The following is a 57671-nucleotide window of genomic DNA, read 5'->3' as shown; positions in this document are numbered from 1 at the left end:
GTCAATAGAGAATATGCTGACAATATCATAAATTGTTCGTATTAACTAACAATTCAACAATCCGTTCCCTATTGCTCATCACCAATAGCCAACTGTTCCTCTAAAGTAATATGTTAGCTCGAATGAATCTAAAATTCATGCCTATCTGATCTAGACCCACATCGAAAATCCCATTATCAAATGTTAGATATACACACTAATTCAATCACTGAGCTCTCTTCTACATAGAAGAGTATCAGGAATAGCACTGAAGCAATGGTGTCTTAGGATAGATCAAAATATGGTCTAATACTTTTTAGACTATACACGAACTATCTGGAGGAATAGGAAAGCATAAGTCATATATTATATATAATAGCTCCCGAAAAATTCCGTATAATATTATGCTAATTTTTAGTATAAACAAAACAAAAATAAACCTGGAGAAAAGTGTCATTTCTATCTTTTATAAGACTGGATTTTACTAAAATCATTTTTAACAGCAACACTACTAGTGTGTTGAATACAACCATTAATCTACTTTCTATCAGAGTAGAACACCTAATTTTTTAGCCTATCTTAAAATATTTTTATTTCATCTTAGCTAGACCACCATTCCATAATGGTGAGGTGAAGTTATATCGCTAAATTATCTTCCTCACTTAATAGAAGCATAATTCTATACACAACTATTAATAAACACAATCTATTACAATAATAGCACTCGCTTGAAAAGCGCCGATTATCCTAGTCCAAAGATAAAAAAAGGAATACTATTTAGTAGTACGTCTATCGAGATCACGAATAATGATCACTGTATATCTAATTTATAAGGATCACCTAAACGTATCAGCCTTAGAAAAAACATAATATGCATAGGAATATTTTATATTGAAGAAAATAATATTTATTAACTTTATAATGACATCATAGCGATTGGCGAGCCGACTCACTTCAGAAAATTAAATTTCTACACCAACCTTCAAAAAACGAATTATAACACTAATAAAGTGACGCCGCTCTTATGCAGTATATTCACGAAGAACAATCTATACAATACCAGAACTGACTAAACTAATAAAATTCTAGAAAACTTAAATCAATATATTAATGTTAAAATTAGTGATTTTATAAATTTTACTGATTTTTTCAAAATCAACCAACTATATTTGTTTCCATTTCAGCTAAAGATCTCGAGATATTTAACAGCATTTTATCGGAAACATAAGTGACTCCTGTGCATATAGATTATAAATCATAAGAAAACATACCCCCTTAAAATTATCTATCCACAATCACCTCAGGTGGATATAAATCATGTTAAAATAAGAAATATAGCCATATTTTCACATATCCATTCTAATAAGTAAAATGCAGTAACGATCAATAATCCTAAATCTGCCAGACATGACATACATCGACCTATAGCAATGTATCATATTCCAATGTTGCCAATATTAGTCGTCAACCCCCCCCCTCAGCGCGGAAAAACACTAATATATATATACGATATGTACTCACTCTAAAAAAAGAAAAGTATAAATTTTATTAGAAATGGTTTTCTTAAATCTCTCTTACTGTAAAAAAGTTGCGAATACTTTAAGCTATTCTTTAAAAGAAAACAGCACAGTAGAAAACGCCATTTTATTTGCAAGACACCCTACTATACAAGTAATTCTTTAGTAAAAAACCACCATGTCGAGTAGAGTATCTTCCTACTTGGGAATACGGTACTTAATAGTCATCGCACTTATTCAGATATACATATAAAGATATAGGCTTTTAACTAAAAAAGATTCTAGATCCCCACGATCTCTCATGTTTTAAAAATATTGTTTTAAAATCTAAAAGATACTCTCCACTATGTTAGTGCATATCATGCAAAAGGGCTTATTACGCAGTACACATCTTCTCAACTCCATAAATATTTTATTATTCTTCACGGCAATCCCGATTATAAATGCAATCGCGGATATCACATTGGGAATTATTACTACAATAAATACACCAATTATCTTCGCCATCATCTAAGAAAGATAGTGTTAAATCGAGAACAAGAGATACTACTAGATCACATAGGAGATAACGTCTATATATTTAATGATATTCAATTTATACTTAGTGACAGTGATCTATCAGAGTTTACAAAAAGCTAATAATTATTTTTAAGCAATTTCACTTTGATGATATATTATATATAGTGTGCTGTATTTTTTGATTAAACATAATATAATTGCCTCTTTTTAAACGTTCTTGATGGAAGAATTCATTCTGATAATCAAAAGTCAACTATCGTGATAATTTAACTCCGTAATCAGGTCAGAAGTACAAAATATTAGATGCTTACCTTAGTGACATAAGAAAGACAAATAATTTTTCTTTCGAGGAAAACAGAATCTCTGCAAGAGTTTTTCAGAACATATAAAACAAAATACGATTAAAGAGCAAAAGAAGATTCCCAACCATTTTCAGATGGTGCGATCACTAGTTTTAAAACTAGTGTCGGTATCCCAATAACAACATCTTTCCTATTTTAAATATTCTAATGGATAACCCAACCTAAATTTATTTCCACTTACTCTTTCCTCCCGGTTTTAATCTCGGTTTAGAGAAAACGACCCGAAGCCAAGAAATGCTGAATTTAATTTTAAGTGTCGATTTTTTATAGCTTATACAAGGTGAAAAATTATATTCATCTTTACAATATTTACACTGTAACTACTCTTATCTGATTCTTGCGCGATTGTAACTGAATATTCTCTTCTGAAACTAACAAGCGGGACAATATCAGTTAGCACCATTTCATTAAAAATAGGACATTAAATATGACTGAAAAGATAAATTTAGTTTATTGGTATAAAAAATGCATATAGCGCACTATTTGTGCCTACTGAATATCTTTTACTAAAATATATTCTTGATCTATTAATTAACATATATAAAAAATCCCTTACAAGAAGTACTTGTACTGTACCGAAAAACATGCAATGCACTAGATGCACATCCTTTGTTCTTCAATTAGGCATAATTGAAATTACTTCAAGGTAAAAAGTAACATTGCAATGTTAAATAGCGTTAAATCAGGATATAATTTAATTATTCAAAAATTCATTTATCTTCCGAGAAGAACAGAAATTCTATAGTTAATACATATATTCAGTTAATCTCTAGATAGGACTACCGAGTCGTGCTTCCGTATAAACTACACAACATTTTTTTGATTCTCAATATATTAAGATCTCGTTATAGATATAAATTAAATTAAAATCATACAGTAGATTCCAGTAAAAACACAATTCATATCAGTCAACTAACGATATAAAACTATTTCCAAATCCAGAAAGATATCTAAACTTCGACAGTGCAGTTTGTTTTTTTAAAAGGAAATCATAGCACTCATTAAAAATAAAGATCTTTTGTTATAAAAAAGCCACTTTCATTAAAAATGACTAAAATCACCAGCTTAATATTTATATAAAAACAGCACGAGATTTATAAGAATTCACTTCTTGTTAGAATGAGATAAACCTCTATAAAATACCTCATGAGTATATTTTTCTAAAAAATAACAGTATTGTTTCTTAAAAAACTGAGAAACCAATATGATTACTAAAATCTAACACAGATAGTCTAGATAAAATCTAGACATGAGATTTCATCATTTTATCTTGAGTGAAATCTTTTTCTTATGTTAGATAAGTTTTACTTTAGTATTACACTATAGGCTTAGAATTAATCATGTACTTTTTATCTAAACGTAAACAAATCAACCAACTATCATTGATAGCTGGATACCTTACGAAGTCTTTACTGCATAAATTAAAACGCTCTAAAAATCGTTAAGTACACATAATGACAGATAAAAAAGTCTCTTCGAAATATGCACTTTAATAAATTAATTTATTTAATGATACTACATCTCTATGACTGATCGAAGATAGAGAATCCGCATCTTTTTTAACACACGTAGAAAAATCATAGAAAAAAAGCCGTATTAATTTAGTAGAGAGATCTAACACCATGCGGAATGCATGGTAACTAAAAAAGATTAGAAATAGTGTACCGACACTAATAAATATCATATTCGCTATATCATTTCACTAAAAAATCTGCACCTCTGCGCCGTAAAAAAACTAGTTAATATATTCAAGATACGCTTAACATTTTAATGTTAATAAATGCATATTGTGATTTTCAGAAATTAAATAACACTATTGCATCAAACATGCAATTTATGGTTTGAATGATAAAACCCTGCTTCCTTAGCAACCAGGCCTCTAATATAGTTCTATACTATAAAAATTTAAATTACAAATACTCCATTATAAATAATTTTAATTACTGCAGATTTTCAAGTATTAAAAATATTCCCATTCCTCCTCTTAACTAGCTAAAGCATTGCCCTATACTTTCCTTGGTATGAATTCAAGAAAGGGAGATAAAAGATTTTTATGAGTAATAAAAAAACCAATCTATTGATATTCCCTTGCTATTATAAAACATTCCTCTAACTTAAATTTATTTGTTAAATGTATTTTTAAATTTATCTATAGATAATGTCTATATCTTCTATCATGCGAGTACATCTAATTAAACTTTAAGAAAATCATCCTTTAAAACATGCTCACCCTACATCTATAATAAATACTCAAAAAAATATTAAGCTGTATCTTTCAAATTAACAAATTCAATTGGAAATATACTGGACTATTGTTGATATAACAATGTATAGTTCTTGTTTTTAACATATACAATAAGATTGATTAGAGATAATACAAATCTTATTTTTTTCATTTTACAATCATAAAAAGTAGGTTTGTAATGGTAATATTTCTGCTTATTGCTCCCTATCTTATAAAGAAAAAAACAATTAGAATATACACTGAAAATAATGTTTTTCGCGATTATCTTTAAATATAAAGACAACAGATTGTTTTTATTTATTTTTTAAATTTACTTCCCTATGAAGACTATACTTATAGTATAAGTAACTAATGCATTTAAAACATGCGATATTAATATGATGCATGGATGCTTTTTATAGTCTTTATTAAAATATCTCAAACATATCATTAGAGCCATTAACCAAATAGAGGAAAAACATAACGTAAATTTAAACACTCATATAAAATAGATCCTTCATCACATCATTCATATTTAAAATAATATCAAAAATATCTCAAATTATAAGATCATTATCTTATAAAATCTTTAGTGTTAAAATAACAGATTATTTAGAATAAAATTTCCATTTTTACACCATGCTAGATAGTTACTCAAAAGGTATAATCTAAGATAAAAGTTTGTAAATTTAAAATCTTTTGCCCTAGTATCTCTATGGAAGACCGAAAACCCCCATAATCAAAATTATATATAATAATATTATATTCATTGGTGTTTTTGTGAAATTTACAAGATTAACGGGTACCATAAATAACAATCGTTTTTCCATGTGCAGAGATGATATTCTGGTCTTCAAGCATTTTTAGAATTCGCCCAACTGTTTCCCGTGAACAGCCAACAATCTGACCAATTTCCTGTCGAGTGATTTTAATTTGCATACCATCGGGATGGGTCATAGCATCAGGCTGCTTAGCTAAATTTAATAATGTTTGAGCAATGCGCTCAGTCACGTCTAAAAAAGCCAGATTACCGACTTTTTCAGACGTAACTTGCAAACGAATAGCCATTTGTGAAGATAAACGAATTAGTATATCGGGATTGACCCGAATTAACTGGCGAAATTTTTTATAAGATATCTCTGCCACTTCACAGACCGTTTTTGCCCTTACCCAAGCGCTACGCTCCTGATCATCTTCAAACAACCCAAGCTCACCAATAAAATCGCCCTGATTGAGATAGGAAAGAATCATTTCTTTGCCTCTTTTGTCTTTAATCAGCACCGCAACGGAACCCTTAAGGATATAATAAAGCGTTTCTGCCTTCTCACCCTGGTGAATTAACGTACTCTTCGATGGATACTTATGAACATGGCTATGAGATAAGAACCATTTGAGAGTTGGGTCTATTTGCAGTTTCCCGAGAACCATTCGCTGTTATCCTCTTTTATCATTGCCGTCCTTTATGAGAAACAGCGCATTCCCTGTGAGGTGGGGTAATATTATGATATTATTCCATTCATAACTGGTTTTTTGAAAAGAACCTGATTAGTGGCTAATATTTTCGATGCTCTCCGTCACTTTTTTTTGCATATTTTTTAGAATAGCTATCACTGCCCGTAAGGTAGTATTGTTTTAGTTTTAATAATTTCAGGTTGACAGTGTAACAATCTTTTATAGATTATAATGACCTTTCACTACCTAATAGTGATTAGTAAAGCTAAACATAACAATGCAGTGTGATCTCATGCTCTTCAGCATCAGCGTACTCTACGCTTTTTAAAACATCTCCTATACGCGCATTTAATTTCTGGATTTATATTCTTTGTTTATAAATACACTGGACGAAATAAGATCGTCTTGTATATCAATCTCTTTATACAGATGATTTCGGTTCTTTCTCCCTACAACATCGATATCTTCTCAATCCTTAAATGGAGTCTATAAACGCTTTACCAATATCTCTCAGTACTTAATAGATAATTATTCGTAATACTTGATTCAAGTCTCGCAAAAGTATCGAGTCTTGGGTAAAGTCTTAATCTTGTATAGACGGACACAGACCCATCGAGGCATACAAGGCTATCCCGATCAAAAGGCAGCTTTTTGAGGTTGTATATGACGTTTGTAGAAGATACTGAGCAACTAAAATAAAATGCAGATAACCAAGAGTTTTTGGTTTTAAAACCTGTATGGTTCAGCTATGGTCATTTCTACTTTATTTCAAGAACGTTCTTCCTTCTGTACCTGTCTCAAAAACGACTGAAAGTTGATTTCAAACAAAATAGATATAGAAATTCGGAGAAGACCACCAGGATATCATGAAAAAGAGAAAAACCCTTTGTCAGATGGAAATCAATCCACTGCTTAAAAAAATGAGACGACATATGTAACTAAGGGAAAAGATGAATAAAATCCTCAACACTATTAAATGTTAATATATAAACGACAGTTTTAAAAAACTTATAACACAAAATCAAAAGTCGATAGAAGCTACTGATATGTCTAGAATTTTATTTGATTTTTAGTAGTAATTGTTACATGGCTATAGAGATACATCCACCATAATATTGTCTATTAAACATCTATTTTAGTAACTATATTTTTATGCAGTCAGCAAAGAAGCAAACCCATAATCAACAAATCTCAATAAAAACTTGAACATCAAGAGTATCGTCAATCGATTGAAGAAATCGATAGAAGAATCGCTTTAAATCCACCATGTTTTTTTAGTAAAGTGTTTTTAAATCATGTCCAATTAATACGTATAGCTCTTTAACGCGATATGATCTTAATCAATATTTATTGATAAAATACCGTTGCAATCTATAAAGGATTTTGTATGTAATAAAATCTAAACTTTTTAATATCAGTCATATTAGATATGAAATATCATAATACGATTATTTCTTGATATGGATAATCCGGATATCAGCTAGATGACTTATCGATATGTCGAATAGAACTGAAGCCAGTTTCGAATAATCGAAAAAGAAAAGTTCGTTAAGCGATGGCAACTCTAGTACCGGTTTTATCTTGTTACGAAGATATAATCACTGACTTATATTGCTCATCATTTCAGTGAAGAGAATAGAACTAGATTTACGCGATCTTTAATATTAAAGGTTTACTATACTATCTATGATTAATTATCGAAAGATTTAACCTATACTGCTCATTATTAATGAAGCAGTATTAACTCGGATTGTTAATAATCCTCGATGGTAATATATTATTCAATGCTCTGATTATATATGCTTTTCTGATGTTTTAAATAGAAGCGTTTACTAAAAACATACATCTCTCTCTGAGAGAGATGTCATCATCCCGATGACATGACTAAATCCGCCTAATAAACTTTATAAACACGATATATAAATTAATTAAATTGATGATTTTTTTATAAAATGATTAATAGTGTGGATAAATTCCAGCATATTTCTATATTATTCACTCTCACACATGAGCAGAACTGATTATCTAGATAGAGTACCTCTCTATTAGACCTAATAACAACTGGAATGCTATTTACATGTATCAGTTATATTCACGGTTCTTATTAATTCAATACAGAAGAATTCCATTTACATAAATAGCAGAAACTATCAGATATAATAATAAATTCACCGTACTATCATATAATTATGAGATTTGACCAAATCAGGTTCATGAGATATTATACACATAATATGAATCCTTATTAATAATGCAGTATTCAAGTGATATCTAGTCGCTTAATCTGAATCAGTGATTTAGCTTAAATCAAGCTATCTACTACAAGTAGATATAAAATTTTACTGTTTCAATGCAATGACATTATTAGTTTAAACTTCCTAATAATCTTGACAAGATTATGGATAAATCTATATTAATACATTAAATATTCAAGACCATAGCATTAATTTGCTTATTACTACTGAATGAATTTTTAGATCAATGTATGTAAGATAGAAACTAAATAAGCAGAAATGTTAATGCAGTATCATCTTTTTAAGCAAAAAGAACTTAAGTATATAATCTTGTCTCATCACCTACTTTCTAATATTATACTCTTGTTTTATTTATAAAACTGTATCGTCAAATGATTAATTAGAAATGAATCTGGTTTTGTTATCGTAGCGTTAGTTCAAATACCTGACAAAATCATCCTAAATAGTTCTAATGCTGCAATCTATCTTTTTAAGCGGTTCTCTCACCAACCGAGACATAGTATTACAAACGATAACATTATCCCAGAGCTTGAATACACTCTCTATAAACTATTACTATTTACTTTAATTCGTTTACCATCGTAGCAGCTCGGCCAATATAATTACTCGGTGTTAACTTTTTTAATCGTGATTTTTCTAATTCTGGTAAGTCTAAACTATCGATGAATATTTTTATATCTTCAGGAGTCACGTGCTTACCACGAGTTAATGCTTTTAGCTTTTCATAAGGGTTATCAATCCCATACCGACGCATCACTGTCTGTATCGGTTCAGCCAGAACCTCCCAATTTCCGTCTAACTCCGCAAGCATATGACTCTGATTAACTTCAAGTTTATCAATACCTACTAATGTAGACTGATAAGCAATAAGTGCATAACTGATACCCACACCTAAATTACGTAACACAGTCGAATCTGTCAAATCTCGCTGCCAACGTGATAGCGGTAGTTTTGACGACAAGTGGTTCATGACTGCATTTGCAAGTCCAAGATTCCCTTCCGAGTTCTCGAACTCGATAGGGTTTACTTTATGCGGCATTGTCGAGGAGCCGACTTCGCAACCTGCACTGCGCTGTTTGAAATAATTCAGTGCGATATAGCCCCAGACGTCGCGGTTAAAATCGATAACAATAGTATTAAATCGTGCTATACAGTCAAAAATCTCAGCAATATAATCATGCGGCTCGATTTGTGTAGTATAGGGATTCCAACTAATACCAAACCCAGTGACAAATTCCTCGCTAAACTGATGCCAGTTTACTTCAGGATAGGCTACCATATGAGCATTGTAATTGCCGACGGCCCCGTTAATCTTGCCTAAAATCGCTACCTGTTGGAGTTGACAATATTGGCGAGACATTCTATGGACAACATTCGCCATTTCCTTTCCTAGCGTCGAGGGCGTGGCGGGTTGCCCATGAGTACGTGAAAGCAAGGGAATATCCCGATAGCGTTCAGCGAGCGATTGTACGCAATCAATTATTTGACGCCAGGAGGGCAGTATTATTGCATCACGGGCGCGAGAGAGCATCAACGCATGGGATAGATTATTGATGTCATCGGACGTACAAGCAAAATGAATAAATTTACTCACCCCCTGCATCCCCTCTAGCAGGTCAATTTTCTCTTTTAGAAAATATTCTACCGCTTTTACATCATGATGGATCGTCTCCTCAATGCTCTTGATCCGATTCGCATCATCCATGCTAAAATTTATAATAATTCTATTCAAGTAACTATTAGAGTGCTCGTCAAATGGGAGAAGCTCTTTGATATCTTCACAGGCAGCTAGTTTTTGCAACCAGCGAACTTCTACCATTACGCGAAATTTTAACAAAGCAAATTCGCTAAAAATAGTACGAAGCACACTAACTTTGTCACCATAGCGACCGTCGATTGGCGAAATAGCGGTTAGCGAGGATAATTCCATGAATTTTCACTCCAATAAAAACTAAGAATTCGTAAGTATTTGTTTAGCTTCTTTAAATAATTGCTTTCGGTGAAACATCAACTGTAACCTTCTACCACCTACCTGCTTCCAAAGCACAGTAGAACGGATACCTGCCAGGAGCACCGCACGCACTTTGATCTGAATCTGCGTGTTTTGCAATACCGATGAAGCCCCAGTGACTTGAATACGTGGACCAAGCGGACTAATAATGTCGACATAAATACTAGCTATCGCGCTGATCAACGTATCCGATAGCAAATCAAAATGACTAAGTTGACGTTCGAGCCCGTTGATTCGGTAGCTTAATTCTTTCTGAGCACTGCGATTACGATTCAACTTAGGTTCAAGTAGCATTAATCCAAGAGTATATCGGGTCAATTCTACACCCAGTCCTTGTCGTGACGAACCGTTTAGCACACACTGCAGGGTTTCTAACCCCATTTGTAAATGGCTAGGATTATCTCCATAGACTGCGCAAACCGACGGCGGGTTAAGGTCTAAAAGACTCTGAAGTGAGACGCGCAAGGGTTTCGTGTCACACTGGCTTTGATGAGCGAGCTGCTGAACCAGTCTCGCACTTTGGAATATTCCCGCCAGCGCTAACGTAATGTCAAAATAGTTTTTAGCCAAGATGACTCCTCTTTCTATCTATGAGTCTCAATCTCACATTCCGAAAGATAGCATGGTTTTTAAAATAATTCACTTTCAACTGTGTACTAATCTTATGTCGATTCTAATTGACTTTTACTCAACAACAGACATTGAAGCAATGCTTAAATATATAGCTAAACATATTGATGAAAAGTTATTAAAACCCTCATAACTAATGAGGGGAAATAAAAGATATATTTGAAAATATATTGTAATATTATACATCAGAATAAATCTCTTACAGTTCTTGTATGATGATGGCTATTAAATAATAGATTTATATAAAAATCAGACATTAAAGGATAGGATCTTCATAGCATAGTGCTATTATAATTTATGAAAGAATGCTTTAGGTTTGAGGTAGTTTTTTAAAAATACAGCCATGTTCTTTTTTGGAGAACTCTAACTTACATCTTTTAAAATTAAACTGGAATTCATGCTCAAGTGCATGAGGCAAGTTAGGGCTATTATCTTTTTTCAAAAATAAACAAACAAATATCTTATACCCAACATATAAGACAACTTAACTGGCTATGTTAAATTTATACTAATAATAAAAATAAATCTCAGAACATATCTTTATATCTAAAAAAACAAAATTCACATAACAATGATAAATATATCTTAGATATATTTATGCGAGCATATCTGCATCATGCAGATATGGCCTAAATCTTATTGGACGTAACTCTCATAAAATAAAAAAATTCTACTTAGAAAGTCTTATGATCTTAATACAATCTGTGCATTTACATTAAACGTCTTATTCAAAGTGCTGCACTTTTTTAAAAAGTGTCAATGACTAAATTTAAAGCGCAACAATCTTGATGAGAGAAGTAAAGACAACTCGAATCGTATTCTTCATACCTGCCCAAAAGCCTGATAGCGAAGCATGCTGTGTTATTGAAATTCATCCATTGCCAAAAAAAATGCCGGAGTTATCGATTGCTGCTACGGATGCCGCTGCTGTTAAATGCGTAATTAACACTACGATGACTACCCCGTCCTTGCTGAATAGGCTCAGGTTTAATACGCGGGTCTGGATCATATCCCGGTAAAGAAATGCGCAAGATTGGCTTTTTTAGTAAGCGCTCTATATCGCGCAGTAGACCTAGCTCGTCAACACATACTAGCGACATTGCTTCACCAGTTGCCATTGCTCGTCCAGTGCGACCAATACGGTGTACATAGTCTTCGGCTAACTGAGGTAATTCATAATTTACCACATGTGGAAGAAGATCAATATCAAGACCACGGGAAGCAATATCAGTCGCTACTAAAACACGGATACTCCCCTGCTTAAAATCCGATAACGCTCGAGTACGGGCACCCTGACTCTTATTTCCGTGAATCGCAGCAGCAGTAATGTTTTCTTTATTGAGATGCTCCGATAGATGATTAGCGCCATACTTAGTGCGAGTAAACACTAGTACTTGCTGCCAGTTATTACGATCTATCATATCAGATAAAAGCTCACGCTTTCGTTTCTTATCAACCATATGTACAAATTGATTTATCTGTTCAGACGCAGTATTACGTAGCGCAACCTCTATCGAGGCAGGATTATTCAATAGGCTATTCGCTAACCTTTTGATTGCATCAGAGAAAGTTGCAGAAAACATAAGACTTTGGTGCTTTACCGGAAGTAGCTTCATCACTCGACGAATATCGTGGATAAAGCCCATGTCTAGCATACGATCAGCTTCATCTAGTACTAAAATTTCCACCCGAGAAAGATCAACCGCGCGCTGCTGAGATAAATCTAACAAACGACCGGGAGTAGCAACTAGCAACTCGACCCCTCCTCGCAACTGCATCATCTGCGGGTTTATGCTAACCCCACCAAACACCACTAGTGTACGCAAAGCAAGATAGGCACTATACTCATTAATATTTTCGCCAATCTGTGCCGCCAATTCACGTGTCGGAGTTAAAATAAGCGCCCGAATAGGGCGCCGGTGTTTACCAGACGGAGCTGGTCTCTGGTTAAGCAATTGGAGAATTGGCAAGGTAAAAGCCGCTGTTTTACCAGTGCCAGTTTGGGCACTCGCCATGATATCGCGACCCTGTAATACATACGGAATGGCTTTTTGCTGAACCGGTGTCGGTGAAAGATAACCCTTCTCCGCTAATCCACGTAAAATCTCGGCATTCAAGCCAAGTGAATCAAATGACATAAACTAAAAAACTCCAGATCCGCCACGATGCGAACTAAAACCGCGATGAGGAGGATAATCAAATGGGAGGCAACACCTCTCCATGGTGGATAGAAAACACATCGAATGGAAACATTATATCAAAATATTTACCTATTTGGCATGAGTATCCGATAAATACCTATCATTCTGCTGCTTGATTTTAAATCAAATTAGAGTAGAGTGCCAAGATCATCAGACATTCAAAAATTCATTAAGAATGAATATAAATATTCAGATCCTGTATGGAGATCCTGATCAATACTATTTAATAAAATTAACATTATTCAGTCTTTCTCAGCAAGAGCAAGGGGTGGTATTTATTACACTTACCCAAATCCGATGTAAGTGTATCAAATGGAATTATAGTAGGAAAAACATGACTACCAATTTTTCGGTTCTGTCTTAACCACTAGCGGTTTTTTTGATATGTTTATCAAACTTTAAGCAATATGGAAACAAGTTCACACTCTCAAAAACAAAACGGTCCCGATTAACAGAGAGCATGAATCTACCGGTTGTATTTAGAAAGAACATATTTAGCCTTAGTAGGAATATCCTATTCCTTTAACTTGTTTTACTATCTGTCAAGCATAATAGGCTTATGCTACTCAATAACAAGGGTTTCCAGAATCAGCCTGATCCGACGTTCACCAGCACTTACTAGGATAAATAACAAAACGGTATATTACCATATAAAATAAAAACATCCATAACTATTAGAAATAATTGAAAATTACCGATTTCTTTCCACTTCTAACAATTTACACCATAAGAAAACTAAACAATCCTAAAAAATGCTTTTAAATACAAGAATACTCTTCAGGTTCAATGCCATAAATGTAATTATCGTATTCTATTTAAATCCATTTCAAATGGGACAGAAGAACTGGTTGATCATAGTCAGGGGACTACTCATGTATTCTCTAACATGCAATAAATAAACAATATTATTATATGTAGCATAGTGGCTTAAGGAGCTTGATTTGTGTAGATTTAAAAAAGAAGAATAAAGTTCGTATATTCTAGCAGATGTTTTTATTACCTTTTATTATGCGTTATTAGGTTCTGATATATAAATATCATAAATCAGGACTACACTAGCTTCTCTATATTCATGATAGTTTGTTAACTATTATTCTGCTTCTAGCAAAGTTAATATGATATATCTCGAGGATATCACTTTAAATTCAAGATGAATAATGCTTGATTATGGATGACCGACCCTAGGCATATGAATTGATAGATTGCTCATTGAAACCATTAATTGACTTACTAAAAACCCTCCGCATGACTAATATAGAAACCATGTAATAGTCCTGAATTAGAAATGTGAAAGGAAAAACAAACTGACTAGATAAACACCATGCCATTCTTTAAAATAGAATAAGTAGGCATAAAGATCGCTAGATCATATCCAGCACCTACTGTTATCACGGACTCTAAATCACGAGTGATTGTCGTGGGGAATAGCAAAGAGATAGCGTTAACATACATTATTTTCTATTTCTTTTTTTGATGTACATAGCGGACTTATTTATGACTGATCTCTTCATAACTAAGATAAAATAAACATCCTGGCATCGTACAGCATAACTTTCTAAATCTATTTGTGAGGAGCAGCAGTTAGTGAAAGAATATCAGCGCCAGTTTATCGAATACGCGTTAAATAAACGCGTATTAGAATTCGGTAAGTTCATACTCAAATCTGGACGTATCAGTCCATATTTTTTTAATTCCGGTTTATTCAATTCTGGGCGCGATCTAGCCTTTCTGGGACGTGTTTACGCCGAGGCTCTAATAGAGTCGGGCATAAGTTTTGATATGTTATTCGGGCCCGCTTACAAAGGCATTCCCCTTGCGATAAGTACCGTGTTAGCCCTGGCAGAACAACACCAACAGGATATTCCCTATTGTTTTAACCGAAAAGAAGCTAAGCCTCATGGCGAAGGTGGTATCCTTGTTGGCAGCCCACTTCGAGGCCAAGTTATACTAATCGACGATGTGATCACTGCAGGTACTGCTATTCGCGAGTCCATAGCACTGATCAATACCCACCAAGCGACACTTGGTGGAGTAATAATTGCGTTATACAGGCAGGAAAAAGGACGCGGAGCAATGTCTGCACTTCAGGAAGTGGAGCGAGATTATCATTGCCGGGTCCTATCTATCATTACTTTAACAGATTTAATTGCTTATCTAGAGGATAAAGGGGGCATGACCCATCAGGTGATCGCAGTGCAGAGCTATCAGCAGCAATACGGGATCTAAACTCACACAGTAAAGGCAGGCACGCATTTTCTCAGTCTAGTATAGACTGAGTGTATACTTGTTTATTTCACTAACAACTTTTAGAATAAATCGATTAGCTAAATCAGCCTATACTATTAAAACGTTATCGTAAACAACATATCAAGTCGATAAGTATGAAATTCAAGAGCATACTGTTTTTCAAAGAACTTTCTCATCCCGGATGAATAATGTAATTTCTCTTGAGAATAAATCTATTTTTTCTATATGCAACCAGAGTCAATGCTAGTTTTTCCATGGCGATATGTTAATTGCTATTGCCAAATTTCGATATCTAGACTAATGGATGGATAGCTTCCTTTATTTACCTCATCTCTACCACACGATGATTCAGTAGCATAATTGTATATCCGATACTCCATCAGGTCCCGAAGAACTACGTTCGCCCGGAGTGGCCGAACCCTCCCTCACCACGCTCAGTAGCATTAAAGGATTTAACTGGATTGAACTCTATACGTATAACTGGTAAAAAGATAATCTGCGCTATACGTTCTCCCGGTTCAACCGTAAAACTCTCTTGACCACGATTCCACACTGAAAGCATTAACGGTCCCTGATAGTCAGAATCAATTAATCCAACTAAATTACCTAATACAATCCCATGCTGGTGTCCAAGACCAGAACGCGGCAAGATCACTGCTGTCAGATCAGCATCGGCTATATGAATTGCTATCCCAGTCGGGATTAAGGTGGTTTCCCCTAAAGTCAACACTATCGGCTTATCAATACAAGCGCGCAAATCTAAACCAGCTGACCCTGTAGTGGCATAAGCCGGAAGAGGGAAACAATCGCCAATACGGCGATCTAGAATCTTAACGTCAATTTTTTTAATCATAACAGCTGCTCTCTTGTGATGAATTATTGAGAAATCGGTATTTTATTCCTCACAAATAATAGAGTGCACTGTTCCTGCAAAAATGGATACAACAAATATTTTTGTTGTTTAATCTTTATCTGATTTTTTTAAAAAAATTATAATAAACTATGTCAATCTGTTACTTAATATATTTTATAGAAAAATTCTAGTATATTGTCAGTTTCAGAAGAAATTCTGATGAGAGTAGGTAGATGTTTAGTTAATGCTCTATTCTAAAATTGATAAAAACAATATTTGTCATCAGATTGATCATTAACTCATCTAATTTTTTTTAACGCTTTCTAATATAAATTAGATAATAAACACAGTTATTAACTGCCATACAGTTAATAAAAGCATAATACCAGATGAGTTACATATGTTGTCTGATTTTTTTATCTACAATGGATAAATATCGTTGATAAACCGTTAATCCGAACGATAGAAAAAGGCTAGAGCGCGCTATTAAATATAACCACTATCTTTTGCTATAATACTAGGCTCTGTTTACAGCCCCGATAAGACCGATCGTGACAAAACAATATGACAGAAGAAACGTATAACATCTATTTTTGTACCTACTGAGCGATAACCACGATATATTTCAGATTATTAAAAGAACTAGAAAAGTATTCGGTTCCATGTGGTCTAAAGGACCACGTAGTGTGGTATTTCTACCCCAGTCAATTTACAGCCACCTACTTCTCTCTGTTCTTCTCCCCCCCAAAAAAACATCAGGTCTACATACTTCCAATCTGAACCCGGTCTATATAACCGCCGCCTCTAGTATATTTTCTACCTAACCATTTCCACTACTATGACGACGGATCTCTTACTATCAAGTATACATAATAACGATCGTCTGTACTATCAAACTTAAGATTGACCATGAAGAGAAAATACAAGTTTTTATTTCTGGTATCATCATATCTTTTTTTCTGATGAAACCTTAATACCGAATTAATTATATCGCCATTTTCATATATCGCGCAATATATTTTCCGACTAATAACCTCATTTTGAATAAACTAGTGAAACAATATCTATAAAGATGTTGTCAGCCACCCTCACAATGGTGCTATCTACTGATGATTGTGATGAAATCATAATTTATTTATTATACATAAAGCGACGTGATTGTTGATCCTAATATGTACATTGAGAACAGAGTCTCCAGAAAATCAGATATCACTTTTCACTTTTTAATTTGCTTCGCTTAACTTTATCTCTAGGAGAAAAATAAGACAGTATGCTACCTGATACCCAATTCAGAATTATTCTCATATAATCGTGCTGTTTTAGCTAATTGATGCGGAATCGTTTAAATAAAATTTTCATGAAAATGCTTATATACGATGCTTCCTGCATAGTGAAGTAATCAATGTTCTTCTCTATTTTAAATATTCAATAACCACCATTTTTATTTATAGACGATATAAACACAATTCCTTTGAAGCTAATACGTCAATCTTAGCTATTCTTTTTGCTAAAACCCTCGTTAAATAAATCTTTACTTTGAAACTCCAGAAAAAATCTTGGTATTGTAATAAAAAATAGAGCTTTCGATTAAATCGATAATTTTAAAAATCCATTATAAAATTGAGCTGTCTAATAAAATTATTACCTACATATTTATCAAATATCAGCTCAACTTGGCGTACATTAGAACAAATAAAAAATAAATAGATCTTCTTTTAAAGACAGATAAGAGATAATGAGTATATAGAACATAATCAGAATAAAATAATTTAATTATACACTTTATTCTTGGATCACGTTGGACACTAAAACGAGATCTAACATTAATCTATCCATGTGTTTTCTCTAAAAAACACCATTTTAGCAAAAAATCAATGAGCTGCAAGTTCTTTCATATTCATCCATCATCAGTACTCCATAAACAATCATGGAGACTCACCATTAAAACCAAATAAAAAGAATAATGCATTCATTTTAATCTTGGATTTTCAAAAACAGAAAAATATATATCGTGTCTCACGATATATACCGACGAACAAGAGTGGGATGAGATCGCAATTAATCTTTATAAAAGAGAGAACAATTTATCTATATATCATCGGATATGTGACTTGTTGACGCTTTCGCCTAAATCCTTAGTATTATTTCGCTCTCTTTTAATCTTCTTAACTTCATCTCTGTGTCAACCGAAATTCAATCCTCACAAAAAAGACGAAAAGATTCATAAATGTAAAGATAACTCTATAATTATCTATCAAAGAAAAGAACCCCTATAGTATATTTCAAATAGGAAGTTGCATTATTGATAAGAATCATTACCTTTTTACCATTTATAAATGGTTTATTCAGAGATAGAAAACCCCCAAAATCAAGTGGTTTTATATTGATTACTTACCTAAATAAATAACTAATCTTAGGAAGATCTCCTGACTAGGAGATGGAGATAAATAAAAGAATACAACGATAATCTATAAAAATTCAAAAAATTACACCTAATTAATTCTAAAAGAATAGATAATAATTTTATAGAACTGAAATCGTTTCATACCAAAACAATTCGCTGTAGTTTTCCGAAATAATAAATGATTACATAATAAGTATCGTATTCATCTATTATTTTATTGAATGCTAAAAGAAAAGTTGTCGCACAATGAATCACTCAAATGTTACTTATATATACTATTATTTTGAGAATGATGATTTTCTGATGAAAATCATCAGCTAGCCGTGCTACTCTAAAATAGCTCTTAAAGAAACATCACCTATAATGGATGTAAGGTTATATGGAGTGTTATATTAATAAAATTAATGCTTTCGGTACCGCGGTGATAAAACCTAGCACAGGTAGCGTGATAACCACACTGAGTTTGAACGAGTTATCTAAGAATCAATGAGCTAAATGTAACAGTATTTCTGTTAGTTCCAGAACGAATCTCGGCTGACTTTTTAAAGTCGTTCGTCAACGACTATATCCACAACTTATTACTATACTATGACTATTCACTCAAATGCATATTATAAACATCTCGAGAAAATAATTATAAATCTACGCCAATACTGCCAGTGTGTTATACACTACTGGTATCCGCTAGAACCGGAAATTTATATAGACTTACTGTATTTCTAACAGTGGATTTTTCTGATAAGAAAATTTAATTTTCTAATAAATATCAACATGATACATAATATCTGCGAGATTCAGACTCTATGAAAATCCCCGATGGAATCAAGAATCTTGACTATAAAATCTTTTATCCTTTAGCTCTTTTGCCACTACCTAATAACAATAACAATAACACGCAGGGATTCCAGATAGCGTTGATCTACAGCATGCATTCTGTAGATTCCATTCAATACCTAGGACTAACATTAGTCTATCTCAGAATTATTTTGCGTCACAACTCGCTCTAGCTCAACGCAATCATAAAAGATAAGCGTATCGACGGAGATAGATAATCTACTTAATTTTATCTATCACACGGCCTTCACTATACGCAATTAAGAAGAATAAGACCACTTTTTATATGCCAGTCTTATAAATGTTAGAAAAGCACGTTTTTCAAAGTTGGGAAAATTACCTAAACGTGATAAACGTCAACCTGACGCATTATCTTTAAAATGGACTCCCATATCTTTTCGTATATCATGCTATGATATACTATATTGTTTTTTGTCATGAGTTGGAAGGGATTGAAATTTTATTAATAGCCTATTGATAATAAGGTACATAGATCACCCTTACAGATCCCGTATCGTACAACTATAGCCTACATAAAAACATTTCCATAATTCCTCGCCATAAATTTTGTGTAAGGTTACATGCACTTACAGCCCAAGAGAAAAAAGGTTTCTAGAATCGAGATTCCCATATTAGTATTGAGCATTAGTTAGTTCTATTTAAGAACTATAATCTACCTATCATGCAACCCATATAAAAGCAGGCGTCATAGACCGATCTAGTATCGATACAAAAAAATCCAACTCAGCAAAATAGAGAGACAGCAATAAGCAAGAGCAATGCCTTCAGATCTTAGCGTATTTTCGAGTAAATCAGTTTCTTTTTCTATAAAAATACACAGTTGTACCCTTGTGCTATATCAAGCCGAGAATTCAATCCTACACCTTCTAGAGCGATGCAATTAGGACCAATATATATGCATGTTAGCTGCCAAAAAACCTATCTTTCTTAATAGTGAATAAGTAAAGAACAGATGCTTTTGAGATCGCAAAAGATACAGAAACCGTGTTCCATTAGCATCCCGAAATAGACGCATCCCTAATAACTCTACTAATGAGTCACACTCCGATTACTATAAAATAGTAGCGCCACCGCATATGCTAGAAAATAACCTGGTTTAATCATAAAAAGATTAATGAAAAATTTCTAAATCAGAAATAATGTTAACATATCAACAAGCTATTTTAAAGAAATAGCCTATATAGACAATGGTCGTTTATTAGATTAAGACTATTGATGCATGAGAGAACGCTTCATATGAGACGTTGACTAGAATGGTGGTGTTTCAGCATCGAGAATGCTATCGCACAGTCGAGTATCAGATACAGTTTAAATCTATTTTCCTTTAAGCGAATTAAAATTATCCTTAACTAATCTATGAGGTTTACACAGGCTAAAAGATGGAAAATCAAATAGCTAGTAGATCCTTCCTCAAGTTCTTTAACACTATTCATACGTTATCGCTTAACGAGTATACCGGTATAAAATGACACTTGTAATTCTTTCGCAGATCTTGCATTTCCTTATCAGTGTTACTGGGATTACTGCGTTAATAAAAACTCGATGTGCTTTTACAATAGTCAACAAACCATCTAATCACTACGCTGAATTTCGGTATCAAACAGGATCTCTTCCAATCCTGAGTCTGAGGAAAGTCGGTAAAAGTATCGAGTAAGAATAATACCGCTGACACGATTACAATACCCCGAAGCCCCCCTACAAATAAACCCATCAGTCTATCGGTGCCCGATAATGCCGTGCGCTTTACTAATGCACTAATCATGTAATTCACTAACTCCCCGAGGATCAATGTAACTATAAATAGCAGGGAAATCGCGATACCGTTTCGTACCATCTTCTCTTCAATCTGAGTAAAGTATATAGAAAGATAACTATAAAAATGACTAGAGATAAAAAATGCACAACTCCAAATTATTAAAGATGTTGCCTCGCGCAAAAATCCGTGAATCAAACTGAGAAAAGCTGAAAATATAATAATACTGATAATGCAGTCATCAACCCAGACCATATACATCCCTTAAAATTCACCCACTCCAACAGTTGTTAGAAAATTCCAATAATAGAAATAAGAAACATTAAGAATGCGTCGACTTCACATGCACTAGATGCTAATTAGCAAATTTTGAACTCTATCGCTATCGCTACTGAGTAACCTCAGCTAACTAACCGTATCGACTCTCCTTAACTATATATCTTGAAAATCACTAATCAGATTTTCAGTGCTTATCTTTTCAATGTAGCCCGGTCAGAACGATAATTAATTCAAGCAGGCGGTTCTGAATGGTTTTAAAATTTACTCGCCATAATACTTTTCTTTTCCAATAAGCCGTATGACCATGGCCACAGTATAAAAAGAACCAAATACCAAAAGATAGTCCTTAGGTGCCGCATCTGCTATTAAATGCATCCAGGCATTGCAAACATTATCAAACTGTTGCACTTGCCCATCCAGATGGCTAGCCAGGGTTGCGGCACTAGCGGCACGCGGCACCGAAAGCGATACGCAATACCAAACATCCACTTGCCGGCATAGACAAGCAAGCGTGTCTGCAATGTTTTTATCTGCCAACATACCGACTAATGCTAAGAGTCTCCCCCTACGCGGTAGCCCTGTCAAGCGCCAGGAAAGATAGGCAGCGGCATGGGGATTATGTGCAACATCTAGGATTATCATTGGATTGTGACCGATACACTGAAAACGCCCTGGCAACATCGCCTCACGTAACCCCTGTCGAATGGCTCCTTCCGGCACAGTGAAAGGAAGGCAACTGATCGTAGCCAGCGCAGTGGCAGCATTTTCCAACGGAATAGCCGGCTTCATTAATTCTGTGAGCTCATAACGACTGTCCCACCAACACCAGTGCCGACCGTCATCTTTCCACCACCAATCACGATTGAGAGCATATAATATGCTACCCCTATCAACTGCCGCCGCATCAAGTATTCCCGGTCTATCAGGTTCACCTATGACCGCCAACCTACCTCGACGAAATATACCGGCTTTTTCCCATGCGATACTAGAACGATCAGACCCCAGGAAATTAGTATGATCGAGGGCAATACAGGTAATTACAGCGATGTCAGCATCAACCACATTAGTAGCGTCTAATCGTCCTCCCAATCCAACCTCTAGGATAACAACATCCAAGGATCCTTCCCGGAAAAGATATAGCGCCGCTAATGTAGCGAATTCGAAATAGCTAAGTGATGTAGTACCGCGGCCGTTTTCAATAACTGCTAGCGCTTTTCCATGGGATATTTCCGGTAGCTCTATACCCTGAATTCGTACCCGTTCAGTATAGCACAGCAAATGAGGAGAGCTATAAACACCAACCCGTATACCACTCGCTAGCAAAATCACTTCTAGTAATCGGCAGGTAGTACCTTTCCCGTTAGTACCACCGACAGTAATAACATAAGGAGCTGGATGGAGAAGATTAAGGATAGAGGCTACATGGCGTACTCGCTCCAATCCTAGATCGATAGATTGCATATGTAGCTGTTCAAGATAACACAGCCAGATAGCTAATGGTGACATAGCGTTAGGAACAGTAAGATTTTCCATCAGTTTATTTTAGCTTATACTTGATATTTATTAAGTTTATCTCATATTAAAAGATCACTGATGGCAAGTTTACACCGCCTATTCATCTTTTCTTCTGATTATCCTCAAGCACTATATGATGACGCGGCTCGTTTGGCAATTGATCCTGCAGTGGCGGCCGGTTACTTAATTTTGCCAACAATTTAGCGAGTCGTATTCGCATTTCTGGACGGCGTATAATAAGATCGATAGCGCCTCTCTCCAAAAGAAATTCGCTCCGCTGAAAACCCATCGGGAGTTTTTCACGTACTGTCTGCTCAATCACCCTAGGACCTGCAAAGCCAATTAAAGCTTTCGGTTCCGCAACGTTTAAATCTCCCAACATCGCTAGACTCGCTGAGACACCGCCCATGGTAGGATCGGTTAACACTGAAATATAGGGTAACCGTCTTTGGCGTAACCGAGCTAACACGGCGCTGGTCTTAGCCATCTGCATCAGTGACATCAATGCTTCTTGCATACGGGCGCCTCCACTAGCAGAAAAGCATACTAGCGGACAGCTGTCCGCCATTGCTTGCTCCACTGCTCGTACAAAACGCGCACCAACTACTGAGGACATCGAACCACCGATAAAAGCAAATTCAAACGATGCAGCCACTACTGGCATACCGTACAATGCTCCCTTCATCACAACAAGTGCATCCTTTTCGTTAGTGGCTTTTTCAGCAGCAGCCAACCGATCCTTATACTTTTTTAAATCCTTAAATTTCAATATATCTTTCGGTAAAAGTTCGCTAGCAATCTCGGATGCACTTCCTTGATCCAGGAAAGCCTGAAGACGCATCCGAGCACTCATACGCATATGGTGATCGCATTTTGGGCAGACCTCCAGATTACGTTTTAAGCCCGCACGGTATAGCACCTGACCACAACTATCACACTTAGTCCATACCCCTTCGGGAATGTGCGCCCGGCGTACTGGAGTGACAGTGCTTTTATTAAGAATTCGTTCAATCCAACTCATAAATAACCTTTTTAATTGAACTTGGTATTTACCAATATACTATTTTTCTTGAGTTTTAACTGCAACAAAAAAGTTACCACCCCACACACTCTCTGCCTAGATATCATCTAAAAGATGACACATGAACCCATAATGACTAGCAAGTTGGCATAGAAAACTCTATTTTCTCTTTATATATTTAGAAGACGTTTACAAAATTATTTACTTTTATCGTTAACGGTAATGAAAAGCGTAACCCAAAAATTAAAACGATGCTCAGGAACACCGAGAAGCACGAGAAGCGGATAATCAAGAGAGTACACTACTGCTGTATATTGTTCTTCACTATTCATATAGTGGTCAAAATATAGTCTATATAACTAAGCAGTAAAATTCAAAATAGATACCTAAGACATTTCAGCAAGGAGATAGGATAGTAATGCACATGTTTTATCTTTTTACTACATGTAGAATAAAAATCTGAAAGACAGCCATAAATCTCACGGGGGGAGTAGACTTCTTCTTGAAAATCTAAAACCATTGAGTTTTTTCAGATAATTACTTTACTAGATAATTTTTAGTTGCACTAACGAAATGGATTTGCATAACCAGCATTTTTAAATAAAAATTTAACTAATTTTATATGGAATCCTCGTATATAGGAGATAAACAGCCACACGTTTCCTGGCAAAAAGAATGTATCATGTAGATTAGTTTCGGACACTGCAGGCCAAAATCCCGCAGATTCACACTGATAGTAAGAATAAAATCGACGACGCCAGTCATATATTAAAAGCAATGTTCATACAGATTTAGATAAATAAAGACTAAATTCTTAGTTCGCAAGAAACAATGGCCCTGTCGACAAAGCAGGTAGGGAAAAACAAGAGGGATAATCCACTTCCACTAGATACAACCCCCCAGGCTGGGCTGTTGGGGCGGCTTGAGTTCTATCACGACACGCTAAAAGTTCAGCTATCCAACTTTCCGGCCGGTTACCGCATCCCACCTCTAGAAGACTCCCTACAATATTACGCACCATATGATAAACAAAAGCGTTTGCTTTGATATCTACTACTACATATAGCCCTTGCCGTGTCACGTGTAAATGATGCACGTTACGCCAAGGGCTATGTGATTGACACTGCAAAGCGCGAAAAGAGGTAAAATCGTTCTCCCCTAGCAAACACTGTCCACTGTAATCCATTGCCACTTCATCAAGCTGATGATAGTAGTGCGTCAACCCACTATAGAACAGTGCTGGACGCAATCTATTGTTATTAATAACATAACGATAACGCCTAGCAGTTGCACTAGAGCGCGCATGAAAATCATCCGATACCGATGCCACCCAACGTACGGCAATATCAAGCGGCAAATTAGCATTAACACCAAGCGTCCAGGCAGCATCCGACCGACACGAGCGAGTATCAAAATGAATCACCTGCCCCGTGGCGTGCACGCCTGTATCAGTACGACCGGCGCAATAGGCTGTAACAGGTTCATCAGCGACCAGTGATAGCGCATGCTCAAGGCATGCTTGTACACTCCGCACTTCCGGCTGACGCTGCCAGCCGTGATAGGAACTACCGTTATATTCAATGCCCAGCGCTAACTTCATTACGTTATTACCACGCGACAATCTTGGCTATCATTTATTCTGTGTCTAATGCCTTCATCGCTAAACTCAAGAAGCATAGTCTGATATAGACCACCATTAAACAAGAACCGATATACCATATATCATCACGCATACCTATCAACTGCATACAACCCCGTTCAGTATTATTATCTGCAGACTATAGACTAAATGAGCAAACTATTCTTGCCCAATATTTTTTCACTTTGTCTACTCAATAATACTAGCTTCTTACCAATCCCTATTATCACAGACAAATAGATAACAGTGAGACACAAAGTCCGCTAAAAAATGATTACCTTAAGAATCACACTATCTAATGTGGATTAACACGGTATCTCGATAAATCCCTTGCTCATCTTTACTATTAAAGATGAGATTAAGGGAAGATTGATCACAGATATGTTATATTATCTCCTACCAATGTAATCTGTTTCTCTACACTTTTATATAGTGACAGTAAACTGCTGCATAGTTATTGACTCTCATCACCACAGGAGAAACATCTAACTTTGGGTCAAACAAGGTTATGACATCCACCATATAATTACTGATTTTACCAGAGATATCGGTAACATACTAGAAGCTTTGTCTATTCGCCCATAACTAAAGAGAACATTAGCTACTCCTGAAAGAAAGAAAATATCATCAGATTTACTGATCAGGTGCTTTTATAGTACCTCTTCTCTTATTGCTTTATCGCTCCTCTCGTAAGCTCAGTCTAAGCTGAACATCACATTTAAAATCTAAGCGAATATAAGGTTATGTGTACTCATCGCATCATCACTCTCTACGCATAGAGAGTACTATTATCCCAATACAGATAATACGTTATAGAAGCATTTCAAGTCGCCTCGCGGGCTGACCTGCCCGTTTCTTATTGCAACTGCATCTCATTACACATTACTATATCATAGACCTTATATGCCAACAAAAGCACGGTCATTTCGCATCTATCACCAGATAGACAGAAATACACTAGCCCAGAAAATACATGTTCTCAGGTGCATGACGTTTCATGTCAGCACCGAGATAACAAATTTTTAATTTCAATAGTCAATTATCACTATACGCTTAGTGATAACTATAGCAAATACCACATGTTTTATCTATTAAGGTTTTATATTAAAATTTAGTAATACACGGTGTCAAAAGTTAAAAAACATCACGTGACTACATGCATAAAAATCCTAACCTTGACATGTTTTTTCCATTATTTCCATCAGTAACGCTAATAAAGATATACTGGAAAGATATGTACACTCTTTCTCTTAAAATATTCCCCCGGAACAGCCCAACTACCGTCAGCGTTCTACTATGAGGCTCTATTAGCCCATCTTCTATCTATTTGATAGAAGACACTTTAAGACCACAGCTCAGAAAGCCCCCCACTCTTCTAATAAAGAGTGGCAAGTCTTTAATATAAGACTATATGACTTGAAATTAAAGAAATATCCGAATAAATACTGGATAGTCTAATCGGTATTTCTTGGTAATCCTTTTTTAAATATACTAGAATGGGCTACTGATTCTATCAATCCATTTGTTTAACTTTTGGATGATGATAAACATATGTATTAATAAGTCTTTTTGATAAAAAAATATACCACTTCCAAAAAGACTTTCAGTCAATATATTCTAACGATGAATTTCCATCATTAAATAACAACTAGTTGAAACATCAGGTATGAACTAAAGATTAACTCTAAAACTTGCATCCACTATCACTAACGGTTATCCCCATATTCTCAATATGATTTAGTGAGCATACGTTATCTACTAACACTTTTTCTCTTAATAATTAACTGGTAGTTTTTCATTAACTAATAAACGTCGCTGGATTGCGATACAGAATAAATATTTTTTATAAGCCACTAACAGTGTATTTGTATAATACCTAATAGAAATCGATAAAGTTAAAACACGAAACATTAAACCTCTAAACAACGAACTTTTTCTTTAACATAGAAAACATATTGTATGCAGATACGGACATGGCGAAAAATTTAGTTTCAGATAAATCCATCTAGACTAAAAATATTCGTGTAATAATAAATATTGATTCTTTTAAGACCAAGTGGAATGCAATTAAGCACATATTAAAATATATCATTACCAGACACTTACCATTGATGGTTTCTGATTGAAAAGAACCACTATTTAAACCAGTCAAATAAATTGTATAATTGTATAATCAAAATTTAATTCTTTATCATATACAAATGTAAAATCAGATCTTGTTTCAAAAAAATTCGAATGTTTTACAGTACTATTGGAATAGTACCTGATTGATTTTAATTAAGTATTCCTTTCCTCATTCTATCAATAACGATCTAAGCCTTATTGAAATACACTGTTTATTACGAGGAAGAAAATAAGTTTTTTTATAAAAAATGATTAATTCAGCGCTCTGAGCATCTCTCTCGCAATAAGCAAAATTCACCAATATATTATAACATGTTAAATCATAAACGATCAAATACCGAATTCAAAAAGATTGCCCACACATAACCGATGCTTACTGATATCCATGTAACATATTAAAAACAAACCCTTTTCTTATTTCAGGAAGAATTAGATAGACTATTTTTGTATGATTATCATCAACTATTTTATAGTGTTTTATCTTTACTAATCACTGCAATTGATAGGGCAGATAGCGCCTCTGTATTGGCAAAACTAGGAGCTTCAGTCATCAAATCAGCCACCGCAGTAGTTTTCGGGAATGCAATAACATCGCGAATATTATCTGTACTGGTTAAAAGCATCACTAGACGATCTAAACCGAACGCAAAACCAGCATGCGGAGGAGTTCCATATTTTAATGCATCAAGTAGAAAACCGAATTTATCCTGTTGCTCATCTTCACTCATACCCAGAATACCGAATACAGTCTTCTGCATATCTCTACGGTGAATACGAACCGAACCACCGCCTATTTCATAACCATTAATCACTATATCATAAGTGTTAGTTAGTGCGGTCATTGGAAACTCAGACAATGTCTTAGCATCTATATCCTTCGGAGCAGAGAATGGATGATGCATAGCGGTTAACCTACCATCCTCTGCTTTTTCGAACATCGGAAAATCAATGACCCACAATGGCGCCCAGCGATCAATATCAGTGAGGTTTAAATCCAAACCCAGCTTAAGACGCAACGCCCCTAATACATGCATTACGACACTTTCACGATCTGCGCTAAAAAAAACAATGTCGTTATCAGCGGCGACTGTACGCATAAGAATTTGTTTAACCACCTTTGGTCTTAAGTATTTTGCTATTGGGCCTTCTATCACTTCTACACCGGCGATGCGCTGCTTGACCTTTATCCAAACAAGTTTTTTACCACCGTAAATTGCAATATATTTGCTGTATTCATCAATTTCCTTTCGGCTTAATTTCGCACCACCGGGCACTCGCAACGCTATAACCTTACACTCCTCGTCATTAGCAGGAACAGAAAATAGCTGGAATTCAACATCCTTAACTAAATCCGTGATATCCACCAGTTCCATCGGATTACGTAGATCTGGCTTATCAGAACCGAATCGTCGTATGGCATCAGCATAGGTTATCTTAGGGAAGGTCTCCAAATCGACCCCTATAATGTCACGCCATAAATTATGTACTAGGCGTTCCATTACCTCACACACCTGCGTTGCAGTCATAAAAGACACTTCCATGTCAATCTGAGTAAACTCTGGCTGACGATCAGCGCGAAGATCTTCGTCGCGGAAACATTTTACAATCTGATAATACCGATCGAATCCCGACATCATTAGCAACTGTTTAAAAATCTGTGGTGACTGTGGCAAAGCATAGAATTTTCCTTTATGTATTCGGCTAGGCACTAAATAATCACGCGCGCCCTCCGGCGTAGCTTTTGTTAATATTGGCGTTTCAATATCGATAAAACCTTGGTGATTCATAAAATCACGAACCAAAATAGATATTTGAGATCGAATATGAAGACGCTGAGCCATGACTGGACGACGCAAATCAAGGTAACGAAATTTTAGCCGCTGCTCTTCGGTATTATTCTGGTTTGGGTCGAGCGGCAGAGCCTCAGAGCGGTTAAGAATAGTAAGTTTAGTGGCAAGAACTTCAACACTACCAGTCGCCATATCCCGATTAATCTGATTATTAGGACGGGCGCGCACAATACCAATGAGCTGTAGACAGAATTCATTACGCAACTCTTGTGCACTACCGAAGGTCTCCTGATCATCGGAATTAAAAAACACTTGTAACAAACCCTCCCGATCACGCATGTCAATAAAAATTAGACCGCCAAGATCACGGCGTCGGTTAACCCACCCACATAAGGTTACTTCCTGCCCAACATGTGAAAGATTAAGCTGTCCGCAATATATAGTCCGCATTAAAAATATCCTCAAGTTTAGCTTAAGCAGGGAATTAGAATAAGGTAAAATCAACTCTTATTTAATCCATAGGTTTTATCCAAGCTTCCAGAATCCAAGAAGAGAATATGGTAGATTATTCCATAACAGATTTTAACGATGCAGCACTCTTCCATAAACCGCAATGATATTTTCACTCCCAGAAAGTGGGAGGTCATTCCTGATGTTAGAGTTAAATATATCAGTGAAGCTTGAATTTAAAGTTTTTACTTAAATAAAAATGACGACTCTGGAAGAGAGCCAAAAAATAACATTCAGGATCCTCACAATAGGATCAACGTGTCTCAGCTCAAATAAAAGATAATGTGCGATTCCTAGTTAAAATTTAATCAGAAACATTCTGCATTAATCGCTGTCTAATTTTTAGATAGCCAGACAAAACCTTTTAGTTCCGTAATAGATACCGGAAAATTACTGACTTTATAAGAGGATATTGAATATTTCTGTAATGAATATTACATCTAAATAACGATTGATACTGAGACGTTAATTCTTTCTTCTGAATGTGAAAAATTCTTACACTGTGCTGCTATAAATAGCTATGGCAGGCTGATTAAGATAAGATGTTACTTAGGAATTCACGCATGGCTACTTTTTCACCTTTAAGAAAAAGACTGAGTACTTTAGATAGAGAAGCCCCTACGACTATTGTTAGCAGAGAATAGTGTCATCTGTAAGCGATAAAAAACATCGCTATAACTTTAACAAGATTAGTTTTTTAAATTTTAGAAAAGCGTGAGTCCAGAACACTTATGAATCTTAGCGAAAATATATGGAAAAGGCTTTACTTTCCTGAAGTACAGCACTGATCGTCAGGATCGCTGGTGCCTAACCAAATCAAAAATCATAATTATACTTTTCTCCTCTCGATTATATATTCCTCATTCGGTATTTTTCTGGCTTTTTCTATATTATCATTCTGAATGAATGATAACCCACAACCCTCATTAAAGAGGAGACTCTGCATGTAAAAAACAATACATAGAAGAGATTCTTTATTCTTTAATCCTGTATTATTTTTACCTAAACATTTCCGGTATTTCATGATTTTACAAAAAAATATTATGTAAATTTATAATTTAGTAACTTATTAACTTAGTAAGTTAATAAGTTACTAACTTAATAAGTTATCCGTATAATGATCAATACTAGCGAGAAATGAAAAAAAATTTTAGTTGTGAGATCAATACTCTGTTATAAGATTAGATGGTGTGATTACAACACGCTCTCTGAATGATAGAATAATTTTAAGTCAGTGAGTTACGCTTTATTCAAACTGGCGCCTCTTATCTAAAACGGTAAATAAATTCAGAATATTTAGTAGATAGTTAGTAGTCATCATGGTAATATTTCATGTTATTAACCTTAATCTTACCGCATTATTTTTACCTGTATTTTTTATAAAAAAAGAACTGGTCTAGTTTTTCTTACCTGTCCCCACAAGGAAACGTAGAAAAATCTGTATTTCTCTTGTAATATACGAGATTGCATGCGCATAATTTTAGTCAATGACGATAACATTCATGTGCTCCGGAATTCAACAGTTAGCAGTTGCTCTACACCACTTTAACACCGTTCAGATTATAACTTCGGAACTAATTGCAGCGGTGCATCGCATGCCGTCACACTGGACGCACTGTTACGTATGCAAACTCGACCTAGATGGCAATATTACCATCTTCTCCAACACCTTCACCGACTACATGTATCTCGGTATGAATGCTCTGATATGTCATGAATCAAATATGTCGCTCTCTAGTATTAACGTTGGTCAGAATGTGGACAATGATGCTAGTTATTCTATAACTATGGCAGCTGGGATCAAAAAGCGTTATCTCAGCCATCTAGCGCTAGCGATTTCCCTGCATGGGTATCACCATTTCGAAACAATAATCTTCATTACCTACCGTGTACTATTCACGCTCACTAATATACTACCGAACGTCAGTAAAGTTCTTAATTTTAATATCTTAGATTTACCACTGTCCTCGATCAAGAGTTTTAAAATCACCCTCTGCGGTAATCAGTATTATGTCAGGAAGGTAATCCGAAAACCAGATCCGAGTAGCCGAGCAATACTCTGGGTCGGACCACAGGGCTCTTCTTGCAAATCTGGAGTGCATAATGATTTCGACGCTATCAGTCAACAAGAATGTATTGCCTTCACCTCTCCACATCTGAATCTCACCACCAACGCTACATTGCCAATTCTGAATGAGTGGCTTAATCATACAGAGGGACCTACTCCATGGTGCTAGACAGACGGAGGAAAATATTACTGATGCAGTTACGTCAGCAAGGCATCCGAGATGAGCGTCTCCTGAAAGCAATAGAGGCAGTGCCTCGTGAATATTTTATTGATGAAGCCTTCGAGCATAAGGCTTATGCTAATAACGCGTTACCTATCGGACGCGGTCAAACTATTTCTCAGCCTTATACTGTAGCACGTATGACGGAACTACTTGAGCTACGGCAGGAATCGCGAGTGCTGGAAATTGGCACTGGTTCAGGCTATCAAACCGCTGTTTTAGCGCATCTAGTAAAACATGTATTTTCTATCGAACGTATTAAAAAATTTCAATGGCAAGCTAAACGCCGGCTTCACTTTCTTGACTTGCATAACATATCTACCCGCCACGCTGATGGCGGGGAAGGTTGGTCAGCTCATGGACCATTTGATGCTATTATCGTAACAGCAGCTGTGCCAGAAATTCCTCCAGCACTTATAGCACAGCTAGATGAAAATGGTGTTATGGTGCTACCCATCGGTAGAGAGCAGCAAGCTTTAACACGATTACACCGTCAGAACGGAGAAATGATACTAGACGCCCTAGAGACAGTACACTTCGTTCCGTTATTACAAGGTGACTTAGCTTAAGGAACTAATGTTTAAATTTTTACATCAGTATTTAATAAAGATAACTGTAGATTTTACCTAGCTGTTAACATCATGTCATTATTACTTTAAAAGTAAATAAAAGGATTCCAGTCACTTAGATTGAAAATGATTTCAAAAAAAATATAGAACAGATAATATCTGTTCTATTTGGAATAATAGCTGGGTTGCCTGCCAGTGAGGAGACATAATCATGAAAAGTCGAAAAGGCGCGTGGCTTCGCGTTTCGATTTATATTATCTCTGGTATATGTATAATGGGGTGTACCAATAATAAATCCAGAACATTCATCGCCAATAGCAAGAACAATCACCGCTGTACTCGCCATTCAATTGTTGTCAATCGCTTAGCACAACCACATGATCCTCATGCCATAATCAAGATAGAAAAAAAGAGCCACGTGTCGTATATTTCACAGAAAAGAAAACGTATTTATAATGGGAATTATTATAACATTTACAAAGGCTCTTATTCTAACAATACTTATCAGGTAAAGCATGGTGATACCTTGTTTTATATCGCCTGGCGTACTGGACAAAATTATCGAGATCTGGCGAAAAAAAATAACATTCTAAAACCTTTTTATCTACATATAGGCCAGACACTTCATGTGGAAAAAAATACACCACTTGACAAACACATCGTAGCATGTAGGAATCATAAGATTAATATCCTTCGAGCACCCATTTTTACTGAAAGCACACAACTAAACAATAAAAAAAACCTTAACTATCGAAGTGACATAAAAAAGCATAAAAAGAAAATATTGACTACCTCGCATAATGAAAAAGTACCTATCGGTAAAATGGTTCTTAAGAAAAGAGCAGCAGCCACGTCATGTAGAAAAGGCCTTATAAATTGGCATTGGCCAACCCGGGGAAAAATTATTGATAATTTTTCTCCTGAAGAAGGCGGTAATAAAGGGGTTGATATCTCGGGTTTTCAAGGACAGCCAATTGTGGCAACTGCTAGCGGCAGAGTGGTGTATGCAGGCAATGCATTACAAGGATATGGTAATCTAATTATTATTAAACACAATAATAATTACTTGAGCGCATATGCCCATAACGATACCCTGTTAGTTCGAAAACAACCAAAAGAAGTAAAGGCAGGGCAAAAAATTGCCACCATGGGTAAGACTGGAACCAATACAACCAGACTTCATTTTGAAATTCGTTATAAAGGAAAATCTGTAAATCCACTTTATTATCTGCCTCAGAAATAATAGGTTAGAGGATTTCAACGTTAGGTTATTAGCTGTATTTATAACTGCTATAAAAACATACGCTTATTAGCCCTAATAACTGAGGACTGGCGTAATTGGTCTTAGACACCAGATGCTTTCTTGATAATATCAAATATAATTAACTATTCTCGTAGAATTAACTGATCATTTATATATTTAAAGAGATAAAGGTGTATGTACGCACCGTTCCTTCATTTTTACATAAGCAAGATCAAAATATAAATCTGGGAGGCGCGTTGCTGAATAATCTATTCGAACGAATAGCGATAAATAGAAGATCTGTAGTATCCATAGAAAAACCTTAAGAATTATCGCTTAACCATCTATATTAGATTCTAGCAACAACAATATCAATCGAGTCCAACAATACAGTAGCTATACAAGACTGAATCTTCTTGGAACCACCTGTAGATCATAACATTTTCTTTAACCGATATAAACATTCTAAAGCCTGATAGGGCGATAAACCATTAGGATCTACATGCTCTAATTCCTCGACTATTAATGCTCTCTTCTGTTCCTCCTGTTGTATGTGAAAATTGTTTACGCTGACTATGGCTAGATCATTGATCCGTGTTTCTAATTGCCTAAGTTTCTGCCGCGCTCGCTCAATCACTTCACGCGGTATCCCCGCTTTTGCTGCGACTGATAAGCCGTAACTCTTAGTAGCTTTACCCTCTAGAACACTATGCATAAATACGATAGTGTCACTATGTTCTACTGCATCAAAATGCACGTTTGCTACCCCCTCTATTTTCTCAGATAAAGTAGTCAGTTCAAAATAGTGCGTTGCAAAAAGAGTCATAGTTTTATGATAACTAGCTAGATTTTCTGCGCAAGCCCAGGCTAAAGATAATCCATCGTAAGTTGAGGTACCCCGACCGATTTCATCTATTAAGACTAAGCTCTGAGAAGAGGCATGATGTAAAATATTAGCGGTTTCTGTCATTTCTACCATAAATGTGGACCGGCCAGATGCCAGATCATCTGCGGCACCAATGCGCGTGAAAATACGATCTACCGGTCCTATGATAGCCTGATCAGCTGGAACAAAACTGCCGATATATGCTAATAGCACAATCAGCGCAGTTTGGCGCATATAAGTGCTCTTACCCCCCATATTCGGACCGGTAATAATTAACATACGCCGTGTATTAGACAAGATTAAAGAATTGGCAATAAATGGTTTTTCTAATACCCGTTCTACGACAGGATGGCGCCCAGCAGTAATATAGATACCCGGCTGAACATCGATCATCGGACAAATATATTGCAGTGTTTCAGCTCGCTCAGTTAAATTACATAAAACATCTAGTTCTGCTAGTGCGATAGCACTGTCCTGTAGCGAGTCTAGATAAGGTAAAATCACGTCAAACAACTCATTATATAGCGTTTTCTCCAGCACTAACGCCTTATTTTTTGAGATTAGAAGTTTCTCTTCATATTCTTTTAATTCGGGAATGGTATAGCGCTCAGAGTGTTTTAGGATTTGATGACGCATATAATGAAGTGGAGCAAGATGACTTTGGCTACGACTTAGTTGAATAAAATATCCACGCACAGGATTAAAACCGACTTTCAGTGTTTCTAATCCAGTTTTTTCTCTCTCTGTAAGCTCGAGACGCTCAAGATAATTGCTAGCCCCCACCGCCAAGGCACGCCACTCATCTAATTCGGTGTGATACCCTGGCGCAATAACCCCGCCATCTCGCACTAGAACCGGTGGGGATTCAACAATAGCTCGCTGCAATAAATTATATAGTAGGTCAAATTCACCAATTCGGTCTAGTAATGACCGCAAATATGCACTCGACGTTCCTCTTAGCAAAGTCTGAATAGCCGGTAACTGTGAAAATGCATACCGCATCCGAACTAGATCTCGCGGACGCGCCGAACGCAATGCTAACCTCGCCAGAATTCTTTCTAAATCGCATATTTGAGAAAGCAATGGCTGTAGATCCAACACCTGATCCTGTAATGCACGGATACTTTCCTGACGGTGGAGAAGAGTAGTAATATTCCGGATTGGCATGTGAATCCAACGCTTTAACATACGGCTACCCATAGGGGTAGCCGTTTTGTCAAGAACCTCCGAAAGCGTATTTTCGATCCCGCCACCAAGATTTTTCGTCAATTCCAGATTCTTCCGGGTTGCAGCATCTATCACTATGCTATCCTCCTGACGCTCTAGGACAACAGCCCGAATATGTGGTAAAGCACTACGCTGGGTATCCTTGGCATATTGAAGTAGACACCCAGCTGCACGTAAAGCCAGATGTGCACTTTCAATCCCAAAACCAGTTAAATCATGGGTTCCAAACTGCATATTAAGTTGCTGACGGGCAGTGTCAATTTCAAACTCCCATATCGGACGGCGTCGCAAGCCGCTGCGGTGCTCAATTAAGGCTATATCCTGTAACGTTTCGGGATATAGCAACTCCACCGGATTAGTACGTTGTAGTTCTGCAGCCATAGCCTCGCAATCTATTAGCTCCGATACCAGAAATCGGCCTGAGCTAATATCTAGTGTAGCATAACCAAAACCCTTTTTTGCCTGATAAAGTGCAGCTAATAAATTATCCTGATATTCATTTAGTAATGCTTCGTCACTTAGAGTACCTGGTGTAACGATGCGAACCACGGCACGTTCTAAAAGAACTTTACCAACGGTAGGATCACCTATCTGTTCGCAGATAGCGACAGACTCACCAACTGCTACTAACTTAGCCAGATAACCTTCCACTGCATGATAGGGTATTCCAGCCATAGGAACTGGCTCTCCTGCGGAGACACCCCGTTGGGTGAGAGAGATATCTAGCAACTGTGAAGCACGTTTAGCATCATGATAAAATAGCTCGTAAAAGTCTCCCATCCGATAAAACAGTAGGATATCCGGGTGCTGTGCCTTTAATTTTAGATACTGTTGTATCATCGGGGTATGCGAATTTAAATTTGCATTACTAATCATCAATATTGTAATTAATCCATAAAATTTCAACTGATTGTGATTAAATATTAACGTGCCTGATGAAACATTCCTGACTATTAGAATCTCATGCCTATTTAGGTGACAAGGTATGCGCTAAAATTAATCAAGCTCAACTGAGCTAGTGCCGTAAAAATAATGAATTCATAGCCGCGGAAATTAAGATGTTCTGTTTTATTATCCGCCCGCACAATTAACAAATTACATCTATCTAATCAATAATACTCCAGGAAATTCTTAACAATACTTTAGTTAAAGATGATATAGCATTCTTTTAAAGAATTTAGATGGAATGATCTAGAAAAAATTCCACAGACTGTAATAATAATTTATTATTATAACAAGTTCAATCTCACCCATACATGCCATCAATCATGAGCATTACGATATAACGCGAGATGGTTAATGAGAAACATATACGACCGGAGCTTAATTTTAATTACATCGTGAAGATAGTTCTTTATCTCTTAACGATATTTTTGTGCTTTCGCTTCGAACTATTTACTTCCCGTTGACTTTAAAGAACGTGAATACACAAAAAAACAATTTACCTGATACCCACCATTAATAATATTTTATTGAATATTGAGATTATTATAAAATATCAAATTTTCATTAAGCTTATACGGTTTTAAGCAGCGATAGGAAAATACTTTCCTAAGCTAGGTTTTCCAGAAGAAATAATCAACGCTGAAGCAACAATAGATAATGGGTAGTACAAAAACGAGTACAACCGTGTAGACAAAATTCTAAAGTCCTTTGTAATTAGGAATAAAAACTGTGATATATCTTCATTTGAAGATAGACCTACAAACAATTTAACTTTTCAAAAATCTTATTACCATTATCTTTATCAGTAGAGCATAATGCTATGGTACCATACCTAATCTAGATATTAGGTATCAGATGAAATATTTACTTATGTATTGGAAGGTCCAACACCTATTTCAGATAGGTGATAGAATCTATATCTTTATATATAGATTCTATCCTTGATTTTTTTGGATCTTCTGATCATATATACTCACATAATTTTGTTTAATTTATGACTAAACACCTACTTCAAAAATCAATGGATCTAAAAATTTTAATAATTTTTTTCCGTTTAAGGCAAAATTATTTATAAGATGAAACCTTAATTTCTTAAAAAGTTACAAATTTCACATCTATGTTAATACAGCATTAGAACATCTCTAAACTCAGTATTTATACGTACTAAAATCGGAGGTATTAAAGATTAAAGTCATATCTGCTATCATTTTTTGTAGATAATGTTGTTTATGTAATAAACATGCTTGTGGTTTATAACAACTATGGATTTTTACTCTACTAAGAAATAGTCTTTACCAAGGTTTTCTTACTCTTTTTTTAAGAAAGAACATGAGAAATCAGCATAAAATATACAATAACTAAACCATGTTAATCAATCTGTTATAATACGTAAGCACAATTATCGGTCTTAGTGCTCTGTAAAGTACCTTCCAATAAATTTTAGGATGTCATCTCTATAGTCAGCATAGAGTGAATAATTCTATAGGTTTTATCTGTATTGACAATACAATGACCTAACACGGCTTTCGCCGTTTAACTACATATTTTTCATCCTTATCCATCGCATCTTAACAACCCATGGCATATATACCAGTGAGGGGGTATATATTTTATCAGCTGTATTTTAATATAAATACTTGAGATATACAGTAGGAATACAAAAGATATGCTAGAAAGTCATCATGTACATTTTAGTAAAGTATTTGCGATCACACTTCACCTGTATTGTTTATATTTAAATTAGACATACCTTTGAAGAAAGGTTGATAAGGAAGCGAGATTACACTATATAGACTAATACCAGATAGATAAGCATACCGGATTATAAAATAATACTACATTATAGGAATGATAACCTTAACAAGAACAAAATTATAAGAATTTATCTTGTATTTATGAAATACATATAATGTATATTATATGTAATCTGGAATGGCAAGTTTAACAGAATTTATAAAAGGGTTGTTAAGGTAACTCTCTTAGTTTAATAAGATTTTTAACCTACGATTAGAATCTAAATTTCCGCATGAGTATTGAAAAATCATAAAAAAACGACAGAATTATCTTAAGGCAATAACAAACGGAAACATTTAACGATTAAATATATATTATTAATGCAGCATTATGGAACGCGTCTTGCTTTTTTAAAGAAGCCTTCTACTTCCGATATGTTTTATGAAATATAAAAATAGTTTTCACTATCCCAATAATTATCACCCATTCTGTCAAATATTGTACAGTCAACTCGATGCCGCCTCTTCTATTGCACAAAGAATCGCTTTTCTTAGGTATCCAAACCTGTTATACATAAACCGCTTTACTTTTACACACAAGGCTGAAGAGCTGGAATCATTAAGGCCAAGGCACAATAGATACGGCACTTAACGCATTTTTTGGCGAACCTTCTACCACTCGATCTGAATAAGCTAGATATACTAATGTATTACGTTTAGCATCATAAAAACGGATAACCTTAAGACGTTTAAAAATGAGTGAAGTCCGTTTTTGAAAGATTACACAGCCATGCTGATAAACATTTTTCATCTTGTTACCTAAAACAACCTTCCCCACCTGCTGACAAGAAATTGCCGCATCAGCAGTGTCTTCTGCAAGGCCTAGACCACCTTTAATTCCACCAGTTTTAGCACGACTAAGGTAACAGATTACATTTGATATATCAGGATCGCCAAATGCTTCCACCACGATTTGATGATTCGGTCCGAACAATTTAAATACTGTATCAACAGCACCCAACTCCTCAGCTCCAGCCATGTTGGAGTACAAAGAAAACACCATCAAGACAACAACAACTTTTTTATTCATGGTTGTAAATTCGTACATTTAAACTTCAAGTTATATCTCTTTTATAGAATTACGATATTGTAGAGTGTAGAAATTTACTTTTTATCCCACCACATGAGATCATAAAAATCTCTTTTGACGTTGCCAAACAATTCATTTTTCTTCTCGCCTTGATGTAAAAAATAGAAATCAATACTAATTTAGATTAGGACTACATCCTATAGCACTAACATGAATGATAGTTAATTGAATATTATTTTTCTCATTCTTTTTAGAACACTTGAAGTCACTCTGCTATATGAGTTATCGCTGTGTAGTAATCCCTATACAATACTATATTATATATATTTCTCTGAAAATACCCAATCAAGGGTAACATGATGATTTATAAAGTCTTGACTTCTCACTTCTAGTAAGATTCTGACTTTCATTAGAATTTTTTGAGTAATAGTTGATCACAAAAGATTGTATATTACCTATACACCTTTGTCATTCGTACAACCATGAAATATAAAATTTATAAGATGTTGTATTTCATGGTAAAAAAGATAGCGCTATCATATTTTAATTAACGTCAGTACTACTTCGTCTTTATATATAGATTAATAATCTTGTGATTTTGCAATTCTGTTTACTATAGTAAAAGATTTTTTGGTGGCTTAAAAAGCATTCCTTATCCTATCTCCTGAATGAAACAATAATAAGCAGCTCTTCAAAATACAATCACTCACTGAAAATATAAAAACACATATATATTTATTAGGCAATAACAAAAATGCTAATTAAAAAGATCTCGAAGAAACATGGCTAAAACTAAAACGATAAAATATGCCTGTAATTCTCACGAGAATTACATGGTTACTATTAACACAGGATAATTTTAAAGAAAGCCATCAGGCTCTCGCCTGATGGCTAGATCGTAGTGACTTCTCTAAACCATATTTCTATCTCTAAAACACGCTGTTACATGATTAACTAACTAACTTTTTTGAAGCAATTACTGCTAAGAGATTACCTAAAGTGATACCTGAATAATATTCCAACAATATACTAATGTTAAAATTGAATTTAGTGGCCCCTGCTGGATTTGAACCAGCGACCAAGCAATTATGAGTCGCCTGCTCTAACCACTGAGCTAAGGGGCCGAGTACATAACAATTATAAATGATAGTAACCCCAGGGTCTATAGTCACTCTATGAAGATCTATAATGAATAGCTATTTTTATCTGAAATACTCAGTAAGGATCGAGTTCACCAGATAGAAAACAAAACGTTATCATAAAAACACTCTCATTAGATATGAATCCGATAAATAATCTTCTTCGGTATGAACTCAGTGAGTTTAAATACATAGAAAAAATTTTCTTCCGATTTCAAAAAAGATTTCTTAGTGATGAGCTAAATGTTTTTTATTGATGTAAATCATGCACCGTTGAATCAATCTTATGATTAATTGTTGTAAACTTGAAGCATAACAAACTGTACGAACAATGTGTTTTCTCTGGAAATGTGTATGAATTAAATTGATATAGGCTATTAATGTCAGAATGTTTTGATTTCTATTAAAATATTTGCTATTTAGACAATATCTATTAATTGCCTGGATAAAAAAGGAAAAGATACAATAGTGCTAATGGAATGCGATATCACTATCGCTCAACTACAATGGTTATCCAACCGAACTTAATGTCTCTGACATTAGAAAAAAAACAAAAAACCATAAAATCTAAGAGTCCTGAGATAAGATCTCAGGAGGATCTTTTTGCACTAAGCAACACATACATACTCTCCCTTTCTAATCACTATAAAATAGCTAAACTCTCCTTCTAGGTAGTTTAAATATTAAAGGGGGCAGAAGAGCTATAGATTCTCTTCTGATGCACTCAGGAACAAAAAACATCAGCGTACTAAACAATCATTTATATAAAATAAAAACGAATAAGTTAAATAATATTAACTCACATTACTATAAATAGTAATGTTCTTGTACCTGATTGCTGAAGAATTCAATTCTAAATAATTTTCACTATCATTACCTAAAATTAATGATTTTGGCATGATAGAACCTATAGTATCTATTGATATATATCATGGCAATTGCTTCAGTGAAGTAAAAGCATAAACTCTATCCGCGTAAGATATATAACTACAGTTTAGGAATTCGAGACTCTCTTTTACACGAAAGATGCAAAGGTTTAGAAAACAATACGGATAAAAAATCTGATTTAGGATACTTGATAAAAAGCATAATTAACCGACTTTATAAGCATAAAGATATGCTATTGAAACTATTTTTCTCTTTCTAATAAGAGCACTGAAAGAAATACGACGCAAAAATATTGAATAATATATTCCATGAGTTCGTTATGTGGTAACGCATATTATAATTTACTAAAAATACATATAAAATTACGCTCTCAATATTTTAAATAATTCGATTATTTTTTGAAAAGTAATATCTGCATTAAATTCACTTCATATAAATCTATTTTTTAAAATATAATATCACACTATTTATTGCTAAAAGAACTTCGTATTGTTACAGATCGATGATACTGTACAATGATTTATGCACGATCGTTCAAAAATTACTGTAGCGCAGGCATAGTGCCGCTCATCAGCCAATGTGACGTATATACCGGTAATGTTTAACTTGGTAGCTAGCAACGCCGCCTGGGAAAACAAGCGAAGCGAAGGCTTACCTAATAGATCATTGTCAACCTCAAACTGTGCAAAAGTTAGTCCGTTACGAATACCCGTAGCAAGCCCTTTAGACGCCGCCTCTTTTACGGCAAACCGTTTAGCGAGAAATCGAACTGGATGATGGTGTTGTTTATACTGACGCCACTCATGAGGAGTGAGGATCCGACGAGCAAACCGATCACCTCTACTAGAGACGACTGATTCTATGCGTTTAATCTCGACGATATCAGTACCGATGCCGACAATCGGCATCAAGAACGAGCTTTATACAATATGCATTTCATATCTTTTACCGCTTTTCCCAAACCATCAACTATAGCACGACTGATAATGGCATGACCAATGTTCACCTCCTGGATATACAATAACGCAGCTACCGGTTTCACATTGTAACAATCAAAACCATGACCAACATTGACCTTAAGTCCTAACGTCTCGGCATATTAAGCACCATCACTAATACTGGATAACTGAGCTAAACGAGATACCTCATCTTCTTCGCCAGCATAAGCACCTGTATGCCTTTCCACATAAGGCACCCCTATATCCGCCGCCGCTGAAATTTGATGCTCATTTGCATCAATAAATAACGAAACCTGAATACCGCTATTACTCAACCGGGTTACCGCTTGACGTATCTTGTCATGCTGACTCACAACATCCAACCCACCTTCAGTAGTAATTTCCTGGCGTTATTCAGGCACCAGACAGCAAAAATTCAGTAATAAGTTCCAAGCCATATTGATCATCTTTTCTGTGACAGCTATTTCTAAATTCATTCGAGTTTGAATCGTCTTGCGCAGCAAATAGATATTGCGATCGGTAATATGTCTGCGATCTTCGCGTACGTGCCTAGTAATACTATTCTCCCCCTTGCTCGGCAATAAAAGCTGCCTGAACAGGATCTGGCCAGGTTGTTCCACGTGCATTGCGTAGCGTTGCTATATGATCAATATTTACACCTAAAAGCAATTCAAACATTGTCCTCCCCCTAACTTTTTATAGGTAAAATCTATAAAGAGTAAACTCTTGCGGAGGTAAAGACTTCTGAAATTTATTGATGATCCTCTTCATATTTAGATTTATCACATCGCATAATGCGAGCATTAATCTAAATCTCTTAATTAATTCCTAATCGCAAAAATGGGTGAGAGAAACTTGAAGCTCTTGATTGCGTTCCGCCTACATAAAGCTTTTTCACTATATGAATGCACCCTCATAACAAGTAACACATTCATATTAATATGTTAATATACCATTATAACTTTCAACGCACACTCGCTAAAACGATTTTAAAGCAAAAGAATAGTATTTTTTACCAGCACCTAACTACCACTACAGTAAAGAAAATATTCAATATACCCCACTCCTTACTCAGAGAGAGTAATTTAAAGTGCTCCAGCTTTTATTTAACGGAGGCACCCATCACCTAGATTGTCTTTCCTTAACTTGGTCATAGAACAAGCTGTCATAAGAGATACACGATCAAGTCAAAGATAGCTCAGTACTTTTATGTAACAGTTAGTATTTAAAATAAAAAACATATATCTCTCAATAAATATTTTTATTTTTCTTTTCTGATTATTTCTAATATCTAGCAAATATATAGATAAGTAAGTACTTAACTAGATATTAATCCTAGATTAATATCTGGTTAATCATGATAACTTCACTAAAAATTTAGGTTTTTCATCATTATTTCAGGGTTTTCAAGAATGTTTTTAATTGATCTCTTTCTCTAAGAGACATAATTGATTTCTAATAATCTCGAATCTCATCTTTAGCCCAATAATTCCACTAGCTATAGCACTAATTATCTTATTTATAATTAGTTATTTATCTATAAATCATTATATAAAAAACCACTTATCCAGTCTCCTGACTCTTGATGCTATTCTGGTTAACTTCATCTATAGCTATGATATTGCATGTGAAATATACTCTATACGTCATATAAATAACTCTATTATCAGTGACTCACTTTTCTATATTCTTAATCGTTTCTAGACGAAAATCATCACCCGTTAGAAAACCTAATGTTTTTATAAAAAGAGTCCTTCTCCCCTCGCTATTTGATAGGAGTTATATCTGAATCCTTGAATCTGATTTAATCTTGATTGAATCATAGATTACTACACTATAGAGTACTAAGAGTGTAGCTCTTATATAATAAGAATCAAAAATAGTAGAATAATAGGCTAAAAATCGGCGAGATTAGTCATGTACATAGCATTTTTTAGACTATGAAAACCTGTAGGTCAAAGAAAAAAATAAATATACCCCCCTGATATTCAGAGACGAATCAAAGTAGATTATTAGTAAAAAAAATACTTTAAAAATAAAAGGAATACTCGAGAAAGAATGGACGTACAGAATATTCTCTAACAGAACTTATCCTTGTAGATACAATATTAAAAGCTTAAGTCATATCCATATACTTTGTTAGATGATGAAAAAATCAATTCATGTGTACTACTTATCTAGACTATTAAATTACATCCCCCATCGGAGATGACAGGCATATATCGATTTTTTAAAAATCATCAAGATACCCAAAACTTCGAAGAACAGATTCATCGTCGACCCAGCCTGTTTTCACTTTTACCCATAATTCAAGATGTACCCGCGTCTTAAATATTTCCTCCATATCTTGTCGGGCATTGATACCAATTATTTTAATTTTACTACCTTTATTACCGATAACTATTTTTTTTTGGCTAAAACGCTCCACAAAAATAAACCCTTGAATCTGATAGCCACCGCGCTCGTTAACATGTAAACGCTCAATTTTTACCGTGACAGCATAAGGAAGCTCATCGCCTAGAAAACGTATTAACTTTTCACGGATAATTTCAGATCCTATAAATCGATGCGAGCGATCAGTAATTTGCTCTTTAGGAAAACGATACTTTGCTTTTGGCAAAGCCTTACGCACGATGCTAACTAAGCCATTAACATTCATCCCATTCTTAGCACAGATTGGTATAATCTGATGAAAATTCATCTGCTGATTAAGAAATTTTATATGAGGCAATAATTTCTCCTTTTCAGTAATTTTGTCCACTTTATTTATTGCCATTACGACAAGGCAGTTAAGATTCAGAAGTTTGTTAACTACCATTGCATCATCTCGTGTCCAGTGAGTGCCTTCTACCACGAAAATCACCATATCTACTTCGCAAAGAGAACTACGGGCGGTACGATTCATCAAACGGTTAATCGCCCACTTCTGTTTAATATGCAGACCTGGCGTATCCACATAAATAGCCTGATAAGGATCCTCGGTGCAAATTCCCATAATACGATGACGAGTAGTTTGTGGTTTATGTGAGGTAATAGAGATCTTCTGGCCTAATAATTGATTTAACAGTGTTGATTTACCAACATTGGGCCGACCTATAATCGCTACAAACCCACAATAAGTCGTTTTTTCAATCATTCCAACTCCAGCAGTTTAAGTGCTTGTTCTGCTGCAGCCTGCTCGGCTTTCCGACGGCTTAAACCATTGCCCACTATAGGCAACGGTAGTCCACTAACCTGACAATGTATAGTAAATGCCTGATCATGCGCCTCGCCGCAAACTTGCACGACTAAGTAGATAGGGAGTGGAAAATGACGACCCTGTAGATGTTCTTGTAGCCGAGTCTTGGGATCTTTTTGTTTATCCCCCGGCCTAATTTCATTTAGGCGTATACGGTACCACTCAAGGATTAATTTTTCGACAAATTGAATATCTCTATCTAAAAAAATACCACCGATTAAGGCTTCTAAGGTATCTGCTAAAATTGATTCACGAAAAAAACCACCGCTTTTTAACTCTCCCGGTCCTAAATACAAACATTCGCCAAGCTCAAACTCCCTTGCCATTTGCGCCAGGGTATTTCCGCGAACAAGTGCAGCTCGCATACGGCTCATATCACCCTCATCAATGTGAGGGAACCGCTTATAAAGTACAGTAGCAATGACATAACTTAGTATAGAATCACCTAAAAACTCCAACCGCTCATTATGTTTTCTATTAGCGCTACGATGCGTTAACGCCTGTAATAAAAGCTCTTGTCGTTGAAAGGTGTAGCCCAGTTTCTTCTGGAGCCTATTTAATAAAATAGAATTCATGCGATACCAATAATTCAAGCATGCGTTAAAAAAACCAGTAAAGAAAGCAGGCTTCGGTTTAACACGCCTTATCTAAAACTGTTTTATTTATAGTATCCCCCCGTAAAGAGAGGCAGTCTTTATTACTTAAGAAGTATTCTACATCGATACGCGAAATAATGCTGAGCTAAAAAAAGAATTAATGAATACTTCCAATACGCTTGAATCGCACACCAGTCGGCCATTTACCTTCCTGCTGATCAAAGCTTATCCAGATCGCTATAGCTTTTCCTACCAGGTTCCTTTCCGGAACGAAACCCCAATAACGGCTATCGGCGCTATTATCTCGATTATCACCCATCATAAAATATTCTCCTGGCGGCACCTCCCATTCTGATAGAAAGCTACCCAACTGCTGGTAATAAATTTTGAATGGATCCTGCTGTCCTGGTATAATCAAAATATTATGCACCACACCATCTAAAGACTCTTTACGCTCAGCTAATCGAATACCGCTCTTAACTACTCTGTCAAACGGCACCTGCTGAAAGCTACTACCAGTCGCATTAAAAGTCTGTATAAAATCGCTCAAGCTGTATTCGCCATAAGTAACTGGTAACACCGTATTGCAATCCTGACCACTCACGCAGCTAGGCTGTACTGTAATTTGTTTGTTGACAAGATCATAACTAACTCGGTCACCCGGTAAACCCACAACCCTTTTAATATAGTTCAACCTAGGATCTGGTGGATATTTAAAAACCACTACATCGCCGCGTTTAGGATGGCCCGTTTCAATCAGTGTTGTCTGTGTGATCGGATCTTTTATACCATAAGCAAACTTTTCCACCAGGATAAAATCCTTTACTAAAAGTGTCGGCATCATAGACCCTGATGGAATTTGAAATGGCTCCACAATAAATGAACGGATAAGAAATACTAATAACACTACTGGAAAAATTGACGAGAACATTTGTAACCATTTTATTTTATTACTATTTTTTACATGGGTATTATCACCAGTCAGTTTTCTTATTACAGCAGGGTGTTTCTGGAGGCAGGAAGCGGCTAGAAGTTTGAAACGTTCCAAGAACCAAAGGATTCCTGTGATGAGTGTCACAACTTCCAAAATCGAAGCGAACATATTAGCCATTTTATCTCCTTAAACTAATTTGCTATCTTTATGCATATGCAGAATTGCCAAGAACGCTTCCTGTGGTAACTCAACATTACCCACTAGCTTCATTCGCTTTTTGCCTTCTTTTTGCTTTTGAAGAAGTTTTTTCTTACGGCTGATATCCCCACCATAGCACTTTGCTAAAACATTTTTTCGTAGCTGCTTCACAGTGGACCTGGCCACAATATGATTCTCGATAGCTGCTTGAATAGCGATATCAAATTGCTGTCGCGGGATCAACTCTTGAAGTTTATCAACTAACTCCCGTCCCCGAGACAATGCATTATCTCGATAAGTAATTAACGTTAGTGCATCTATCTCTACGCCATTAATGAACAAATCAACCCGTACCATATCCGAGTTTTTAAAACACTTAAAACCATAATCTAAAGATGCATAACCACGTGAGATTGATTTTAGCCGATCAAAGAAATCCAGCACCATTTCCGCCATAGGAATGTCATAAGTTAACGCCACCTGATTACCATGATAAATCATATTCACCTGTATGCCTCGCTTTTCGATACATAAACTAATCACATTGCCTACATAAGTTTTCGGTAGCAATATATGGCATTCAGCAATAGGCTCGCGTAGCGCGTTGATACTATACAATGGTGGCAACTTAGACGGACTATCCACATATAATGTTTTATTATCAACCGTTAACACTTCGTAAATTACTGTAGGAGCAGTGGTGATGAGATTAAGACCGTATTCACGTTCCAACCGCTCCTGGATAATTTCCATATGCAGTAGACCGAGAAAACCGCAGCGAAAACCAAAACCTAACGCGGTTGAACTTTCAGGCTCATAAAACAGGGAGGCATCGTTTAAGCTAAGCTTGCTAAGGGCGCTGCGAAATGTCTCATAGTCGTCCACGCTTACTGAGAACAGCCCAGCATAGACCTGCGGTCTTGTTTTTTTAAAACCTGGTAGTGCTTTATTCACAGGCTGACGTGCAAGTGTCAGGGTATCCCCTACAGGGGCGCCATGAATCTCTTTGATAGCGCAGACAACTGAGCCGACCTCACCGCAATTCAGTACTACGCGGTCAATATGTTGCGGAGTAAAGACTCCGAGCCTTTCAGCATTGTAGACTTGACCTGTGCTCATGACTTTAATTTTGTCACCTTTTCGAAGGGTACCGTTTTTTATACGAACTAGCGATACCACACCTAAATAATTATTAAACCAGGAATCAATAATCAGCGCTTGTAATGGAGCAGAAGGATCACCCTCTGGGGGAGGTATATCCCGTACAATCCGCTCCAGTACATCTGATACGCCTATTCCAGTTTTTGCTGAACAGCGCACCATGTCGATTGAGTCAATGCCAATAATATCTTCAATTTCTTGCGCGACACGATCTGGCTGAGCAGTGGAAAGGTCAATTTTGTTAAGCACAGGTACCACTTTCACATTCATTTCCATCGCAGTATGGCAAGTAGCTAGTGTTTGGGCCTCTACACCTTGTCCTGCATCAACTACAAGTAACGCACCTTCACAAGCTGCTAATGAACGGGAGACTTCGTAGGAAAAATCTACGTGACCAGGCGTATCGATAAAATTCAACTGATAAATCAGACCATCTGGCGCCTGATAGGCTATCGTTACGCTTTGTGCTTTAATCGTGATACCTCGCTCACGCTCTAGATCCATAGAATCCAAAACCTGAGCCGCCATTTTACGCTCACTTAAACCACCACAGAACTGTATCAGGCGATCGGATAACGTCGATTTACCATGATCAATATGGGCTATAATAGAAAAATTTCGTATATTCTTCATTTTAATAATTCTTTCTCTTAAAAACGTTCCATATCGTTCTGATGATTACCTTACTAGGGAGTTTGCCACATTAGAGCTAATAACATGATGAGTGTGAACTACACTATCTGATCGAAACCAGGAAGCATGCTGGAAAAGGATTGCTAAGATTGGGGCTTTTAATTTAGAGAAGCTACAATTGGGAGACACATATTACTCTAGCGTTGTAAAAAACAAAACAACGCCAAAATATCTCATTTTCTTTTGTAAGCATACAAAGAAAATATAGAAAATTTTCGGACTGCTTTCTAAAAATTTTATAGATGTGACGTATCATCTCTTTCATTAAAAAACGCACTTGGGTTATTAATAAACGCCAATAATACTGTATAAAAAACTCCTACGTAAATCAAAGTAGCCTTGGTAATTTTAACTAGCCTAAAAACCCTAAATGATTTTCTATCTTTAATACCCCGCTGTATTCTTTAGAATACAGCCGTAGCTATTTAGCTAGGGATAAGGGTTCAGTAACATTATCCACTATTACTGATAAATAACTACATGGGGCGATAGCGCGGCAGGTCTGCGTGATAAACAGTGGAACTGCTATACAATTAGATTTAGATATAACATAGCATATCTCATTGGACTAACTATTTTTCAAAATCGGATCGAACTCTCTGCCCTGAGCTGCAACATAACTGGAATGAAATCATCTGCTCATCTAGAAAAACATAAAGAATCATTACAATTATATGCCGAGTAGTTATCTATCCGCTTTTATCATGAATATTTTTTGCTGTTTAACTGCTTAATCTAATAGTAGGGCATCTCGCAGCATGAAGGCAGTGATCTCTTTAATAATCTTTTAAAATTCTATTAACATGTTAAATCTTGCTTCTGCTAGAACTTGTTACTTGCTATCGATTACGTCACCTGAGGGAAGACTAAAGTAACTCATCCACACCTAGTTGCTATCTTGAAAGTGAAAGGTTTAACGAACTTACTAATCCCGCAAGCAACTGTTTTATATAAGTATGCTGTACGGACAAGTAAAGCAATAAAGATGAACACAAGACAAACACTTCAAAGCACTTAAACCAGATATAAAATTTTATCTACTATCCAGGGAATAAACTCATTATAATAAATGTAAACTGTACCAAAATGAAAACTTTGCTAGATTTGTAATCCTAGCAGAAATTCCATCACAACCTGTGTATGATTTATACTTATTCTCCGTGAATATTGGAAATTATTCCAGTGGCGCAATTCATGTAAAACAGAGGTATTTACTAACTTCACTATATATAACATGATAAATATAATAAGACTGTCCTAAATTTTCTATAATTTACAATCCCTAAACACATCGTTGCATACTTTAGTATCTCCGGATTCCTTGCCATTAAAATATAACGTTTTATGTTGTATATTCCTAGACACCTTGTTGTATTAAGATTGTTAACTCTAGACAATTCATTTATTCTATAATTCATTCCTTTCCGAGTACGAAAAATATGCGAATATACTCTTCCTAGCCGGAACACGACAATAGATGTACTATCATTTTATAAATGAGCACCATCTAGTTCTTCAAACATAATAGCCATACGAAAATCTTCAGGCAACACTTCGATAGTATCGAATATTATCTTCTGTAACGCTGCAAATAATGTTAAATTTTCATGGTTGAAGATTTTCTTTAGTACTTCAATAATTTCGTATTTTTTATAGTGATAATGTCAACGTCACTAGACGCCACCTCCTGGATTACTAAGTGTTGTTTTTACTATTAACTAAAATACGATACACCATATATAAAATGCACTATCTCCTGGAGATCTAACTAAAGCTCGATGCAATTTAATAAACATTTTTAAATTATATCAGGCACTTATCCACATAAAATATAATAAGAAATAAGGTTTGGCACTTTATGATGATAACCTCAGACAAATAAATTAAACGCTTTCTTGCCACCTTTTTACCCTATCAATAAGCACATGATCCATTACGCAGTCACTATCCGAGGTATTTTATCAAGTTTTTTCTTACTCTAAAATAGAAAAAATACGCATGGCTTCTATCAAACCGATTAAAAGACAAAATACATATAATTGATATTTATAATGATTATGAAGTTATAGTATTCATTATGTTTTTCTTAAAATTGAAGCTATTGTCGTAGACATCCTCTAAACTACTAAGCTGATTTCAAAATCAGACGACTATATAATACGCTGTTGCTTCCGATTCCCGCTAGATCCAAACCATGCCTACTTCGCCCAATACACATCAGATAAAAGTCGTTCAACTTAAAGTCGCTCTATATGTCAGCAAAAAATACATAAAGAGACCTACTAAAATAAAGATTACCATGGAGATCAAATCCTCTTGACACTCAAGCCACCATGCAAAATACAGATAATATGTTTTGAGAATTTATTGATTGAAAGGAAAGAGTGATATCAATAAATCAATAGTAATTCGCGTCATACTTGATTGTAGAGGGCATGTATCGATACAGTCTGATCTGAAAATCTCTGATAGAAAGCAGCCCCACTTTTAATAGCTCCTCTTCTTTGTCTATAACATTGCTTAAATATATAGTGACAGAATTTCATCTGAATGCTTTATATAAAAGTTGATTTGTATTTATTGTTCACAATAAATGATGAGATAAGATTTAATAATTTATCAAATATCATTTACAAACAAATCATTCCGACTTCATATTATGAACATGGAATATGAATTCCATGTTCTTCTTACCTATTTATCAGACATGATCTTTTCTTTCGATATAAGTAACGAAGCATTTTATTTGATATGTACGCTTCACGAAGGTAACCATTTAACTCAATTCATCAATAATAAGAATAAAATTTATATGCTTTAATTATCAATATTCTTCTTGATAAACAGAAAACTGCATCTTCTATAAGCAGACCATCAGTTATGGCTGTGGATTTGAATTATCAAAACTTATCATAATAGTATATGAATTAATCTATTAGATTAAAAGATAAGTCTATATCTAGAGTGTTTTGTTAACACCCAATATCTCTTTATGATGTTCCTATATAGATATATTAATGCTCAAAATAAATACATAGTCATGTTCAATATTATTTTTGATAGATCTATGCATCTCCTCTTATATACGAGGAGATATGACTTTGTTATTAACCAATCTCAACCAGGATAAAATCTTTTTTATAAAAACAGACATTTTATAAAAGATTTTTCAAAAAACACATATTTGTCTGGACATAATACACCCTAAATCTTAAAACAATTTTTTTGACCAACCAAGTTTACTGCTTAATATATTAAAGTAATTATAATCATCTGGATGAACTAAATCGATATAATCGCTGCTGCGACGGATAAAAATCTCCTCGCCTTCTTGGATTGATAAGGCGATCTGACTGTCAAAGGTAATCTCTAAATTTATCGGCGGCTGGGAAAACTTTAACCGTATAGTACTGCCGCCATTAATAACTAGAGGTCGTGAGGAGAGAGTATGTGGGAACATTGGCACCAGTACAATGGCATCTAATACTGGGGTAAGTATTGGTCCGCCAGCAGAAAGAGAATAAGCTGTAGAACCAGTCGGTGTTGCGATGATAAGACCATCAGAACGCTGGGAAAATGCAAAATCATCATCAATGTATACCTCAAACTCGATCATGTGCGCCACTTTTCCTGAATGCAACACTACCTCGTTAATAGCACTCCTTATCTTACCCCCTACAGCACCTCGAAAAACTACAGCTTCCAGTAAAAAACGCTTTTCACTTCGAAACTTTCCCGACAGTACAGCGGATAATTTCGCGAGAGCTGAATCAGGATCTAAGTCCGTTAGAAAGCCAAGATTTCCACGGTTGATGCCAATAATCTTAATGTTATGTCGTGCTAAAACGCGCGCTGCGCCTAACATGTTTCCATCACCGCCTATCACGATTGCTAAATCTGCTTGCTCGCCAATATCAAGCAAACTACCAGTTATGACCTCGTTTATAGCCAGTTTCCTGGCGATCTGATGCTCCATGATAACTAAATATCCTTTCTCCTTTAGCCAGTGGTAAAGCGTCTGATGACTAGCTAGCGCATTACAGTGATGCGGGTAGCCGACAATGCCGATCGTGTGAAAGGTGATACTCATGTCCTTGCTAATCCCCGACCTATTTTACAAACTTTATTATGCATGCGTTATCCCTTGAATCCCTATTATTCACCCCCATAATATCCAAACTAACGAGCATAATGCGGAATCGCGGAGAAAACTCATGATGAGTAGTACAGAGCAAAACACCCCTGAGGAGAAAACCCCAGAAGCAGCTGAATTTCAGCAAGTTCAACAAGTTCAACAAGTTCAGCCGGCAGATACGGCGCCCGAAATAGTGTCTGTTATGGATCCGCGAGATGACCGTATTAACGAACTAGAGGCTGCATTAATTCAGGCACAACAGCGAGAACGTGATAACGTATTACGGGCCAAAGCGGAAACAGAAAACGTGCGACGCCGCAGCGAACAAGATATTGAAAAAGCGCATAAATTTGCGCTAGAGCGTTTTGCAGCTGAACTATTACCGGTCATTGATAATCTCGAGCGTGCATTGGAAATGTCAGATAGAAGTAACACTGCATTATCCTCCACTATTGAAGGAATCGAGCTAACACTGAAGTCACTACTCGACGCTGGACGTAAATTCGGTCTCGAGGTGGTAGACAGCACACATGTAGCTTTTAACCCCGATATACATCAAGCAATGACCTTACTAGAATCCGATGAACATGAACCTAATCAGGTCATGATGCTTATGCAAAAAGGTTATACACTGAATGGTCGTCTTGTCCGGCCTGCGATGGTTGCCGTATCAAAAGCAAAAAGCTGACATTGCCTCTCCCCTCACCTGATTGCGGCGAGGGGATTTTATGGGGAATATTTCTTTTTCTAAAAATAGAATATGAACGTTATATTGATTCAACATAGATAAGAAGGTAGAGGGGCATACTGCTCTTCTATCGTATATTTACTCGTGATTGCGTTTTGTATCAAGTTGAAAAGAAAATCCGAAAATTACTTACCTTGAGTCATCAGAATTAAGTTTATAGAAAAAATATCGGACATCAATCATCTATTTGGTTTTCCAGAGATGGTTGAACATTCGTCATGTGACTTTGACCATATTATATATCAAAGTTTATCGCCAGAGACTATTTAGCTTCTGGTTTGAAAAATAACCTTATTCGCTTTATCAGCATATTCGTTAAGCTGATTAAAATTCAGATAACGATAGGTATCTATCGCTGTCCGTTCTACTACTCCCATTATCTGCTTATACTCTTCTATCGTCGGGAGGCGGCCCAATAGTGCGGCAATCACCGCCAGCTCCGCAGAGGCTAAGTAAACATCAGCACCGTTACCTAGACGATTTGGGAAGTTACGAGTAGAGGTGGACACTACTGTCACACCATCCATGACCCTTGCTTGGTTGCCCATACACAGCGAACAACCCGGGATTTCCATCCGTACACCGTTCTTGTTAAAAATGCTATAGTAGCCCTCTTTTTTTAGCTGAGCTGCGTCCATTTTAGTTGGCGGTGAGATCCATAGACGAGTTGGTAACTCGCCATTATAATTAGCTAATAGCTTACCTGCAGCTCGAAAGTGACCAATGTTAGTCATGCAAGATCCAATGAACACTTCATCAATTCTCCTGCCGGAGACTTCTGATAGAAGACGAGCATCATCCGGATCATTAGGTGCGCATAAAATCGGCTCATTAATTTCAGCTAAATCAATTTCGATAATTGCCGCATATTCAGCATCTGAATCTACCGATAAAAGAGATGGATTACTCACCCAATTATCCATTTCTTTAATACGCCGTTCAAGAGTCCGCCGATCACCATAATCTTCCCCAATCATCCATTGCAACAACACAATATTTGAGTTCAGATATTCGATAATCGGTTCCTGATCAAGCCTAATAGTGCAGCCAGCAGCAGAACGTTCAGCCGAAGCGTCTGCCAGTTCAAAAGCTTGTTCTACTTTTAATTCCGATAAACCTTCAATCTCTAGGATGCGGCCTGAGAAAACATTTCTCTTTCCTTTTTTCTCCAGCGTTAATAGACCTTGTTTGATGCTGTAATACGGAATCGCATGCACCAGATCCCGAAGAGTGATACCAGGTTGCATGGTTCCTTTAAAACGAACGAGCACCGATTCTGGCATATCTAGCGGCATAATCCCAGTGGCAGCCGCAAAAGCCACCAGTCCAGATCCTGCTGGAAAAGAGATGCCGATCGGGAAACGAGTATGAGAATCACCTCCGGTCCCGACCGTATCAGGTAACAGCATACGATTTAACCAGGAGTGAATAATACCGTCCCCCGGACGCAGGGAGATACCCCCCCGATTCATCATGAAGTTCGGTAGAGTATGGTGGGTCTCCACATCTACCAGATTAGGATAAGCAGCGGTATGGCAGAAGGACTGCATGACTAGATCAGCGGAAAAGCCTAAGCATGCCAAATCCTTTAATTCATCGCGAGTCATAGGACCGGTAGTATCCTGGGATCCAACCGAGGTTATTTTAGGCTCGCAGTATTGACCTGGACGCACCCCCTTCAGACCACAGGCTCGACCAACTATTTTTTGCGCCAACGTATATCCCTTCTTACTATCCTTAACATATCGAGGATAACGGAAAATACTGGTAGGCAGTAACCCGAGAGATACGCGCGCACGCGCGCTTAAACCACGGCCGATGATAAGAGGAATACGACCACCGGCACGTATCTCATCCAGTAAGACATCCGTTTTTAACGAAAAAATAGCCAGTATCACGCCGGTTTCATGATGACAAATTTTACCCTCAAATGGATAAATATCAATCAAGTCGCCCATATTCAAATGGGATACATCTACTTCGATTGGCAAAGCACCGGCATCTTCTAGAGTATTAAAGAATATGGGTGCAATTTTCCCTCCCAGAACTACACCACCGCTACGTTTATTTGGAACATAGGGGATATCGGTGCCCATAAACCAAAGTAATGAATTAGTAGCAGATTTTCGTGAGGAACCGGTACCTACCACATCACCAACATAGGCTAACGGGAAGCCTTTGTCCTTCAAGGTTTTGAGTTGCCGGATTGGCCCGATTTTACCAGGCTGATCCGGGATGATATCTTCACGAATATTTTTTAGCATCGCAAGCGCATGTAGCGGTATATCCGGCCGTGACCAGGCATCAGTTGCTGGGGATAAATCGTCAGTATTAGTTTCGCCAGTTACCTTAAAAACAGTAACGGTTATTTTTTTTGCTAGGTCTGGACGAGACAAAAACCATTCCGCTTCAGCCCAAGACATCATCACATCTTGAGCATGCAAATTACCAGATTTCGCTTTCTCTTCTACATCGTAAAAGGCATCAAATATCAGCAACATTGTTTTTAATACACGAGCCGCAATAGGCGCTAATTGATCATGGTCGAGCGCATCTACTAACGGGGATATATTATAACCCCCTTGCATGGTACCCAGCAACTGAATAGCATGTTCTGACGTTACTAGTGGTGAACTCACCTCACCCTGAACAATAGCTTTTAAAAAACACGCTTTGATGTAAGCGGCTTCATCTACACCTGGCGGGACGCGATTAGTCAGCAAGTCCAGTAAATATACCTCTTCACCAGGTACCCCAATTTTTAGTAACTCAACTAGTTCAGCCATTTGTCTAGCATTGAGAGGCTTAGGGCTAATACCTTGTATAGCGCGTTCAGTAACCTGCTTACGATACTCTTCTAG

At 36.0% G+C, this 57671-nt stretch carries 24 protein-coding genes, 1 tRNA gene and 1 pseudogene (1 of these 26 only partly in view); 5 read left to right on the top strand and 21 right to left on the bottom strand.

The genetic code is table 11. The annotated features are described in order from the left end of the window. Positions 1-5396: 5396 nt before the first annotated feature. The 4 genes from crp to rhlE form a co-directional block, all read right to left on the bottom strand. Positions 5397-6029, bottom strand: a complete 633-nt coding sequence (crp, locus tag GFK82_RS00885) for a cAMP-activated global transcriptional regulator CRP (protein WP_226811054.1) — start codon at positions 6027-6029, stop codon at positions 5397-5399. A gap of 2838 nt (positions 6030-8867) precedes the next feature. Continuing rightward, positions 8868-10238, bottom strand: a complete 1371-nt coding sequence (gene purB / locus GFK82_RS00880) for an adenylosuccinate lyase (protein WP_226811053.1) — start codon at positions 10236-10238, stop codon at positions 8868-8870. Between the two features lie 21 nt (positions 10239-10259). Further along, positions 10260-10889 carry a high frequency lysogenization protein HflD gene (gene hflD / locus GFK82_RS00875; protein WP_226811052.1) on the bottom strand — a complete coding sequence of 210 codons (630 nt, stop codon included), beginning with the start codon at positions 10887-10889 and terminating at the stop codon, positions 10260-10262. A 959-nt stretch (positions 10890-11848) separates the two neighbouring features. Continuing rightward, positions 11849-13087: an ATP-dependent RNA helicase RhlE gene (gene rhlE, locus GFK82_RS00870; protein WP_226811051.1), complete on the bottom strand. Its 1239-nt coding sequence runs from the start codon at positions 13085-13087 to the stop codon at positions 11849-11851. 1647 nt (positions 13088-14734) lie between these two features. Between rhlE and pyrE the strand changes: the two genes are divergently transcribed. Further along, positions 14735-15376: an orotate phosphoribosyltransferase gene (gene pyrE / locus GFK82_RS00865; RefSeq protein WP_226811050.1), complete on the top strand. Its 642-nt coding sequence runs from the start codon at positions 14735-14737 to the stop codon at positions 15374-15376. Between the two features lie 415 nt (positions 15377-15791). On the opposite strand, the gene dut is transcribed toward pyrE, so the two are convergent. The 6 genes from dut to aspS form a co-directional block, all read right to left on the bottom strand. Beyond that, on the bottom strand, positions 15792-16250 hold the full coding sequence (gene dut, locus GFK82_RS00860; RefSeq protein ID WP_226811049.1) for a dUTP diphosphatase: 459 nt from the start codon (positions 16248-16250) through the stop codon (positions 15792-15794). Positions 16251-21037: 4787 nt separating this feature from the next. Next, positions 21038-21517: a CvpA family protein gene (locus GFK82_RS00855; protein WP_226811048.1), complete on the bottom strand. Its 480-nt coding sequence runs from the start codon at positions 21515-21517 to the stop codon at positions 21038-21040. A gap of 285 nt (positions 21518-21802) precedes the next feature. Beyond that, the gene (folC, locus tag GFK82_RS00850) at positions 21803-23074 is read right to left on the bottom strand and encodes a bifunctional tetrahydrofolate synthase/dihydrofolate synthase (protein ID WP_226811047.1); all 1272 of its coding nucleotides are present in this window, start codon (positions 23072-23074) and stop codon (positions 21803-21805) included. A gap of 82 nt (positions 23075-23156) precedes the next feature. Then, positions 23157-24077 carry an acetyl-CoA carboxylase, carboxyltransferase subunit beta gene (accD, locus tag GFK82_RS00845; protein ID WP_226811046.1) on the bottom strand — a complete coding sequence of 307 codons (921 nt, stop codon included), beginning with the start codon at positions 24075-24077 and terminating at the stop codon, positions 23157-23159. Between the two features lie 814 nt (positions 24078-24891). Next, the gene (gene truA, locus GFK82_RS00840; protein WP_226811045.1) at positions 24892-25677 is read right to left on the bottom strand and encodes a tRNA pseudouridine(38-40) synthase TruA; all 786 of its coding nucleotides are present in this window, start codon (positions 25675-25677) and stop codon (positions 24892-24894) included. Positions 25678-28307: 2630 nt separating this feature from the next. Next, a complete protein-coding gene (gene aspS, locus GFK82_RS00835) occupies positions 28308-30080 on the bottom strand; it encodes an aspartate--tRNA ligase (protein ID WP_226811044.1) in 1773 nt (590 codons plus the stop codon). Between the two features lie 1547 nt (positions 30081-31627). Between aspS and GFK82_RS00830 the strand changes: the two genes are divergently transcribed. From GFK82_RS00830 to nlpD, 3 genes are all read left to right on the top strand, one after another. Continuing rightward, entirely contained in the window at positions 31628-32377 is a 750-nt protein-coding gene (locus tag GFK82_RS00830; protein WP_226811043.1) for a 5'/3'-nucleotidase SurE, read from the top strand. Further along, a complete protein-coding gene (locus GFK82_RS00825) occupies positions 32368-32997 on the top strand; it encodes a protein-L-isoaspartate(D-aspartate) O-methyltransferase (RefSeq protein ID WP_420885614.1) in 630 nt (209 codons plus the stop codon). Before GFK82_RS00830 ends, GFK82_RS00825 begins: the two co-directional genes overlap by 10 nt. A 211-nt stretch (positions 32998-33208) precedes the next feature. Next, positions 33209-34240, top strand: coding sequence for a murein hydrolase activator NlpD (nlpD, locus tag GFK82_RS00820; protein WP_226811042.1), 1032 nt, complete (start codon positions 33209-33211; stop codon positions 34238-34240). Between the two features lie 433 nt (positions 34241-34673). Here nlpD and mutS read toward each other — a convergent pair whose 3' ends face one another. The 10 genes and pseudogenes from mutS to nadK all read right to left on the bottom strand — a co-directional run bounded on the left by mutS (position 34674) and on the right by nadK (position 54017). After that, positions 34674-37229 (bottom strand): DNA mismatch repair protein MutS, encoded by a 2556-nt coding sequence (gene mutS, locus GFK82_RS00815; protein ID WP_226811041.1) that lies wholly within the window; start codon positions 37227-37229, stop codon positions 34674-34676. 2421 nt (positions 37230-39650) lie between these two features. Next, positions 39651-40121 (bottom strand): protein CreA, encoded by a 471-nt coding sequence (creA, locus tag GFK82_RS00810; RefSeq protein WP_226811040.1) that lies wholly within the window; start codon positions 40119-40121, stop codon positions 39651-39653. 1051 nt (positions 40122-41172) lie between these two features. Further along, positions 41173-41245 (bottom strand) — tRNA-Ile (locus GFK82_RS00805). A 1376-nt stretch (positions 41246-42621) separates the two neighbouring features. Further along, on the bottom strand, positions 42622-43056 hold the full coding sequence (gene acpS, locus GFK82_RS00800) for a holo-ACP synthase (RefSeq protein WP_226811039.1): 435 nt from the start codon (positions 43054-43056) through the stop codon (positions 42622-42624). Then, positions 43056-43785 (bottom strand): annotated as a pseudogene (gene pdxJ, locus GFK82_RS00795) (pyridoxine 5'-phosphate synthase). The gene acpS and the pseudogene pdxJ overlap by 1 nt, the downstream one beginning before the upstream one ends. A 1552-nt stretch (positions 43786-45337) precedes the next feature. After that, positions 45338-46243, bottom strand: a complete 906-nt coding sequence (era, locus tag GFK82_RS00790) for a GTPase Era (RefSeq protein ID WP_226811038.1) — start codon at positions 46241-46243, stop codon at positions 45338-45340. After that, positions 46240-46920, bottom strand: coding sequence for a ribonuclease III (rnc, locus tag GFK82_RS00785; RefSeq protein WP_226811037.1), 681 nt, complete (start codon positions 46918-46920; stop codon positions 46240-46242). Before rnc ends, era begins: the two co-directional genes overlap by 4 nt. Before the next feature lie 178 nt (positions 46921-47098). After that, positions 47099-48052 carry a signal peptidase I gene (gene lepB / locus GFK82_RS00780; RefSeq protein WP_226811036.1) on the bottom strand — a complete coding sequence of 318 codons (954 nt, stop codon included), beginning with the start codon at positions 48050-48052 and terminating at the stop codon, positions 47099-47101. A gap of 9 nt (positions 48053-48061) precedes the next feature. Continuing rightward, on the bottom strand, positions 48062-49867 hold the full coding sequence (gene lepA / locus GFK82_RS00775; protein WP_226811035.1) for a translation elongation factor 4: 1806 nt from the start codon (positions 49865-49867) through the stop codon (positions 48062-48064). Between the two features lie 3271 nt (positions 49868-53138). Then, positions 53139-54017: an NAD(+) kinase gene (gene nadK / locus GFK82_RS00770; protein ID WP_226811034.1), complete on the bottom strand. Its 879-nt coding sequence runs from the start codon at positions 54015-54017 to the stop codon at positions 53139-53141. 127 nt (positions 54018-54144) lie between these two features. On the opposite strand from nadK, the gene grpE reads away from it, so the two are divergent. Then, positions 54145-54750 carry a nucleotide exchange factor GrpE gene (grpE, locus tag GFK82_RS00765; protein ID WP_226811248.1) on the top strand — a complete coding sequence of 202 codons (606 nt, stop codon included), beginning with the start codon at positions 54145-54147 and terminating at the stop codon, positions 54748-54750. 326 nt (positions 54751-55076) lie between these two features. On the opposite strand, the gene acnB is transcribed toward grpE, so the two are convergent. Beyond that, positions 55077-57671, bottom strand: partial view of a bifunctional aconitate hydratase 2/2-methylisocitrate dehydratase gene (acnB, locus tag GFK82_RS00760; RefSeq protein WP_226811033.1) — the 3' portion only. It continues 3 nt past the right edge of the window; the window shows 2595 of its 2598 coding nt (coding positions 4-2598); its start codon lies beyond the right edge, outside the window; it ends in the stop codon at positions 55077-55079.

Origin of the sequence: Candidatus Steffania adelgidicola, assembly GCF_020541225.1 — a bacterium.
Lineage (GTDB): Bacteria > Pseudomonadota > Gammaproteobacteria > Enterobacterales > Enterobacteriaceae > Steffania > Steffania adelgidicola.
Note: the sequence above shows the minus strand (reverse complement) of the source record. Positions and strands in the feature narration are given on the sequence as shown.

What these genes read in the sequence shown, in the direction of transcription:
- crp (WP_226811054.1), bottom strand. Translation starts at nt 6,029, where the DNA reads ATGGTTCTCGGGAAACTGCAAATAGACCCAACTCTCAAATGGTTCTTA.
- purB (WP_226811053.1), bottom strand. Translation starts at nt 10,238, where the DNA reads ATGGAATTATCCTCGCTAACCGCTATTTCGCCAATCGACGGTCGCTAT.
- rhlE (WP_226811051.1), bottom strand. Translation starts at nt 13,087, where the DNA reads ATGTCATTTGATTCACTTGGCTTGAATGCCGAGATTTTACGTGGATTA.
- dut (WP_226811049.1), bottom strand. Translation starts at nt 16,250, where the DNA reads ATGATTAAAAAAATTGACGTTAAGATTCTAGATCGCCGTATTGGCGAT.
- GFK82_RS00855 (WP_226811048.1), bottom strand. Translation starts at nt 21,517, where the DNA reads ATGGTCTGGGTTGATGACTGCATTATCAGTATTATTATATTTTCAGCT.
- folC (WP_226811047.1), bottom strand. Translation starts at nt 23,074, where the DNA reads ATGGAAAATCTTACTGTTCCTAACGCTATGTCACCATTAGCTATCTGG.
- accD (WP_226811046.1), bottom strand. Translation starts at nt 24,077, where the DNA reads ATGAGTTGGATTGAACGAATTCTTAATAAAAGCACTGTCACTCCAGTA.
- truA (WP_226811045.1), bottom strand. Translation starts at nt 25,677, where the DNA reads ATGAAGTTAGCGCTGGGCATTGAATATAACGGTAGTTCCTATCACGGC.
- aspS (WP_226811044.1), bottom strand. Translation starts at nt 30,080, where the DNA reads ATGCGGACTATATATTGCGGACAGCTTAATCTTTCACATGTTGGGCAG.
- GFK82_RS00830 (WP_226811043.1), top strand. Translation starts at nt 31,628, where the DNA reads ATGACGATAACATTCATGTGCTCCGGAATTCAACAGTTAGCAGTTGCT.
- GFK82_RS00825 (WP_420885614.1), top strand. Translation starts at nt 32,368, where the DNA reads ATGGTGCTAGACAGACGGAGGAAAATATTACTGATGCAGTTACGTCAG.
- nlpD (WP_226811042.1), top strand. Translation starts at nt 33,209, where the DNA reads ATGAAAAGTCGAAAAGGCGCGTGGCTTCGCGTTTCGATTTATATTATC.
- mutS (WP_226811041.1), bottom strand. Translation starts at nt 37,229, where the DNA reads ATGATTAGTAATGCAAATTTAAATTCGCATACCCCGATGATACAACAG.
- creA (WP_226811040.1), bottom strand. Translation starts at nt 40,121, where the DNA reads ATGAATAAAAAAGTTGTTGTTGTCTTGATGGTGTTTTCTTTGTACTCC.
- acpS (WP_226811039.1), bottom strand. Translation starts at nt 43,056, where the DNA reads ATGCCGATTGTCGGCATCGGTACTGATATCGTCGAGATTAAACGCATA.
- era (WP_226811038.1), bottom strand. Translation starts at nt 46,243, where the DNA reads ATGATTGAAAAAACGACTTATTGTGGGTTTGTAGCGATTATAGGTCGG.
- rnc (WP_226811037.1), bottom strand. Translation starts at nt 46,920, where the DNA reads ATGAATTCTATTTTATTAAATAGGCTCCAGAAGAAACTGGGCTACACC.
- lepB (WP_226811036.1), bottom strand. Translation starts at nt 48,052, where the DNA reads ATGGCTAATATGTTCGCTTCGATTTTGGAAGTTGTGACACTCATCACA.
- lepA (WP_226811035.1), bottom strand. Translation starts at nt 49,867, where the DNA reads ATGAAGAATATACGAAATTTTTCTATTATAGCCCATATTGATCATGGT.
- nadK (WP_226811034.1), bottom strand. Translation starts at nt 54,017, where the DNA reads ATGAGTATCACCTTTCACACGATCGGCATTGTCGGCTACCCGCATCAC.
- grpE (WP_226811248.1), top strand. Translation starts at nt 54,145, where the DNA reads ATGAGTAGTACAGAGCAAAACACCCCTGAGGAGAAAACCCCAGAAGCA.